General features: G+C 69.9%; 39 protein-coding genes and 1 tRNA gene. 16 read left to right on the top strand and 24 right to left on the bottom strand.

Going from position 1 to position 42,896, the window contains the following annotated elements; all coding sequences use genetic code 11:
- Positions 1–129: 129 nt before the first annotated feature.
- From ndhC to HY049_16835, 3 genes are all read right to left on the bottom strand, one after another.
- Positions 130–483 carry an NADH-quinone oxidoreductase subunit A gene (gene ndhC, locus HY049_16845; protein ID MBI3450565.1) on the bottom strand — a complete coding sequence of 118 codons (354 nt, stop codon included), beginning with the start codon at positions 481–483 and terminating at the stop codon, positions 130–132.
- A gap of 94 nt (positions 484–577) precedes the next feature.
- Positions 578–1,255, bottom strand: a complete 678-nt coding sequence (locus HY049_16840; protein MBI3450564.1) for a lytic transglycosylase domain-containing protein — start codon at positions 1,253–1,255, stop codon at positions 578–580.
- A gap of 251 nt (positions 1,256–1,506) precedes the next feature.
- On the bottom strand, positions 1,507–1,980 hold the full coding sequence (locus tag HY049_16835; GenBank protein ID MBI3450563.1) for a DUF192 domain-containing protein: 474 nt from the start codon (positions 1,978–1,980) through the stop codon (positions 1,507–1,509).
- Positions 1,981–2,122: 142 nt separating this feature from the next.
- On the opposite strand from HY049_16835, the gene HY049_16830 reads away from it, so the two are divergent.
- The 5 genes from HY049_16830 to HY049_16810 all read left to right on the top strand — a co-directional run bounded on the left by HY049_16830 (position 2,123) and on the right by HY049_16810 (position 5,195).
- Positions 2,123–3,316 (top strand): phosphoglycerate kinase, encoded by a 1,194-nt coding sequence (locus HY049_16830; protein ID MBI3450562.1) that lies wholly within the window; start codon positions 2,123–2,125, stop codon positions 3,314–3,316.
- Between the two features lie 15 nt (positions 3,317–3,331).
- Positions 3,332–4,090, top strand: a complete 759-nt coding sequence (locus HY049_16825) for a triose-phosphate isomerase (protein ID MBI3450561.1) — start codon at positions 3,332–3,334, stop codon at positions 4,088–4,090.
- 75 nt (positions 4,091–4,165) lie between these two features.
- Positions 4,166–4,618, top strand: coding sequence for a preprotein translocase subunit SecG (secG, locus tag HY049_16820; protein ID MBI3450560.1), 453 nt, complete (start codon positions 4,166–4,168; stop codon positions 4,616–4,618).
- Positions 4,619–4,659: 41 nt separating this feature from the next.
- Positions 4,660–4,744, top strand: a tRNA-Leu gene (locus HY049_16815).
- 217 nt (positions 4,745–4,961) lie between these two features.
- A complete protein-coding gene (locus HY049_16810) occupies positions 4,962–5,195 on the top strand; it encodes an oxidative damage protection protein (GenBank protein MBI3450559.1) in 234 nt (77 codons plus the stop codon).
- Positions 5,196–5,209: 14 nt separating this feature from the next.
- Here HY049_16810 and HY049_16805 read toward each other — a convergent pair whose 3' ends face one another.
- Positions 5,210–6,442 carry a threonine ammonia-lyase gene (locus tag HY049_16805; GenBank protein MBI3450558.1) on the bottom strand — a complete coding sequence of 411 codons (1,233 nt, stop codon included), beginning with the start codon at positions 6,440–6,442 and terminating at the stop codon, positions 5,210–5,212.
- 13 nt (positions 6,443–6,455) lie between these two features.
- Positions 6,456–7,574, bottom strand: coding sequence for an A/G-specific adenine glycosylase (locus HY049_16800; GenBank protein ID MBI3450557.1), 1,119 nt, complete (start codon positions 7,572–7,574; stop codon positions 6,456–6,458).
- A gap of 80 nt (positions 7,575–7,654) precedes the next feature.
- Here HY049_16800 and dusB point away from each other — a divergent pair, with 80 nt between their 5' ends.
- Positions 7,655–8,704 (top strand): tRNA dihydrouridine synthase DusB, encoded by a 1,050-nt coding sequence (gene dusB, locus HY049_16795; protein ID MBI3450556.1) that lies wholly within the window; start codon positions 7,655–7,657, stop codon positions 8,702–8,704.
- 3 nt (positions 8,705–8,707) lie between these two features.
- On the opposite strand, the gene HY049_16790 is transcribed toward dusB, so the two are convergent.
- Together HY049_16790 and HY049_16785 are read right to left on the bottom strand one after the other, a co-directional pair.
- A complete protein-coding gene (locus HY049_16790) occupies positions 8,708–9,355 on the bottom strand; it encodes an outer membrane beta-barrel protein (protein ID MBI3450555.1) in 648 nt (215 codons plus the stop codon).
- Positions 9,352–9,747: a hypothetical protein gene (locus HY049_16785; GenBank protein ID MBI3450554.1), complete on the bottom strand. Its 396-nt coding sequence runs from the start codon at positions 9,745–9,747 to the stop codon at positions 9,352–9,354. The genes HY049_16790 and HY049_16785 overlap by 4 nt, the downstream gene beginning before the upstream one ends.
- Positions 9,748–9,885: 138 nt before the next feature.
- Here HY049_16785 and HY049_16780 point away from each other — a divergent pair, with 138 nt between their 5' ends.
- A complete protein-coding gene (locus HY049_16780; GenBank protein MBI3450553.1) occupies positions 9,886–11,241 on the top strand; it encodes an NAD(P)/FAD-dependent oxidoreductase in 1,356 nt (451 codons plus the stop codon).
- A 19-nt stretch (positions 11,242–11,260) separates the two neighbouring features.
- On the opposite strand, the gene HY049_16775 is transcribed toward HY049_16780, so the two are convergent.
- The 3 genes from HY049_16775 to HY049_16765 all read right to left on the bottom strand — a co-directional run bounded on the left by HY049_16775 (position 11,261) and on the right by HY049_16765 (position 13,928).
- A complete protein-coding gene (locus HY049_16775; GenBank protein MBI3450552.1) occupies positions 11,261–12,448 on the bottom strand; it encodes a nucleotide excision repair endonuclease in 1,188 nt (395 codons plus the stop codon).
- A 143-nt stretch (positions 12,449–12,591) separates the two neighbouring features.
- The gene (locus HY049_16770) at positions 12,592–13,170 is read right to left on the bottom strand and encodes a TlpA family protein disulfide reductase (GenBank protein ID MBI3450551.1); all 579 of its coding nucleotides are present in this window, start codon (positions 13,168–13,170) and stop codon (positions 12,592–12,594) included.
- Positions 13,167–13,928 (bottom strand): peptidylprolyl isomerase, encoded by a 762-nt coding sequence (locus HY049_16765; protein ID MBI3450550.1) that lies wholly within the window; start codon positions 13,926–13,928, stop codon positions 13,167–13,169. Before HY049_16765 ends, HY049_16770 begins: the two co-directional genes overlap by 4 nt.
- Positions 13,929–14,177: 249 nt before the next feature.
- On the opposite strand from HY049_16765, the gene HY049_16760 reads away from it, so the two are divergent.
- Both HY049_16760 and HY049_16755 read left to right on the top strand, forming a co-directional pair.
- A complete protein-coding gene (locus HY049_16760; protein ID MBI3450549.1) occupies positions 14,178–17,018 on the top strand; it encodes a tetratricopeptide repeat protein in 2,841 nt (946 codons plus the stop codon).
- Positions 17,015–18,715, top strand: coding sequence for a CRTAC1 family protein (locus HY049_16755; GenBank protein ID MBI3450548.1), 1,701 nt, complete (start codon positions 17,015–17,017; stop codon positions 18,713–18,715). Before HY049_16760 ends, HY049_16755 begins: the two co-directional genes overlap by 4 nt.
- On the opposite strand, the gene HY049_16750 is transcribed toward HY049_16755, so the two are convergent.
- Genes HY049_16750 through HY049_16740 form a run of 3 tightly spaced genes read right to left on the bottom strand, consistent with a single transcriptional unit; the run spans position 18,712 to position 21,463 of the window.
- A complete protein-coding gene (locus tag HY049_16750; GenBank protein MBI3450547.1) occupies positions 18,712–18,999 on the bottom strand; it encodes a DUF1330 domain-containing protein in 288 nt (95 codons plus the stop codon). The genes HY049_16755 and HY049_16750 overlap by 4 nt on opposite strands.
- A gap of 21 nt (positions 19,000–19,020) precedes the next feature.
- The gene (locus HY049_16745) at positions 19,021–20,013 is read right to left on the bottom strand and encodes a hypothetical protein (GenBank protein ID MBI3450546.1); all 993 of its coding nucleotides are present in this window, start codon (positions 20,011–20,013) and stop codon (positions 19,021–19,023) included.
- 19 nt (positions 20,014–20,032) lie between these two features.
- A complete protein-coding gene (locus tag HY049_16740; GenBank protein ID MBI3450545.1) occupies positions 20,033–21,463 on the bottom strand; it encodes an alpha/beta fold hydrolase in 1,431 nt (476 codons plus the stop codon).
- A 61-nt stretch (positions 21,464–21,524) separates the two neighbouring features.
- Here HY049_16740 and HY049_16735 point away from each other — a divergent pair, with 61 nt between their 5' ends.
- Entirely contained in the window at positions 21,525–24,812 is a 3,288-nt protein-coding gene (locus HY049_16735; GenBank protein MBI3450544.1) for a glycosyl hydrolase, read from the top strand.
- 43 nt (positions 24,813–24,855) lie between these two features.
- On the opposite strand, the gene HY049_16730 is transcribed toward HY049_16735, so the two are convergent.
- The gene (locus HY049_16730) at positions 24,856–25,776 is read right to left on the bottom strand and encodes a 2-dehydropantoate 2-reductase (GenBank protein MBI3450543.1); all 921 of its coding nucleotides are present in this window, start codon (positions 25,774–25,776) and stop codon (positions 24,856–24,858) included.
- Positions 25,776–26,288: a GNAT family N-acetyltransferase gene (locus tag HY049_16725; protein MBI3450542.1), complete on the bottom strand. Its 513-nt coding sequence runs from the start codon at positions 26,286–26,288 to the stop codon at positions 25,776–25,778. Before HY049_16725 ends, HY049_16730 begins: the two co-directional genes overlap by 1 nt.
- A 95-nt stretch (positions 26,289–26,383) precedes the next feature.
- On the opposite strand from HY049_16725, the gene HY049_16720 reads away from it, so the two are divergent.
- Positions 26,384–28,237, top strand: a complete 1,854-nt coding sequence (locus HY049_16720) for a M14 family metallopeptidase (protein ID MBI3450541.1) — start codon at positions 26,384–26,386, stop codon at positions 28,235–28,237.
- Positions 28,238–28,247: 10 nt separating this feature from the next.
- Here the strand turns inward: HY049_16720 and HY049_16715 are convergent, their stop codons facing one another.
- The 5 genes from HY049_16715 to HY049_16695 form a co-directional block, all read right to left on the bottom strand.
- Positions 28,248–29,870, bottom strand: a complete 1,623-nt coding sequence (locus HY049_16715) for a response regulator (protein MBI3450540.1) — start codon at positions 29,868–29,870, stop codon at positions 28,248–28,250.
- Between the two features lie 133 nt (positions 29,871–30,003).
- Positions 30,004–32,229: a Flp pilus assembly complex ATPase component TadA gene (gene tadA / locus HY049_16710; protein MBI3450539.1), complete on the bottom strand. Its 2,226-nt coding sequence runs from the start codon at positions 32,227–32,229 to the stop codon at positions 30,004–30,006.
- Positions 32,230–32,422: 193 nt separating this feature from the next.
- Positions 32,423–32,578 (bottom strand): hypothetical protein, encoded by a 156-nt coding sequence (locus HY049_16705; GenBank protein MBI3450538.1) that lies wholly within the window; start codon positions 32,576–32,578, stop codon positions 32,423–32,425.
- 8 nt (positions 32,579–32,586) lie between these two features.
- Positions 32,587–34,326, bottom strand: a complete 1,740-nt coding sequence (locus HY049_16700; protein MBI3450537.1) for a carbamoyltransferase — start codon at positions 34,324–34,326, stop codon at positions 32,587–32,589.
- A gap of 15 nt (positions 34,327–34,341) precedes the next feature.
- Positions 34,342–34,581 (bottom strand): hypothetical protein, encoded by a 240-nt coding sequence (locus HY049_16695; GenBank protein MBI3450536.1) that lies wholly within the window; start codon positions 34,579–34,581, stop codon positions 34,342–34,344.
- Positions 34,582–34,671: 90 nt separating this feature from the next.
- Here HY049_16695 and HY049_16690 point away from each other — a divergent pair, with 90 nt between their 5' ends.
- Positions 34,672–36,048: a hypothetical protein gene (locus tag HY049_16690; GenBank protein ID MBI3450535.1), complete on the top strand. Its 1,377-nt coding sequence runs from the start codon at positions 34,672–34,674 to the stop codon at positions 36,046–36,048.
- A gap of 3 nt (positions 36,049–36,051) precedes the next feature.
- Positions 36,052–37,038 (top strand): NAD(P)-dependent glycerol-3-phosphate dehydrogenase, encoded by a 987-nt coding sequence (locus HY049_16685; GenBank protein ID MBI3450534.1) that lies wholly within the window; start codon positions 36,052–36,054, stop codon positions 37,036–37,038.
- 12 nt (positions 37,039–37,050) lie between these two features.
- Here the strand turns inward: HY049_16685 and HY049_16680 are convergent, their stop codons facing one another.
- Positions 37,051–37,893: a hypothetical protein gene (locus tag HY049_16680; GenBank protein ID MBI3450533.1), complete on the bottom strand. Its 843-nt coding sequence runs from the start codon at positions 37,891–37,893 to the stop codon at positions 37,051–37,053.
- 88 nt (positions 37,894–37,981) lie between these two features.
- Between HY049_16680 and HY049_16675 the strand changes: the two genes are divergently transcribed.
- Genes HY049_16675 through HY049_16665 form a run of 3 tightly spaced genes read left to right on the top strand, consistent with a single transcriptional unit; the run spans position 37,982 to position 39,391 of the window.
- Positions 37,982–38,224 carry a hypothetical protein gene (locus HY049_16675; GenBank protein ID MBI3450532.1) on the top strand — a complete coding sequence of 81 codons (243 nt, stop codon included), beginning with the start codon at positions 37,982–37,984 and terminating at the stop codon, positions 38,222–38,224.
- Entirely contained in the window at positions 38,211–38,498 is a 288-nt protein-coding gene (locus HY049_16670; GenBank protein ID MBI3450531.1) for a hypothetical protein, read from the top strand. Before HY049_16675 ends, HY049_16670 begins: the two co-directional genes overlap by 14 nt.
- Complete coding sequence (locus HY049_16665) at positions 38,495–39,391, top strand: hypothetical protein (GenBank protein ID MBI3450530.1); 897 nt, start codon at positions 38,495–38,497, stop codon at positions 39,389–39,391. The genes HY049_16670 and HY049_16665 overlap by 4 nt, the downstream gene beginning before the upstream one ends.
- A 57-nt stretch (positions 39,392–39,448) precedes the next feature.
- Here the strand turns inward: HY049_16665 and speB are convergent, their stop codons facing one another.
- The 3 genes from speB to HY049_16650 form a co-directional block, all read right to left on the bottom strand.
- Positions 39,449–40,489 carry an agmatinase gene (speB, locus tag HY049_16660; protein MBI3450529.1) on the bottom strand — a complete coding sequence of 347 codons (1,041 nt, stop codon included), beginning with the start codon at positions 40,487–40,489 and terminating at the stop codon, positions 39,449–39,451.
- A 55-nt stretch (positions 40,490–40,544) separates the two neighbouring features.
- Positions 40,545–42,485 carry a biosynthetic arginine decarboxylase gene (gene speA, locus HY049_16655; protein ID MBI3450528.1) on the bottom strand — a complete coding sequence of 647 codons (1,941 nt, stop codon included), beginning with the start codon at positions 42,483–42,485 and terminating at the stop codon, positions 40,545–40,547.
- Between the two features lie 120 nt (positions 42,486–42,605).
- A complete protein-coding gene (locus HY049_16650; GenBank protein ID MBI3450527.1) occupies positions 42,606–42,866 on the bottom strand; it encodes a hypothetical protein in 261 nt (86 codons plus the stop codon).
- Between the last annotated feature and the right edge of the window lie 30 nt (positions 42,867–42,896).

Below are 42,896 nucleotides of genomic sequence, written 5' to 3'. Positions count from 1 at the left end.
GGGCTGCGCCGGGCCGGCCGGGGCCGCGGGGCGCGGGGGCGCGGGCCGGGCCGGCGCCGGTGGGGCCGGGCGCGGAGGGGCCGGCTTCGGCTTCTCGGGGTCCTGATCGTCAGCTGACACGCGTCGTCCTCACACCCATTCGAGAGCGCCCTTGCGCCAGGCGTAAAGGTATCCGAGGAGCAGGAGCCCGATGAAAACGAGCATCTCCACGAAGCCGAAGAACCCCAGGACGCTGAACCGGACGGCCCACGGGAAGAAGAAGACGACCTCGACGTCGAAAATCACGAACAGGACCGAGATGACGTAATAGCGGACGGAGTACCGCTGCCTCGGCTCCCCCGACGTCTCCACGCCACACTCGTAGGCCGCCATCTTCACCGGGTCGTACATCCGGGGCCTGACGAAAGAGGCGATGACCAGCGTGACGAGCGGAAAGGCCGCCGCCACACAGAGAAATAGGAGGATCGGGATGTAGCCAGCCATGAGGTCTTTCTTTTGGGTGGGTTGCCGGAGATTCCTAGCCGCCGGTCGCGGCGGCGCCGAACCCTAACATGAGGTATTCCGGAGTGTCAACGAATCAGAGCGTGAGGAACTGCGAGGCTCTGAAGGGCGTGGGCGGGCCGAAGGATCGGCTCGGCGTGGCGGTGTCGGAGACGGTGAGAAGCTCCTTCACACGGCGAACGTACTCGGCCGTCTCGCCCGCGGGGATCGGGTCGCTCCCCGGGACGGCATAGGGGCCGCGGTTGTACGCCGCGAGGGCGTGGTCGAGGTCGTCGAACGACGTGAGCAGCCTGCGAAGGTAGAGCGTTCCCAGGGTGACGTTGGTCCTGGGGTCTCTCAGGCTCGCCGGCCCGCTCCAGGGTATCTCGAGCTCCGCAGCCAGCTCCTGGGCTGTGTCGGGCATCAGCTGCATGAGCCCGACCGCACCCTGGTTCGATACGGCGTCGAGCTGGAACTCGCTCTCGGCTCCGATGACGGCGAGGACCAGCTCCGGGGAAACGCCGGTCGTCCTGCTGGCATCATTGACGGCCCGGGCTATCACCTCGAAGTCCCTTGGAAGGTGCCGGACGTCGTGGCGGGCGAGCATTGCGATCATCTCTTCCGGCGACATCACGAGCGAGGGGGCCAGCATCGCCTGTTGAAGGCGCTCGAGGACCGGCGCCTCTGGACACCATGCCGGCGAGATCGACAGCGCGAGGAGCACCGCGGTGGCAGCTCGCTTCGGGAAAACGCCGGGATGCTTTATGGATTTCACGGACCCCCCTCCGGTCAAGTCACTATTATGGACGGCTATTTGGGGGGGGTGTCAAGAACCACCGCGAGCCGTAGTGTCGCCGACCGCGCGGCATCAATTTCCTTAGTCGCTATTTCGCTTGGAGTTAGGGTACCGCCTGACCACGAACCGCAAGATGCATGGGCCAGGCGGGGTGGCCCCTATATCGTGGGGTATGTGTCGTCACGGACACACAACTTGGGCCTGAAACAGATCAAATGAAACTGAACGGTCTACGCTCCCCCGGTGGGCGGAGGAAGGTAGGTAATGTGGTCACCCTTCTTCAGCTCGAGTCTGGCCGCCCCGCCGGGGGCGACCTCCAGCACGAAGTGGCTCTTCTGCATGGAGGAGTAGGTCGGACACGGGTCCTCCTTGCAGGGAGGGACGTCGGCCGCGATGTGCACGATGCGCCAGTTCTCGTCGAGCCAGATGATGTCGAGGTGCGTGCGGCAGTTCTTCATCCAGAACGGATGGATGTCCAGCGAAGGAAGAAGAAAGACCATCCCTTCTCCCTCCGGGACCCGGTCCCGGTACATGTACCCGCGCTCCTGGAGGTAGGCGGTGTCGGCGACCTCGACGCTCAGCGTCCTTCCCGAGGGGACCGAAACCGTCCCCCACTTCGGCGCCGGGGGGGCCGGGGGCTCCGCCGCGGGGGTCAAAACGACGGGCGCCACGGCCAGCATCACAATCGTCAGAACTCGTCTCAAGTCGTCGCTCCAGGCGGGGCTGGGGCTTCAACTCTACCGGCGGCCGTCCCCGGGCGCAAGACGGCGGCCGTCTTTGACTCGGTTCGGGCGACGCCCGTATAATCGCCCGCTCGCTCCCACCACCCACGAGGCCCAGATCTCCATGAAAAAGCTCGGCGTCTCCGCCCTCGACGTCTCGGGGAAAACGGTTCTGGTGCGCGTCGATTTCAACGTTCCGATGGCCGATGGCAGGGTCGTCGACGACCGGCGCGTTCGAGCGACGATTCCGACCCTCAGGCTGATTCTCGATCGCGGCGGCAAGCTCGTCCTCGCCTCTCACCTCGGGCGGCCCAAGGGGAAGCGAGATGCCAGGTACTCGCTCGCGCCGTGCCGGGAGCCTCTCTCCGGACTCATCGGGCGGGAGGTGACGATGTCGCCGGACTGCGTCGGAGCCGCCACGACGCGCCTGGCCGCGGATCTCACCCCGGGGGGCGTGCTGCTCCTCGAGAACCTGCGCTTCCACGCCGAGGAGGAGGCGAACGACGCCGGCTTCGCGGCCTCTCTCGCCTCCCTCGCGGACGTGTACGTCAACGACGCGTTCGGCTCCGCGCACCGGGCCCACGCCTCGGTCGAAGCGGTCTGCCGGAAGTTCGCCTCGCCGGCGGCCGGCCTGCTCATGGAGCGCGAGATCGACTACCTCTCCCGGCTGCTCGAGGCGCCGGAGAGACCGTACGTGGCCCTGCTGGGAGGCGCGAAGGTCTCGGACAAGATCGAGCTCCTGGACTCTCTCCTGGCGCGCGTGGATTCAATCCTGATTGGCGGGGCCATGGCGTACACCTTTCTGAAGGCCCGGGGCGTCGAGACCGGGGCCTCGCTCGTCGAGGCCGACAGGCTCGACCTGGCGCGCTCGATCGAGGACAACGCGCGCACCCGGAACGTCCGGATTCTCCTTCCCGTCGACCACGTCGAAGCGCCTACCGTGAACGACGCCCCCGGCAGGCTGACCTCCGGCGAGGCGCTCACCCCCGACCACGCCGGGTTCGACATCGGGCCCCGCACCTCGACGGCCTTCGCCGCCGCCCTCGCCGGCGCCCGGACGATCCTCTGGAACGGCCCCGTGGGGATGTTCGAGGTCAAGGGGTTCGCGACCGGCACGCGCCGCGTCGCCCAGGCCATCGCCTCGGCGACGGGGAACGGAGCCCTCTCGGTGGTCGGCGGGGGCGATTCGGCCGCGGCGGTCAAGGCGTTCGGCCTCGAGTCCGGGATGTCGCACATCTCCACCGGCGGCGGAGCCTCCCTCGAGTTCCTCTCCGGACGCCGCCTTCCCGGCGTCGTCGCGCTCGCCGACGCCCGCTGACCCAGGGACATCGCCATGAGTGAGCGCCCCCTCATCGTCGGCAACTGGAAGATGCACCTGACCCCCGCCGAGACGACGGCGTACATCGAGCGGTTTCTCCCCCTCGCCGGCTCGGCGATGGCCGCGCGCGACGTCGCGCTGGCCCCGCCGTCGACCTCCCTGCACGCGGCGGCCGCGGCCCTCGCCGGCTCTGGGGTGCATCTCGCGGCGCAGAACTCGCACTGGGAGGACGAGGGGCCGTACACGGGGGAGGTGTCGCCGAGGATGCTCGAGGAGATCGGCTGCCGGTACGTCATCATCGGTCACTCCGAGCGACGCGGCCTCTTCGGCGAAACCGATCGGCGCGTCAACCAGAAGGTGCGGGCAGTCCTGCGATGCGGGATGACGCCGATCGTCTGCGTCGGCGAGCAGAGCTCGGACAAGGCCGCCGGCCGGACGCGCGAGGTCGTCGACGCCCAGCTGACCCTCTCCCTCGCGAACATCCGTCTCGAGGGGGACGAGCGCCTCGTCGTGGCGTACGAGCCGGTCTGGGCGATCGGGACGGGCCGCAACGCCTCCCCGGGGGACGCGGTGGAAGTCCACAACTTCATCCGCAACGAGCTGACCGCGACGTACGGGCGCGACCGCGCCGAGAGGACGCGCATTCTCTACGGGGGGAGCGTCTCCGCGTCGAACGCGGGAGAGTTTCTCTCGGCGCCCGGGGTCGGCGGCGTGCTCGTGGGGGGAGCCTCGCTCGACCCCGAGACGTTTTCGGCGATCTGCAGGTCGGCGTGAGCGCACGGAACCGGCTTGGCCGGCGCGCGACTCTGTGCTAGATTCCCCGGCTCACGAGGAAAGGAAGACATCGTCATGATCACGTTCCTGCTCATCATCCACACGATCGTCTGTCTCATCCTGATCATGGTCGTTCTGCTCCAGACCGGAAAGGGAGCGGACGTCGCGGCCGCGTTCGGCGGATCGTCGCAGACCGTGTTCGGCGCGCGCGGCGCCTCGACGGCGCTCTCCAAGATGACCACCGCCGCGGCCATCATCTTCATGCTCACATCGCTGCTGCTCTCGGTCTTCTCGACCAGCCAGTCGAGCTCGGTGCTCGACCAGGCGCCCGCGGCCCAGAGCGCCCCGGCGACCCAGAGCGCTCCCCCGGCGCCGCCCGTCGGCGGCACGAAGCCGCCGGCACCCCACGGGCAGACGGCGCCTCCTGCGGGACAGAGCGTTCCGTCGACTCCGGCCCAGACTCCGCCGACCTCCGGCGGCGCGAAGCCGGCGCAGCCGGCCGCGCCCCCCGCGGGAAGCGGCAACTGACGATTTCGGAATCAACTTCCTGGGGGCTCAACCCCCCGGGCGCCGAAGTGGTGGAATTGGCAGACACACCATCTTGAGGGGGTGGCGCCGCGAGGCGTGTGGGTTCGAATCCCACCTTCGGCACCAGATTCGAAGCCGGGCGGCAGGCGAAAGCTCTGCCGCCCTTCTTGTTTCGCCGGAGCCGCTTCGGCCCGGGACCGGGCGGCCCATGAGATGATCCGATCGAGGCGCGCGCGGATCGGCACCCTGTCGGCCGACATCCCGCACCTCGAGATGCGCGCGTTCCTGCGCGAGGGCTGGTGGTGACGCCGCGGGGCGGCGGCGGGACGAAGGAGAGAACAGCATGGCGAAGGTGGCGTGCGTGAGGTGCCAGAGCGAGAACCCGGGGCTGGAGAAGGCTCCGTGGAACGACGATCTCGGGCGGCAGATCCACAGCTCGATCTGCCAGCGCTGCTGGTCGGAGTGGCAGGCGATGCAGATCAAGGTGATCAACGAGTACCGGCTGAGCCTCGGCGACCCCAACGGCCAGAAGGTCCTGACGGAGCAGATGAAGCTCTTCCTGAACCTCGGGAAGTAGCGCCCGGGCCCGCCTCAGGCGCCGGCCGGGCGGTTCGCCTCGCCGCGCCCGACCTGGTAGCCCGCGGCCCTCAGGTCGTCGACGATCTCCGACCCGTGCGCCGCGTCCCTCGTCTCCACCAGGAACTCGATCTCGACTTGTCCCAGCGGAATCGTCCATCCCGCGCGCCGGTGGACCACGTCGAGCACGTTGACGCCGCGCGACGCGAGGTGGGAGAGGATCCGGTGGAGCCGCCCCGGGCGATCGGGGACCTGGACCCGCAGCACGAGATAGCGGTTGGCCCGTGACAGCCCCTGCTCGAGCACCCGGGCGATCAGGTTCGGATCGATGTTCCCGCCGCTCAGCACGAGGACCGTCCCGCCGGGCGCCGCGGGGATGCGCCCGGCCATCAGCGCCGCGAGAGGGACGGCGCCGGCCGCCTCCACCACGAGCTTCGCCTCCTCCATCAGGCTCACGACCGCTCCGCTGATCTCCTCCTCGCTCACCGTCACGATGTCGTCCACGTAGCGGCGCAGGAGCGGGAGCGTCACCGCGGACGCCGTCCGGAACCGGATCGCGTCGGCGATCGTCTCCGCCCCCTCGTTGCGGACGAGCGTTCCCGTCCGGAACGACGCCGCGGAGGGGGCCGCTCCGGCCGCCTGCACCCCGAAGATCCGGACGCGCGGGTTGGTCTCCTTCATCGCGAGCGCGATCCCCGCGATGAGGCCGCCCCCACCGACGGGCACCACGATCGCCCCGGCCCCCGGTGCCTGATCGAGGATCTCCAGCCCCGCCGTCCCCTGCCCCGCGATCACGTCCGGATCCTCGAAGGCGTGGACGAACGTCAGGCCGCGCTCCCGCTCGATCTCCCGCGCGCGATCGAACGCCGCCTCGTACGAGTCCCCGTGGAGGACGACCTCGGCTCCGTGCGATCGCGTGCGCTCGATCTTGATGAGCGGCGTCTCGACGGGCATCACGATCGTCGCGCGGATGCCATTGAGCCTCGCCGCGAGGCCGACTCCCTGGGCGTGGTTCCCGGCGGAGGCGCAGACGACCCCCGCCGCCGCCGAGGGAGCCGGGAGCTTCGAGATGCGGTTCCACGCGCCGCGGATCTTGAAGGAGCCGGTTCGCTGGAGGTTCTCGGCCTTGAGGAGAACCTCCCGACCGCACGCCTCCGAGAGACCGGGGGCGGGCAGAAGGGGTGTCGGCGGGAAGTGCACGGACAGGAGGCGTCGCGCCTCCTCGACGGCGGACAGCGTGACGTTCACGGGGCCTCCTCGCTCACAGGGGTGCGGTCGATCTCAGGATCTTCTTCGCCATCCCCGTCAGGGGCAACGCCCTGGCGCGCGCGGGGGAGAACCAGCGGGGGGGACCCGAATCCCGCTCGCCCGAGAGATCCGCGCCGCTCCCCTGCCGCGCGGCGGCGCGCGCCGGCCGGCGCCCCGGCGCCGGTGCCGCCTTCACCACTCCCTGGAAGACCTCGAGGGTGATCCGGTGGCGGGTGATCGTGTGCCGGAGCGTCGCGACGTGCCGGAGATCTCCCTGGAGCCGGCCGGCGGCGCCGGCCTCCCGGGAGAGCCGCGCGACGGCGGCTGCGCGGGACGCGACGCGCCACGCGGGGAACTCCCACATCCCTGCCATGAGCCGCCCACCCCGCCGGCGGAGCAGCACGTGCGGCCCATCCGTGAGGACCGCGGCCGCGAGCGTGACCGCGATCGAGCGAGGGCGCGGCGCGACGGGGGGGATCGACCCCGTGAGGCCGAGCGCCCGGGCCCGGCAGGCGTTCCGGATCGGACAGCGCGGGCATCCGGGCTCGCGGGGAGTGCAGATGGTCGCGCCCAGATCCATGAGCGCCTGGTTGAACGCCGAGGGGTCGCCGGAGGCGAGGAGCTCGAGTCCGCGGGCCGTGAGCACTCGCCCCGCGCCCGCACCGCGAACGTCCCCTTCGAGAGCCACGACGCGCGCGAGAACGCGCCTCAGATTCCCGTCGAGCGCGATCGCGGGTCGCCGATGGGCGATGGCGCGGATCGCCGAGGCGGTGTAGGGGCCGATCCCCGGCAGGCTCCTGAGCGTGGCCTCGTCCTCCGGAACGCGCCCCCCGTGATCCCGGACGAGGGCCCGCGCCGCCTCGTGGAGAAGCCTCGCGCGCCGGTAGTAGCCGAGGCCGGACCAGAGCTCGAGGATCTCGTCGATCCCGGCGGCCGCGAGAGTGGCCACGTCAGGGAAGGCCCGGACGAAGCGCTCGAAGTAGGGCGCCGCCGTCTCGACCATCGTCTGCTGGAGCATGATCTCGGAGACGAGGACGCGGTACGGGCTCACGCGGCGCCGCCACGGCAGATCGCGCGCGTTCGCGGCGTACCAGGCCGCGAGTTCCCGCGCCAGAGGCGCCCCCGTCGCCACGATCCTTCCCTCCCCCCGGGAGCCCCGAGGCCCCGGCGCATTGTAGAGACCGCGAGGCCGATTTAGAATGCCGCACTCACATGCTGCGCATCGGCCCGCTCGCCATCCACCCTCCGCTGGTCCTCGCCCCGATGGCAGGGATCACCGACACACATTTCCGCTCGATCATCCGGAAGGTCGGCGGCGTGGGGCTCGTGTCGATGGAGTTCATCTCCAGCGAGTCGCTCACGCGGGGCGTCGAGCGCACGCTCAACATGATCGCCTTCGAGCAGGAGGAGCGCCCGCTCGCCATCCAGATCTACGGGAGCCACGCGGACCGCATGGCGCTCGCCGCCGACATCGTCGAGGAGGTCGGCGCCGACGTCTGCGACATCAACATGGGCTGCCCGGCGAACAAGATCCTCAAGGGATGCTCCGGGGCGGCGCTCATGGGCGATCTGAAGCTTGCGGCGTCGATCATCGCGTCGGTGAAGCGGCGCCTCTCGGTCCCGCTCACGGTGAAGTTCCGCGCGGGGCTCGACGACCGGAGGCTCAACTACCTGGAGCTCGGCCGCATCTGCGAGGGAGAAGGCGTCGCCGCGGTGACGCTCCACCCCCGCACCGCGAAGCAGTTCTACTCGGGGAGGGCCGACTGGGCCCGGATCCGCACGCTCAAGGAGGCGCTCTCGATCCCGGTGATCGGGAACGGCGACGTCACCTCTCCCGTCGAGGCGGCGGCGATGATGCGGGAGACGGGGTGCGACGGCGTGATGATCGGCCGCGGCGCGCTGCAGAACCCGTGGATCTTCCGTCAGACCGAGGCGCTCCTCGACGGCGCGAGGCCCGAGGCGATCGCCTCCCTCGCGCCGACCGTCAGCGATCGCAGGGCCCTCATCCTCCATCACTTCCAGAGGCTCCGGGATCGCGAGGAGGAGAAGCACGCCCTCCACCGGATCCGCACCTTCACCGGCTGGTACACGCACGGGCTGCCGAACGGACGCTCGCTGCGCCAGACCATCAGCTCGCTCCGGGAGATCTCCTCCTTCATCGACGCGGTCGAGGAGTTCTTCGCGAGGGAGACGCCGGTGCCGGAGGAGAGGGCGCCGGTGGGGCCGTTCGCCATCGCCCCCGCGCCGGCGCGAACGGCCTGACGCTCAGAACCTGAAGCCCAGGTGCCCCGAGAACTGGTAGCGGTTCCACGACTCCTGAAAGTTCGAGAACTCGTAGTAGATGTACTTCGCCTCGGCCGCCCAGCAGAGCGGGCCGCGCGAGTGCCCCTCGAACCCGAAGGCGGCGTCGAAGGCGGAGCCGCTCTCCCGCGTCGTGACGACCGCGCAGATGTTCGGCGCGATGCAGTTGTTGAGATCGAAGAAGGTCAAGCCTCGGTGGCTGAAGCTGCCGACCCCCACGGCCACGTAGGGGGTGACGGGCGAGGGGACGAAATCGAAGAGGAAGTTCGCGAACAGGAATCCGGTGGACGTGTCCTGCTTGTCCGGAAGGAACCCGAACTCGCGAAGCGTCGTGCTCTCGCGCTCCCCCATCGCGTCGATCTGGATCCCGATGTTGTCGTTGAAGTGGAATTGGAAGCGGACGTCGAAGGTCGTCCCGTCCCCGGCGTCGAGCGTCTGGTTGGGGTCGAGCCGGGCGCTGTCGCTCGTCATCGATCCGAGGCCGAAGAGCAGCTCGCCGTGCCCCGCCCTTCCTGAGTGGGGCGTGGAGTAGGGCGCCGCCAGCGCGCCGCCCGCCAGAGCGGCCAGCGCGATCGACACCGTCAAGAAACCAGCCGACCTGGCTCCTGTCATCCTGTCCTCCTGTCGCCCGGGGCCGCGCCCCGGGTGAGAATGCGGGGCAGATCCTTCGAGAATGCGGACTTGGCCAGGATCAGCTCGCAGCCCGCCGCGCGCGCCTTCGATTGCGCCCCGTCGTCGACGTGAGAGACGTAGCCGACGGTGCGGATGCCGGGGTGTTTCACGGCCGCCTCGATCGCGGAGGCCGCCTCCATCGTCCGGATGCCGAGGTCGATCACCACGAGCGTGACATCCCCCGCGCCGAGCTCGCGCGCGAGGTCGTCACCGGTCGAGGCGAAGGCGAGGGGCACCCCGGCCTGCGCCGCGGTCTCGCGGATCTTGCTCTTGAAGAAGAGATCCGACACGACCGCCACGACCCGCCCCGCGCTTCCCGAATCCGTCGACATGGGTCAGCTCCCGACACCGCGCGCGAGTCTACACGCCTCCGGGGCCCGCCGCACGGACCTGCCGGCTGAAACGCGCGCACCCCGGCGAGCATCGAACCGGAGAGATCGAGAGATCGTGTCCCAGGGGGAGGTGGCGGGATGGCCGAAGAACGGAAGACGCGCGTCGTCGTGCTCGGCGGCGGGTTCGCGGGCGTCTACGCGGCGATGGAGCTCGAGAGAGCGCTGGGCCGGGACGCCTCGGTGGAGATCACGCTCGTCAACAGGGAGAACTTCTTCCTCTTCACGCCGATGCTCCACGAGGTCGCGGCCTCGGATCTCGATCTCACCCACATCGTCAATCCCATCCGAAAGCTCCTGACGCGGGCCTCGTTCTTCCACGGCCGCGTCCTCTCGATCGATCTCGAAGGGCGCGAGGTGCAGGTGAGCCACGGCCCGGAGGCCACGGAGCAGCACCCGCACACCCTCCCCTTCGATCACCTGGTCCTCGCTCTCGGGGGCGTCACGAACTTCTACGGGCTCCCGGGTCTCGAAGAGCGCGCCCTCACGATGAAATCGCTGGGGGACGCGATCGCGCTCCGCAACCGGCTGATCGAAAACCTCGAGGAGGCCGATTTCGAGTGCTGCCCCGACGTGAGGCGGCGCATGATGACCTTCGTCGTGGCCGGCGGCGGCTTCGCCGGCGTCGAGACGGTGGCCGCGATCAACGACTTCGTCCGCGACGCGCTGAAGTTCTACCCGAATCTCCGGGAGACGGACGTGCGGATGGTCCTGGTCCACGCCGGGGATGGAATCCTGCCGGAGCTCTCGCGCAAGCTCGGCGCCTACGCTCTCGAGAAGCTCTCGGCCCGGGGCGTCGAGATGCGCCTCGGCACGCGCGTCCAGGCCTTCGAGAGCGACGGCGTGCGCCTCGGCGATGGCACGCTCATCGCGACGCGCACGCTCGTCTGGACCGCGGGGACCTCCCCCAACCCTCTTCTCGCCCCTCTGCCGCTTGCGAAGGAGCGCGGGCGCGTGGTCGCGAACGAGTTCCTGGAGGTGCCCGGGCATCCGGGGGTGTGGGCCCTCGGCGACTGCGCGGTCGTTCCCGACCGGACGACGGGCGGCTCGTGCCCGCCCACGGCGCAGCACGCCTCGCGCCAGGGAAAGATCCTCGCCCGCAACATCGCCGCGGCGATCCGCGGGGGGCGCAAGAGGCCGTTCGTCTTCAGAACCATCGGCCAGCTCGCCGCGATCGGGCGGCGCAGCGGCGTCGCGAGCATTCTCGGGGTGAACTTCTCGGGCTTTCTCGCCTGGTGGATGTGGCGGACGATCTACCTCTCGAAGCTTCCGCGCCTCGAGCGCAAGATCCGCGTGGCGATCGACTGGACGCTCGATCTCGTCTTCACGAAGGACCTCGTCCAGTGCCCGACGGCGCGCGGTCACTCGATATCCGGGGATCCGTCCCTCTCGACGCACCCTCAGGCCCGCGAGCCCATGGCCGTGATCGGCGCGTGACGGCGCCGGCGCCCGCGCGTCATCGATGCAGCGCCGGCCCTCCCTCTCCGCGGCGAACCGACTCCGCCGCGGCGCGCACTCTCGCCAGCGCTCCCGCCGCGCCGGTCGCGGAATCGAGATCCACGCGCGTCACCGAGTCGCCGTGACGCGCGAGCCAGGATCGAAGCACCTCGCCCTCGCGTGATCCCGGGTCGCTTCGCCGCGCCGCGCGGCGCCCCGGACGGAAGAGGCGCGACAGGATCGCCTTCGCCCTCAAGACGCCTCCCCCCCTCGGCCCGAGCCGGACGGCCGCCTCGAACGCGCCGCCGTCGACGAACAGGGCGATGACCACTCCCCGCGTCTCCGACTCGAAGATGAGGGCGACGCGGCGCGAGGGGGCGTAGGTCCTTCCCCGTTCGTGCACCTCGCGCTGGACATTGTCCCGCGGGCGCTCGCGCCGGATCGCGCGGGCCTCCTCGAGGAGCGCCTGAAGCTCCGAGCCGCTGACTTCGAGCTCCACGCGCGCGAGCCGCGCGAGAGCGGGCGTCCCCTTCCGCGGGGTCCGCCCCGCGGATGCCGCGGCGGCGTGGGCGCGGAGCCGGCGCCTCAGGTTCGCCGCCTTGCCGACGTAGAGCAGTCCGCCCTCGTTGTCGAAGAACCTGTAGACCCCCGGCCTCTCGGGCACCGAATCGAGAAATGCCGGGGTGAGGACGCGCGCGCCCGCGAGCGCCTCGGATCCGGGGACGGCCACCGCCGGGCGGCTCTCCTCCGCGATCCGCAGGCACGCGGCGACGTTGCGCGCCGCGTCGTGCGCGCTCTCCCCCTCGCGGTACGGCGCCCCGAGAGCGCGGCAAATCCCCTCGAGATCGCTCCCTCGAGGAATCCTTGCGCGCCCCCGCACCGCCGGCGCGAGGGATCGCACCGCGCGGGGCCCGGGAAGGTTTCGTCGCGCCAGGCCGGCCAGAATCCACGGGGCCTCGCGGCGCGGATCGAAAAGGACGAGCTCGTTGCCGGCGAGCACGGACGAAACGGCGTCCCAGTCGGCCTCGGTCGTCGCATCGAGAGGGCCGGCATCCAGGTCCACGAGAGCGAACGACGCTTCCTCGCCCGCTCGCGGCGGGCCCGCGGCGCCGGCGATCGGCCGCGGCGTGGGAGCGGAGGCGGCGCCGTCGTGCCCGAGCCACCATCCGGTCCCCTCGATGTGGACGAGGCCGGCCGGGACGAGCACCGGGGCGAGGAGGCGCGCAGCGAGGGGTTCGCTCGCGGGGAGGAGCTTGAGGAAACGCTCGGCCAGGAGGAGGCTGGACGCGGGGGCGCCGCGCCGCTCGAGAAAAGCCCGGACGCGATCGGGGAGGTCGTCTCTCGCGGGGCTCAGGGGACCGGGCTCTTCGCCTCCTTGCGAAGGCGCTGGTCGAGCATCTCGGCGATCTCTTTTTCCTGGCCGGTGAAGTAGCCGGGATATCTCGCGATGACCGACCCGTCTCGATCGAGGATGAGCGTGGTGGGGACCGTGAAGTGATCGCCGTCGTAGTGCATCACCTTCTGGATCGCGTCGTACGCCTCCTCGTTCAGCATCCCGAGACGGTAGGTGATCCCCATCTCGCGGGCGAAGTCCTGGACGCGGCGCACGGCGGTCGCGTAGTCGGTGCCCGGCTCGGCGCTGATGCCAACGACCTCCACCCCCCTCGCCCGGTACTTGTTGTAGATGGCGACGAGGTGCGGGATGATCTGGCGGCACGGACCGCACCACGTTCCCCAGACGTCGACCACGAGGATTCTTCCGCGGAACTCCCCCTGGGTGATCTTGCCGCCGTCGATGGCCGGGACGTCGAACGCGAACCCTTCGGCCGCCGCCTTCGCGGGCGCTCTCTGCGGGGCGCCCTCCGCCGCCGCGAGAGTGAGGCTCGCGGCGGTCACGGCGAGACAGGCCCGGAGGCGCGCCCGATTCACAGTCCCGCGCCCCCTTCACAGAACGACGGGAGCTTCTTGCAATAGGACTTGTCGACCACCTCGACCTTGGCCGAGCTCGCGGCCTCCTCGACCTTCTGCCGGAAATCGGGGCCCGCGCTCGGGAACTTGATGAGGATGTGCCGGATGTCGACGCGCTTCGGCTTCCCCTCCATCGGCGGGTAGATCTTCTCGACCTTGAGGATGTGATACCCGAAGACGGTGAGGATGGGGCCCTTCACCTCCCCCTGCTTCATCGAGAGGGCGTAGCGGTTGAAGGGAGGGACCAGCTTGAAGAACTCCTGCCCCTGCATCATCCCGCCGTTCGGCGCGGTCGCCTGATCCTGCGACGCCGTCTTGGCCACCTCGGAGAAGTCGGTGCCGGACTGGATCTTCGCGAGGGCGTCGTCCGCCGCGGCCTTCATCGCGGCGAGCGAGTCCTTGTTCGCCTGGGAGATGGCCCGGATCTTCAGAATCTCTTCCTTGAAGAGGTACTCGGGAAGCGGCGCGCCGTGAAGCCTGTCGCGCACAGCCTGGTTGGTGAGATCGAAGAAACGCTCGCTCCCCTTGACCATCTCGTCGAAGTCGGCCTTCGAGACCTCCTCGCCGTTGATCGTCAGGACCGCCGGGGAGGCGGCCTCCTCGGAATCGCCCTTCTTCTCCTTGGCGTACGCGGGGGCCTCCGCGGCCGCCAGCGCGCCGAGCGCAAGACACATCATCACGACCGACCAGCGCCACAGATGCGATCCGACTCTCGTCATTCGCGTCCTCCATCGTTCGTGCGGGCGCGCGGACGCCACTCTCGGGCGAACCGCTCTTCCGGGCCTCGCGAGGGGTGGGGCGCCGCGCCGGGGATCCGGAGTCTACTCCAGCGATCCGCCAAGATCGACCGGCCGCTGGCTCATAAGCATGAAGCGGCGAGGGTCATAGAACATATTCCGGCCCCCGCACTTGTCGCGCCGGGAGGCCGCTCGTAAGATGCCCGCGTGAGCGAGACCAGGCCGAACCGGATCCTCCTGCTCCTGCTCGGCGCCGAGATCGCCAACGCGTCCTACCTCGCGTCGACAGACGCCGCCACGATCTTCTACCACGCCAACGTATTCCTTCACGTCGCGGCCGGCATCCCGCTCGCCGTCTGGATGCTCTGGCGCGCGTGGCAGGTGCTGGTCGCAGGCTTCGGGACCGGACTCGCGGGCGCCCTGACGCGGGTCTTTCAAGGCTGCGCCGCCCTCGTTGCGCTGACGGGCGTCTACCTGACCTGGTACGGCACGGCCACGCCGTACCGATGGGCGCTCGTCCTCCACATCGCCGCCTTCATCGCCGGCGCGGCAGCGCTCTTCGCGCGCGAGTCCATGAGAATGTCGGGAAGGCTGTCGCCCGTCGCGGCGCGCTCTCTCGTGTTCGTCGCCCTCGCGATTGCCCTCCCGATCGGCATGCGCGGGTACGACCGGGCCTTCCCGCCGAAATCCTCCCGCATCGAGAACCCGGTCCTCCCGCCCGCGACGCCGGGGCTCGAGGGGGCGGGGGACGGGACACCGTTCTTCCCGTCGTCCGTCCGCACCGTCGGCGACCGGCTCATCCCCTCCGACTTCTTCCTCGAGTCGAAGTCGTGCGGCAACAAGGGGTGCCACCCGGACATCGTCGCGCAGTGGGAGGGATCGGCGCACCACTTCTCGTCGTTCAACAACCAGTGGTACCGCAAGTCGATCGAGTACATGCAGGACGTCGTCGGCACGAAACCCTCCAAGTGGTGCGGCGGCTGCCACGACATGGCCATCCTCTTCACCGGTCGGATGGACACGCCGATCCGCGAGCAGATCCACACCCCCGAGGCGCAGGCGGGGATCGGCTGCATGGCCTGCCACAGCGTCGTCCACGTCGACAGCACGATGGGCCAGGGGGGGTACACGATCGAGTACCCCGAGATGCACCGCCTCGTCGCGAGCGAGAACCCGATCCTGAGGTTCGCCCACGATCAGGCGGTGAAGCTAGACCCCGCGCCGCACAAGGCGACCCTCCTCAAGGCGTTCCACCGGCAGCAGACTCCCGAGTTCTGCTCGTCGTGCCACAAGGTCCACCTCGACGCCCCCGTCAATCACTACCGCTGGTTCCGCGGCTTCAACGACTACGACGCCTGGCAGCAGAGCGGCGTGTCGATGCAGGGGGCCAGAGCCTTTTACTACCCCCCGGAAGCAAAGAAGTGCGGCTCGTGCCACATGCCCCTCGTCACGAGCGGCGACGCCGGCAACGTCGACGGCAAAATCCACTCGCACCGCTTCCCCGGCGCGAACACCGCGCTCCCCTTCGTGAACAAGGACATCAACCAGTTCGAGGCGGTGAAGAACTTCCTCACCTCCGGGGCAATCACCGTCGACGTCTTCGGGCTGCGGGAGGAGCAGGACGGCCGCGCCGCGCCCGCGGACGGGGCGGCGCCCGCGGCCGCGCCCGCCGAGGAAGCGCCCGTGGCGCAGACGATGCTCCCCGGCGAGGAGGGGGTCTCGGGTGAAGGAGGAGGGCCGGCTCGCCGCCTCGGCCCCGTCGTCGCCCCTCTCGACACGCGCTCGCCCGCTCTCAGGCCCGGCGAGACGGTGAGGGTCGAGGTCGTCGTGCGGACGCGCAACATCGGCCACTTCTTCCCGGGCGGAACGGTCGACGCCTTCGACACGTGGACGGAGCTGGTCGCGCAGGACGAGACGGGTCGGGTCATCGGCCACAGCGGGTGGATCGAGGACGCAGGGCGCGGCCCCGTGGAGAAGGAGGCGCACTTCTACCGATCGGTCCTCCTCGACGCGCACGGGAACAGGATCAACAAGAGGAACGCCTGGTCGGCGCGCGCCGTGCTCTACGCGCGCCTCATCCCCCCGGGGGCGGCCGACACGGTCCATTTCCGGCTGACGATTCCGTCGGACGTGGGAGAGCGCGTGACCCTCACGGCCCGGCTGAACTACCGGAAGTTCTCGTGGTGGAACACCCAGTGGTCGTTCGCCGGCGTCCGGGATCCGGGCCAGCCGAAGTTCGACCTCTCCGCCGACTACGACGACGGGAACTGGGTCTTCAACGGCGACACGTCGGATGTCTCGGGGACCGTCAGGGAGATCCCGAACCTCCCGACGATCGTGGTCAGCGCGGCGCAGGTGACGCTCCCCGTCGAGCGAGCGGGACGCGCCCCCCTCACTCCGGCCGTCCGCCCCGAGGGGGCGCCTCCGGAGCGGGAGCGCTTCAACGACTACGGCATCGGTCTCCTGCTCCAGCGCGACTACAAGGGGGCCGAGGAGGCCTTCCGGCGCGTCGTCGCCCTCGACCCGAATTACGTCGACGGTTACGTGAACATCGCGCGCGCGCTCGTCGAGGAGGGGGACCACCGCCACGCCGCCCCTGAGCTCGAACAGGCACTCGCCCTCGCCCCCGACCTTCCGAAGGCGCACTACTTCTACGCGCTCACGCTGAAGGCCGCCGGGAAATACGAAGACGCCCTCGATCACCTCGACCGCGCCGCGGCCGCCTTCCCGCGCGATCGCGTCGTGCTGGATCAGATCGGCCGGATCGACTTCCTCCTCCGGAGATACGACGCCGCGATCGCCGCCTTGAAGCGGACGCTCGCCGTGGATCCCGAGGACCTCCAGGCCCACTACAATCTCATGCTCGCCTACCGCGGGAAGGGGGACGACGTGGCCGCCAGGGCTCACGAGGTGCTCTACGAGCGCTTCAAGCTGGACGAATCGTCGCAGGCGCTGACGGGGCCGTACCGCGCGGCCCACCCCGAGGACAACAACGAGAGGCTCCTGGTCCACGAGCACGAGATGCGCGTCGCGCCGGCAGGCGAGGCGTACAAGGTGGGGGCGTTGAAGTGAGAGACTTCCGGGTGAGCGTGGTCCTCGGCCTGGCGCTTCTGTCGGGCTGCGGCGGCAAGGCCGAAGCACCGTCCCCCCCGCCCGCCGCGAAGCCCGCGGTCTCGTCCCTCCCGACCTTCACCGACGTGACGGCCGAGGCCGGGATCCGGTTCACGCACAACAACGGCGCGTTCGGGAAGAAGTATCTCCCCGAGACGATGGGCTCGGGGTGCGCCTTCCTCGACGCCGACGGCGATGGAAAGCTCGACATCTACCTCGTCAACGGAGCGGACTGGCCGTCGCATCATCAGAAGGCGACGTACCCGGCGCTCTACCGGAACCTCGGCGGTGGGAAGTTCGAGGAGATCACGGCCGCTGCGGGGCTGAAGCAGGAGCTCTTCGGCATGGGAGTCGCCGTGGGCGACTACGACAACGACGGCCACGACGACCTCTTCGTCACGGCGCTCGGCCCCGCACGGCTGTACCACAACCGCGGCGACGGAAAGTTCGAGGAGGTCGCTGCGGCGGCCGGCGTGGCCCGCGCGGGGTTCGGCTCGAGCGCGGCCTTCCTCGACTACGATCGGGACGGCGATCTCGATCTCCTGGCCGGCTACTACGTCGAGTGGTCGCAGGCGAACGACCTGACCTGCACGATCGACGGGACGTCGAAGTCGTACTGCACCCCCGAGTCGTACAAGGGAGAGGGCCCGAGGCTCTATCGCAACGACGGCAACGGCCATTTCACCGACGTCTCGAAGGCGTCGGGAATCGAGAACCTCACGGGCAAGAGCCTGGGGCTGGCCGTCCTCGACTTCGACGGCGACGGATGGCCCGACGTCGCCATCGCGAACGACACGCAGCCCAACTACCTCTACCGTAACAACCACGACGGGACGTTCAAGGAGGTCGGGCGCGAGTCGGGGATCGCCTTCTCCGAGACGGGCGTGGCCCGCGGCGCCATGGGGATCGACGCCGCCGACTACGACGGGAGCGGCCGCGAGAGCCTCGTCGTCGGCAACTTCAGCAACGAGATGCTCGCCCTCTACCACAACGAGGGGTCGGGGCTCTTCATCGACGACGCCCCGCGCGCGGGGATCGGCCAGCCGAGCCTTCTCACGCTCGCCTTCGGCGCCTTCTTCTTCGACTACGACCTCGACGGCCACCCCGACATCTTCATCGCGAACGGCCACGTCGAGGACGACATCAACCGGCTGCAGAAGGAGGTCACGTACGCCCAGAAGCCCCACCTCTTCCGGAACACGGGCACGGGGACCTTCGAGCCGGTGGGCGAGAGGTCCGGCGAGGCGCTCGCGGTTCCGATGGTCGCGCGGGGCGCGGCGTACGGCGACTACGACGGGGACGGGGATCTCGACATTCTCGTGACGGCGAACGGCGGCCCGGCGCGCCTTCTACGCAACGACGGCGGCAACGCCTCGTCGTGGCTGCGCGTGAGGCTCCGCGGGACGAAGAGCAATCGGGACGGGATCGGCGCGACGGTGCGTGTCACGGCGGGTGGCCGGACGCAGAGCGGGTACGTGAGGAGCGGGTCGAGCTACGAGTCCGCGAGCGAGCTGGCGGTCACGTTCGGGTTCGGGCCGGGGGTTCCGCGGGTCGACACCATCGACATCGTGTGGCCGTCGGGGGCGTCGCAGCAGATCAAGGACGTTGCGACCGGCCGGGCGATCGTCATCGACGAGACGGCGGGAATCGTTCCCTAGATCCCCTCGACCAGAACCATCTCCGTCGACGCGCACCGCTGCCTCAGCGCCTTCAGCGGGGCGTATTCCTGGGAATTCCACCATTCGCGGGCGCGCGCGGTGCTCGGAAACTCCAGGATGACGAGCCGGCGGGGCTTCCAATCGCCCTCGAGCGCCTCCGCCGTGCCGCCGCGCGCGAGGTAGCGGCCGCCGTACTCCGTCACGGTTGCGGCTGCCGGCCCCTTGTACTCCTCGTAGCTCGCAGCGTCCTCGACGCCGATGTTCACGATCACGTACGCCGCCATGCAATCCCTCCCCTCAGCCGCTCACTCGTAGATGCCCGTCCGCTGGATCTGCCGCTTCGCCTCGTTCCATCGCCACGCGATCGCCTGCCCGACGAGGCAGACGCCGCCGAGCCAGCGATCGATCCCGTGGGCTTTGATCCAGTCCTTCTTCCCCTCGAGGAGCGAGAAGCCAGTGTCGGTCAGTCGCACGCGCCCCTTCCAGAATACGTCTCCGTCCTCCTCCGGTTTCGGGGCGCGGATCGGCGCGCCGTCGAGGCGGGCGATCGCCGGGTCGGGTCCTTCGCCGAGGACCTCGACGTGGCGCGCGAAGACGCTGTCGCCCAGAAAAGTATGGGGCTCCCTCTCGTGATGCGAGGCGACGTGCGTGTCGCGGAGGACGGCCCGGCCATCGCTGACGGCCTGAAGAATTTGGCGCTCGGTGCGGGAGAGGCCGTCGCGCGTCGAGGGGAACTCCTCGAGATGGCGGACGAGCGCGGCTGCGAGGTGCGGCAGCTCGGGCTCGATCGCCGCCACAGCCGTCTCGATTGCGACCGGCTCGGGGGCGCGGAAAGCGATCCAGGCGCGTCGCGCGAGGTCGCGCCCACGATCGGTGACCGCAACCCGCTGCTCGAACGCTTCCCGGAGCGTCTCTGCGGACATCCGGCCGAGCGGATCGGCGGTGTCGAGGCGCGTGACTCGGAGCGATCCGAGCGCCCGCCCCGCGAGAAAATCGAGGACCTGCGCGAGCTGGAGCTGGGCGACGAGGCCACGCTCGAGCCAGAGAACGATCTCGTCGTGCTCGCGGAACGCGGCGAGCGCCGCGTCGCGCCTCTGGAGCGCCCCGCGCACGGCGACCTCGTCCCCCCAGCCCCGCTCCGCGATGAAGCGCGCGCGGAGCTCCCTGAGGGCGGCGGGGGCGACGTCGGCCGGCACGGGACCCTCATGGAGGATGTCGAGCCACGGGACCATGTAGCCGCGCACGCCCGCGTGCCTCAGCCTCTCGATCGTCGACTCGCCGCTCGCGACGTGGAGCATCTGTCTCCTTCCAGCGGAGCTAAGGGACGAGGCTGAACGGCGGCGGCGCCATGCTCTCGACGCACGCCTTGTCGAGAGCTTCGACCGCCCCCGCGTCGAGGAACCGGAGGATGATCCCGTCAAGGCACTCGGTGTGGGAGAGCCCCCCGGGCCCGTGCCCCGCGCCGTGCAGCATGACGTTCCGGGCGTGCGGGAGGCGCGCGGCGATCTCCTCGGCCCAGTGCGGCGCGGTGACGGGATCGAGGCGCCCCGAGAATATCAGCACCGGGGCCTTCGTGAAGAAGGGATCGAAGTAGCCGGCGGGGAGCTGCGCCTCCGGCCACATCGAGCAGGCGCGCGTCTGCTGGAAGACTCGGTAATCGCCGACGAAGGTCCCCGAGTTCAACGCCCGCGCCTCGGCCGGATCGATCCGGCGAGTGTCCTCCGGGCACGTGACGGAGAGGTACATCCCGTCCGCGATCCCCGACGGGCCCCCCTCGTCGCCTAGGGCGAGCGCGAGGAAGGGCTCGTAGTCCCCGGCGAGGGCCCGGTGGACGACGAGGGGGATGCGCCGCGCGGTCGAGGCGCTGTAGAGCAGGAAGCGGAGCTTCTCGGCGACGATCTCGCGGCGGAGCGTGAGATGGAGCTTCCCGCCTTTTCCCGGAACGACGTGCTCGACTTTCGCCGGCTCGCGCTCGAGCGCCGCCATCAGGTCGTCGAGCTCCGCCCGCGCCTTCGGGAAGGCGCCGGAGCACGCGGCGTCCGCGGCGCAGTCCTGGAGCAGGAGATCCATCGCCCGCTGCGCGTCGGCGGCGTGGTGGAGCGGGATGTTCATCCCCGGGGGCGCGACCCCCACGAGGATGGCGCTCCGCACGTGATCCGGATGCCGCGACATGTACGTCATCGCCGCGCGCGTGCCGTACGAGAGGCCGAAGAGGTCGATGCGATCGTACCCGAGCCACGCGCGCACGTCGTCGAGGTCGTCCATCGCGATCGGCGTCGTGTAAAGGCCCAGGTTCGCACGGGACGTGAGCGAAGCGTGGCAGGCGGCGACGGCCGTGGGGGGGTACATCTCGTCGAGGATCCCGCGCGGGTTCGGATCGTCCGTCGCGAGATCGCAGGTCAATGGGTTGGACTTCCCCGTCCCCCGCTGATCCACGAGGACGACGTCCCTCTCGCGACGGTAGGCCGCCCCCTCGCCGGCGTAGAAGCCGGCCCCTTCCGTGGACGCGAGCCCCGGGCCTCCCGAGAGATCGAAGAGGGGGTCGGGGCGCACGGTCGGGCCCCGGGCCGGGATCACGACGACGTTCAGCGGGATCGTCCGGCCCCGCCGCGCCTCCCGGTCCTCAAAGACCTCGAGTGTCCCGCAGCGAAGGGGCTCGTCCACGCCGGGAATCCGGCACTCGTGAAGCCCGGCCGGAGCGCACCCGAGGAGGCCGAGGAGGGCGAGGGCGGCCGGCTTGGTGCGCATGGGGCCGACAGGATACTATGGGCGTCCCATTTCCCCATTCTCACAGCCTGGAGATCGACCGATGAAGCGAACTGCCGCCGCCCTGCTCTGCCTGCTCATCGCCTCCTCCGCCGCGCTCGTCGCCAAGGAGGACGACAAGTCCGACGCGAACAAGATGAAAGCCGACACCTTCACCGGCCTCGCCCTCCGCGGCATCGGACCGGCGCAGACGTCGGGACGGGTCGCCGATCTCGCCGTGCACCCGCGCGACGTCTCCACCTGGTACGTCGCCGTCGCCTCCGGGGGCGTCTGGAAGACGACGAACGCCGGAACGACCTGGACGCCGATCTTCGACTCGCAGGCGTCGTTCTCGATCGGGTGCGTCACGCTCGATCCGAAGAACCCCCTCGTCGTCTGGGTGGGAAGCGGCGAGAACAACAGCCAGCGGAGCGTCGCGTACGGCGACGGCGTCTACAAGTCGATCGACGGCGGCAAGAACTGGGAGAACGTCGGCCTCAAGACGTCCGAGCACATCGGCCGGATCCTCGTCGATCCGCGCGACGGCAACGTCGTGTACGTCGCCGCGCAGGGGCCCCTTTGGACCTCCGGCGGGGAGCGCGGCCTCTACAAGACGACCGACGGCGGGAAGACCTGGAAGCAGTCGCTGAAGATCAGCGACGACACCGGCGTCAACGAGGTGGTCGCGGACCCGCGGAACCCCGACATCCTCTTCGCCTCGGCCTACCAGCGCCGCCGCCACGTCTTCACGCTCATCGACGGCGGCCCGGAGTCCGCGATCTACAAGTCCACGGATGCCGGCGCGACGTGGAAGAAGCTCGAGAACGGCCTCCCCAAGGAGGAGATGGGGCGCATCGGGCTCGCCGTCTCCCCGGCGAACCCCGACGTCGTCTACGCGGTCATCGAGTCGGTCAACAAGGCCGGCGGCTTCTACCGCTCCGTCGATCAGGGCGGCAACTGGGAGAAGATGAGCGACTACGCCCCGAACGGCGGGCAGTACTACAACGAGATCTTCGCGGACCCGAAGGTCGTCGGGCGCGTCTACGCCATCGACACCTGGCTGAACATCACCGAGGACGGCGGGAAGACCTTCGCGCGCCTCGGCGAGAAGTACAAGCACGTCGACAACCACGTCGTCTGGATCGACCCGGACCGCACGGATCACCTCCTCGTCGGCTGCGACGGCGGGCTCTACGAGACGTTCGATCGCGGCGCGCGCTGGCGCTACTTCGAGAACCTCCCCGTGACGCAGTTCTACCGCGTGGCGGTGGACGACGCGAAGCCCTTCTACAACGTCTACGGCGGCACTCAGGACAACCAGACCCTCGGCGGCCCCTCGCGGACCCGGACGACGCACGGCATCACGAACCCCGACTGGTTCGTCACGGTCGGAGGCGACGGCTTCCAACCTCAAGTTGATCCCGAGAACCCCGACATCGTCTACTCCGAATCGCAGTACGGCGGCCTCATCCGCCACGACCGGAAGAACGGCGAGATCCTCGACATCCAGCCCCAACCCGGCCCGGACGGGGTTCCCCTGAGGTGGAACTGGGACTCCCCTCTCATCATCAGCCCGCACTCCCACACGCGCCTCTACTTCGCCTCGCAGAAGATCTTCCGGAGCGACGATCGCGGCGACACCTGGACGGCGGTGAGCCCGGATCTCTCGCGCCAGATCGACCGCAACAAGCTGAAGATCATGGGGCGCGTCTTCAGCGTCGACTCGGTCGCCAAGAACACGTCGACCTCCTTCTACGGGAACATCGTCTCGCTCCACGAGTCGCCCCTCAAGGAGGGGCTCCTCTACGCCGGCACCGACGACGGGCTCGTCCAGGTGACGGAGAACGGCGGGAAGGAGTGGCGGAAGATCGAGAAGTTCCCCGGGGTCCCCGAGAACACGTACGTCTCGGCGCTCCGGGCGTCCGGAGCCAGGGACGGCACCGTGTACGCGGCGTTCGACAACCACCAGATGGGGGACTTCAAGCCGTATCTCCTCAAGTCCACCGACCGCGGCGCGAGCTGGACCTCGATCGCAGGGGATCTCCCCGAGCGCGGCACCGTCTACTCGATCGCCGAGGATCACGTGAACCCCGATCTCCTCTTCGCGGGGACCGAGTTCGGGCTCTACTTCACGATCGACGGCGGGGCGAAGTGGATCCAGCTCAAGGGGGGCCTGCCGACGATCGCCGTGCGGGACATCGTGATCCAGAAGCGCGAGAACGATCTGGTGATCGCCACCTTCGGCCGCGGCTTCTACATCCTCGACGACTACGCGCCGCTCCGGAAGATCACGCGCGAGGCGCTCGATCAGGAGTCGATGCTCTTTCCGGTGAAGCCGGCCGCGATGTTCATCCCCTCCTCGCCGTTCGGGCTCCGCGAGAAGAGCTTCCTCGGCGAGACCTTCTTCTCGGCCCCCAACCCTCCCTTCGGCGCCGTCGTCACGTACTACCTCAAGGACGAGATCAAGACGCTGAAGAAGCAGCGCCAGGCGGCGGAAAAGGACGCGATCAAGAAGGGGGACGCCATCTCCTACCCGTCGTGGGAGGCCCTCAGGGCCGAGGAGCGGGAGGAGGAGCCGGCCATCATTATTACCGTCACCGACGACCAGGGGGGCGTCGTGAGTCGCCTGACCGGGCCGGTCACGGCCGGCTTCCACCGCGTCGCGTGGGACCTCCGCTATCCCGCCTCGAACCCGACGAACCTCAAGCCGCCGACGACCGACGATCCCTTCCGCGAGACCGTCCAGGGGCCGCTCGCCTCGCCCGGGACGTACCGCGTCGCGATCGCGAAGCGAGTCGGCGGGAAGGTCACGCCGCTCGGCGACGCGCAGGTCTTCGAGGCGGCGCCGATCGCGGCCGGCACGCTGTCGGTGAAGGACCGCGCCGCGATGCTCGCCTTCGAGCGCAAGACGGCCCGCCTCCAGCGCGCCGTCCTCGGAGCCGTCGACGTCGCCGAGGAGGCGCACGGGCGGCTCGATCATCTCAAGAAGGCGCTCGCCGACACTCCGGGGGCGAACCCTGCGCTTGCCGACGACCTCAGGGCTCTCGAGACCCGGCTCAAGGATCTCGAGATCAAGCTCAACGGAGATTCGACGATCGCGTCGCACCAGGAGCCGTCTCCCCCGTCCATCGTCGATCGGATTCAAGGGGTGGTCCAGGGGCACTGGACGTCCACGGCGGGACCGACCGACACGCACCGCCGCGGCTACGACATCGCGGCCTCGCAGTTCGGCGAAGTGCTCGACACGCTCCGCACTCTGGTGACGGTGGACTTGAAGGGTCTCGAGGACGCGGCCGAGGCCGCCGGGGCCCCGTGGACGCCGGGGCGGTTCCCGACCTGGAAGCCGGAGTAACGGCGGGAATCGCGATCTGACAGGCTGCGGCCCGGGGCCCTCGTCAGGCCCCGCGGCCGCCGGCCTGGAGCTTGAGGGCCGCGGCGATGAACGCGTGGACGGGCGTCGCGACCCCCAGCTCCCGCCCGAGCCGGACGACGGCGCCGCTGAGCCACGGGAGCTCGAGAGGCCTTCCGCGCTCGAGGTCCTCGAGCATCGACGCCTTGGACGCCGCGGGGAGGTCCTGGACCATCTGGAGGATCTCGGCGCGGAGGCCGTCGCGAAGCGGAATGCCGCGGGCGCGCGCCACCGCGAGCGTCTCCCCCAGGGCGTCGACGAGCATCCGCAACGTCTCGGGATCGCCCCTGATGGCGCCGATCGTCGAGCGGGTGACGGCGCACACGCCGCTGAAGACGGCGAGCCTCACGAACTTCTCCCAGATCTCGACGTCGATCCGATCGCTCACGCGCGCGCCGAACCCCGCCGCCGTGCACGCCTCGAGGAGGGCGGCGGCGCGGGGAGTGCTCGAGCGATCGAGCTCGCCGAAGATGACGCTCCCCATCGCCGTGTGCCGGATGACGCCGGGCTCGTCGAGGACCGCCGCGACGTACGCGACGCCCCCCATGACGTGCTCGCGCCCCACGGCGCGCGAGAGGAGCTCCACGCTCTCGACGCCGTTCTGGAGCGTCACGACCGGAGTGGCGGGGCCGAGGAGCGGCCCCAGCGATCGCGCCGCCGGCTCGCCGTCGTAGAGCTTCACGGCGAAGAGGACCGCGTCCACGGGGCCGATCTCGCGGGGATCGGCGGTCGCACGGACCTTCTCGACGCGCACGTCCCCGAGCGGGCTCCGCACCTCGAGACCGCGCGACCGCATCGCCTCGAGATGGGCGCCCCGCGCGAGAAAGGCGACGTCGGACCCCGAGGCCGCGAGCTTCGCCCCGAAGTATCCCCCGACCCCGCCGGCGCCGACGACGGCGATGCGCATCAGGCGTCCCATCCCGGCCACGGTCCGGGCGTGACGTCGGGCATGTCGTGCTCGGCCGTCTCCTCTTTGAAGAGACGAAAGCCGCGCCTCAGATAGTTGTCGAGGGCCCGGGGATGATCGAGGGAGCAGGTGTGGACCCACACGCGCCGCGGCCCCAGCTCCCACGCGCGCCGCGCGGCGAGCGTCAGGAACGCCCCGCCGTATCCTTTCCCGGCGAACTGCGGCAGGAGGCCGAAGTAGACGATCTCGGCCTCGTCGCCCGGCTGGCTCTGAAGCTCCGCGTACCCGGCCGGGACACCGGCCACCGAGGCCACCCAGGTCTCGACGCCGGCGCGCGAGAGCCACTCCACCCAGCGCGCGCGGCTCCAGGCGAGGCGATCGATCCAGAACCACGCCCCGCCGATGGCCGTGTAGAAGAAGCGGTTGAGCTCGGGGATCGGATCGCCGACCCGATCGACCCTCAGATCCGCGGGGGCGCTCGACGCCGGGCGGAGGTCCGACGCGCGCGTCATCTCGAGGTGGTGGGTCGTCACGGCGCGTCTCACGGCGGGCAGTCTATCCGATGAGCGCTTGTCCGGCAGGGCCCCCTCGGGTACGCTGCGCCCCCATGAGGACTCCGCCGCTCCCGCTCCCTCTGCTCGCGGTCGCGCTCTCCATGGCGCCGGCCGCCCTCGCCGCGCCGCCCGATCAGAGCCGCCCGGCCGCCGATCTCACGACCCCGGCCGAGGCGTGCGCCTACCGATGCACCCCCGGATATCGCGAGACGATCGAGTTCCTCACGAAGCTCGCTCGAAGCTCGCGGCTGGTCCACCTGTCGATGTACGGCGAGACGGCCGAGGGGTATCCGATGCCGATGGTCGTCGCGGCGCGCGAGATGCGCTTCACCCCCGAGGCGGCGCGCGCCTCGGGGCTGCCGGTGGTCCTCGTCTTCAGCGGCATCCACGCCGGCGAGATCGACGGGAAGGATGCGAGCCTGGCCCTCCTGCGCGACATCGTCTCCGGAAAGCGCGCCGGACTCCTCGACAACCTCATCCTCGTCGTCGTGCCGATCTACAACGTGGACGGCCACGAGCGCGTGAGCCCGTCCAACCGTCTGGCGCAGGACGGGCCCGCGGAGGGGATGGGGTTCCGCACGAACGGCCGGGGCCTCGATCTCAACCGCGACTTCGTGAAGATGGAATCGCCCGAGACGGCCGCGCTCGTCGGCCGGCTCTTTCGCGACTTCAGGCCGCACGTCGTCGTGGACTGCCACGTCACCGACGGGATGGACTTCCAGTACGAGATGACGTACTTCGCGGGGGAGAGCCCGAACGCGCCGGCCCCGCTGAGACGGTACGTCGCGGGGATGAAGGAGGCGATCGGGAAGGGGCTCGCCGCGACCGGTCACGCCGCGGCCCCCTTCGGCGATCTCGAGAACCCGGCCGACCCCAACCAGGGGGTGAGGATGTGGGCCCCCTCCCCGCGCTACTCGACGTCGTACTTCGAGACGCGCAACCGGGTGAGCCTCCTCGCCGAAGCGCACGCCTACAAGCCCTTCGCCGTCCGCGTCGCCGCGACGTACGAGATGCTGCGGTCGATCCTCGAGCACGTCGCCGCCGATCCGAAGGGGCTCACCGGCGCCGTCGCGGCCTCCGAGGCGGAGTCCGCGCGGCGTGCCACGGCGGAACGCGGCGCGACGTTCGGCCTCGCGTTCAAGGCCACGGACGATCGCGTGATGGTCGATTACCTCGGCTGGAGCTTCGACGTCGTCCCGAGCGAGGTGACCGGGAGATTGCGCGTCGTCTGGTCGCGGCGGCCGGAGACCTTTCGCGTCCCGCTCTACGCCTCGCTCGTCGCGACGAAGGAGGTGCGCGTCCCCCGCGGCTACCTCCTGTCGCGGGCCTACGCGCCGCTCGCGGCGAAGGCGGTTCTCCACGGCCTCCGCGTCTCCCGCACCCTCGCCGACGCGGACCTCGACGTGGAGGTCTTCCGGGCGACGGAGCTCGCGTGGGCCGCCGGGTCGTACCAGGGGCACCACGCCGCGGAGGCGAAGGGAGCGTGGGCGGTCGAGCGCCGTCACGTCCCCTCCGGGACGTTCTGGATCCCCCTCGACCAGCCGGACGCCCCGATCGCGATGTGGCTCTTCGAGCCCGAATCGCCGGAGGGGTTCCTCGCCTGGAACGCCTTCGACAACATCCTGGAGCGGAAGATGGTCGTCGAGGATCCCGTCGTGGAGAGGATGGCGGCCGAGATGCTGAAGGACCAGCGCGTCCGCGCCGACTACGAGCGCGCCTTCCCGGGAGGGGCGGGCGCGGCGCCGCGGGATCCGAACGAGGCCGACGCGGCGGCCGAGCGGCGGCTCATGTGGTTCTACGCGCGATCCCCGTTCTTCGATCGCGAGGTCGGCGTGTACCCGATCGCCCGCGTCACCTCAGATCCGGGGCTGCGGACGGCGGAGTGGACGCCCCCGGCCGCGCCCTGAGCGGCGGCGCCTATCGGGACGGGGAGGAGACCGCGGCGATCCTCGCGACGAGGAGCTCCCGCACCGTCCCCGCGAGGTCCTTCACGTTGAACGGCTTCGGAACGCTGGCGCTCGCGCCGAGTCGGAGCAGATCCTCGACCTCCCCCTCCGCGCTGTACCCGCTCGAGATGACGATCGGTGTCTCCGGCCGCAGGGCGTGCATCTCGGCGAACGCGTCGCTTCCGGACCGCCGCGGCATGACGAGGTCGAGGATGACGAGGTCGATCTCGGCGCGCTTCGCCCGGAAGATCTCGATGGCCTCGGCGCCGTCGGCCGCGGCGAGGACCCTGTACCCGAAGGCTTCGAGCGCGCTCTTCACGAGGTTTCGGATCATCTCCTCGTCGTCGGCGATCAGGATCGTCTCGCCGGCCCCGCGGGCGTTCGCCGCGGTCTCGGGGCGCCGCGCGGCCGGCTTCTCGACCGCCCGGGGGAAGAACGCCGTGAACGTCGTCCCCCGCCCCGGCTCGCTCTCGCACTCGATCCATCCGCCGTGCAGCTCCATGATGCCGTGCACGATCGCCAGGCCGAGCCCGGTTCCCTTGCCGATCTCCTTCGTGGTGTAGAAGGGGTCGAAGATGCGGCCGACGACCTCCGGGGGCATGCCGGCGCCCGTGTCGGTCACCGCGAGGGCCACGTACTCGGCCGGACGGCCCCCCGCCCGGGGCCCGGCGGTCCCCGCCAGCCTCGTGCAGTTGGCGAGCCCGAGGGTCAGGCGCCCTCCGGAGCCCATGGCGTCGCGGGCGTTCACGCAGAGGTTGGTGATCACCTGCTGGATCTGCCCGGGGTCCGCGCGCGCGATCCAGAGATCGGAGGCGACGATCTTCCGGACCTCGATGGCCGCCGCGAGAGAAGGCGTGAGGAAGCGGACGACCTCTTCCAGCGCGAGGCGCAGATCCACGGGCTCGAAAGCGGCGGCGCTCCGGCGGCTGAAGTTGAGCAGCCCCTTCGTGAGATCGCCGGCCCGGCTGACCGCCTCCGCGGCGGTCGCGAGCGCCTGCCCCTCTGGGCCTGCCGGCGCGAGACCCTGGCGCGCGATGTCGATGAAGCCGCCGATCGCGGTCAGGAGGTTGTTGAAGTCGTGCGCGATCCCCCCCGCCAGCGTGCCGAGCGCCTCCATCTTCTGGGAGTGCCTGAGGTCCGACTCGAGCCGGCGCTGTCGCGTGACGTCGCGGAAGTACCACGCGCGCGCCACGGCGTGCCCGTCGCTCATCAGGACGGGCAGCGTCGATCTCGCGATGATCCGCCCGTCCACGAACTCGATCGTCTCGTCCTGCCGCATCTCCAGCGGATCGGCGTAGAGGCTGCGGACGGTCGCGAGGAAGCCCGCGGGGTCCTTCAGGCGGCGCGTGACGAACGAGAGGAGGGCGTCGTCGTCGTACGTGGACGCGAGGTCCAGCGGGATGCCCCAGAGGTTGAGGAACTTCGAGTTGTAGCTGAGGACCTTTCCGGTGAGATCGACGATGAGGATGGCGTCCGGCGTGGCTTCCTGCTGGGCGCGGAGCATCGCGTTCGCGCGCTCGAGGGTCTCGCGGATCGCCGCGTGCTCCGCCGCGGGCCCCGAGGATCCGGCTGTCGCCTCCATCATCGTCGTCACGCGAGATGTCTCCCGGGCGCGGGTCGTCGGCCGTTCGGAACGCCGCCCGTCATGCGCCCCCCACGAGCGAGCATCGTGGCGCATGGGAGGGCAATCTAGGCAAATCCGGCGCCCCGGCAACCCCCGGGGGCGCTCAGCGTGGAACGGCCTCCCGCGCCGTCGACCTTGAGAGGAGCGCCTTGACGCGGGCGGCCAGGCGGCGCGGCTCGACCGGCTTGAGGATGTAGTCGTCCGCGCCGACCTCGAGCCCCCGGGCCTCGCTCTCGACGCTGTCCTCCGACGTCAGCATGAGGATGAGCGTCCCGGCCGTGTCGGGGTGGGAGCGGAGTTCCCGGACCATCTCGATGCCATCCATGCCCGGCATGTTGACGTCGCTGATGATGACGTCCGGCCGGTGTTCCTTCACCGCCTCGAGGCCCTCCCGGCCATCCGCCGCGAGGAAGACCTCGAACCCCTCGTTCTCCATGAAGTACTTGATGACGGTCGCGACGGTCGGGCTGTCGTCCACGACGACGACGCGCCGGGCCCCCGGCGGCCCCGGCGGGGCAGGCATGGGCGCTTCCTCGGGGACATCGGCCCGGGAGGGCCGGGCGGCCGGCTCCGGCCCCGTCGCCTGGCGCGTCTCGGGGGTCTCATCGGGCGGACAGACGCGGACCACCTCGTCGAGGGTCGTCAGCCCGCGCGACGCCTTGTCGATGGCATCCTCCATCAGGGTGCGCATCCCTCCGCGACGCGCCTCCGCGCGGATCTCGTGCTCCGGGGCGCGTCGCGAGATGAGGTTCCGCACCTCGTCGGTCACGACGGCCACCTCGTGCACGGCCATGCGACCCTTGTATCCCGACTGCTCGCAGGCGTCGCATCCGAGGCCGACCTTGAAGGCCGCGCCCTGGGGAAGGCGCCCGACGCCCCCGATCTTCTCGACGACGTCGGCGGGGGGCGCCTGCTCGACGGAGCAGCTCGGGCAGGGGATCCGCGTGAGGCGCTGCGAGAGCACGGCCGTCAGGGACGACGCCACCAGGAAGGCCTCGATGCCGAGATCGAGGAGCCGCGTGATCGTCGAGATGGCGTCGTTCGTGTGGAGCGTGCTGAGGAGGAGGTGGCCCGTCTGGGCCGCCTCCATGGCGATGCCGGCGGTCTCCTGGTCCCGGATCTCGCCGACGAGGACGATGTTCGGATCCTGCCGCAGGATCGAGCGCAGCCCCGACGCGAAGGTCATCCCCGCCTTCGGGTTGATCTGAACCTGGTTGATCCCCTCAAGCTGGAACTCGATGGGATCTTCGACGGTGATGATGTTCTTCGTGGGGGCCTTCAGGTACCCGAGCGCCGAGTAGAGCGTCGACGTCTTCCCGCTTCCCGTCGGGCCGGTGACGAGGATGATCCCCTGTGGCCGTGAGAGGAGAGCGAGGAACATGCGGAGGTTTTCCGCGCTGAACCCCAGGCGATTGATGTCGAGCCTGGCGTTCGAGCCGTCGAGGAGCCGTATGACCACCTTCTCGCCGAACTGGGTGGGGAGGGTCGACACGCGCAGATCGATCCGCTTCCCCTCGAATCTCAGGCGGCTCCGGCCGTCCTGGGGCTTGCGGCGCTCCGCGATGTCCATCCCCGAGATGATCTTCAGGCGCGACACGGTGGAGTCCTGGAGCCCCCGGGGGATCTTCAGGACGTCCTTCAGCATCCCGTCGACGCGCTGCCGCACCAGCAGCCGCTCGTCCTGGGGCTCGACGTGGATGTCGCTCGCGCCCGCCTTCGCCGCGTCGCAGAGAATCATGTTCACGAGCCGCACGATCGGGGTCAGGTTGACGTCGCGCGCGAGCTTGCTGATGTCGATCGCCTCGACGTCGGCCTCGGAGGATTCGACCTCCCCTTCGGGATTGACCGAGGAGAGGAGGTCGTACGTGGACTGGATGTCGGGCTTCTTCTCGGCGGGCGGCGCCGGGTATGTCCTCTCGAGGAGGGCCGCGAGGCTCGACTCGGCGCCCACCGCGGCGGTGACGCGCATCCCGGTGCAGAACTCGACGTCCTGGAGGGTCGGGTAGTCCAGCGGATTCGTCATCGCGATGCGGAGCCTCTTGCCTTCGACGTTCAGCGGAGCGACCAGATGGGATCGGCAGAATTCCGCCGGCAGGAGGGAGGCCACCTCCGCCGGGACCTCGAGGACGTCCAGGTCGACGACGTCGAGCCCGAGCTGCTGCGCCAGGACGCTCGCGATCGTGCCGCCGTCGACGAGGCCCAGCGTCTCCAGGGCCCGGTTCAGCGAGACCCGGCTCTTCGCGACGACCTCGAGAGCCCGCGCGAGCCCCTGGGCGTCCAGGCACCCCGCGCGGACCAGGACCTCTCCAAGCTGTGCGTGCGTCGGCACGTCCGCTCACCTCACCGGGCGGTGCGATCGGGTTCCCCCGCCCAATCACTCATCGGCAGATCGATGCGGATCTTGAGCGCCGAATGGGGGCGCGGGCCGGGGAGGTTTCAGGGGGGTGCGGGGGAGGCGGGCCGCGGCGCGGCCGGTGAGGCGCGGCGGATCCGGGGCTTTGGCCCGGACCCGCCGGGGTGGGCTAGAACAGCGCGTAGATGAAGGGCGCGAGCGCGCTCTTCTCGGTGAAGATGATGAGGGCGCTGAGGAGCCCGAGGATGATGAGGATCGGGGCGAGCCACCACTTCTTCCTCACCCTCATGAACGCCCAGAGCTCGCCGAGGAGGGAGTGCTTCATGTCGGCTCCTAATCGAGCGGGAACTCCCGCTGCCAGTCGATGTCGTCGTTGAGGCCCGGCTGATCCTTCTTGTCGAGGAGGAACCGGTCGAGCACGAGGTAGTCCATCCGGGTGCGCATGAAGCACAGGTACGCGTCGTGCGGCGTGCAGACGATGGGCTCGCCTCTCACGTTGAACGAGGTGTTGATGATGACCGGGCACCCGGTCTGCCGATCGAACTCCTGGATGAGGTCGTAGTACATCTCGTTCTCGTCGCGCCGTATCGTCTGGATGCGGGCCGAGCCGTCGACGTGCGTCACCGACGGAATCGATCGCTTCTCCGGGCGGACCTGCGCGACGAGGAGCATGTACGGGGAGTCGCACTCGAGCTCGAACCACTCCCCCGACTTCTCCGCGAGGACGGTCGGCGCGAAGGGGCGGAACGACTCGCGGAACTTGATCTTGAGGTTCACGACGTCCTTGTTCGCCGGATTCCGCGCGTCGGCGATGATGCTGCGGTTGCCCAGGGAGCGCGGCCCGAACTCCATCCGCCCCTGGAACCAGCCGATGACGTTCTGCTCCGCGATCAGCCGCGCGGTGTTCTTCAGAAGATCCTCCCGGGAGAGCTCGCGGAACGGGATGCCGTGCTTCTCAAGGTACGAGCGGATCTCCTCCGTCGAGTAGGCCGGCCCCCAATAGGCGTGCTTCCAGACGAACGTCCGGGCGTTGCCGAGGACCGCCGAGTGGATGTAGGCGGCGACTCCCACCGCGCCGCCGGCGTCGCCCGCGGCGGGCTGGATGAAGATGTTCTTGAACGGCGTCTCGCGGATCACGCGGCCATTGGCGACGCAGTTGAGCGCGACCCCGCCGGCCATGCACAGGTTGGTGAGGCCCGTGTCCCGGTTCAGCCTCCGGCACATGCGGAGCACGATCTCCTCGGTCACCTTCTGGACCGACGCCGCGATGTCCTTGTGAACCTGCTCGAGCTTCCCCTCCCCCTCGCGGACCGGGATGCCGAAGAGCTGCGAGAACTTCCCGTTCGTCATCGTCAGGCCGTAGTCGTAGGCGAAGTAGTCCATGTTCATCTTGAAGGAGCCGTCCTCGCCGACGTGGATGATCTCCTTCATGATCTGGTCGAAGTAGCGCGGCTCTCCGTAAGGCGCGAGACCCATGACCTTGTACTCGGCCGAGTTGACCTTGAACCCGAGGAAGTAGGTGAACGCGGAGTAAAGCAGTCCCAGCGAGTGCGGGAAGCGGATCTCGTTCCAGAGCTGGATGTCGCGATCGCGGCCGACCCCCTGGGTCGCCGTGGACCACTCGCCCACGCCGTCGAGCGTCAGGATCGCGGCCTCCTTGAACGGCGACACGAGAAAAGAGGACGCCGCGTGCGACATGTGGTGGTCGCCGAAGAGGACCTCTCCGTCGTACCCCATGTGCTTGCGGATCAGCGCCGGGATGCGGAGCTTCTGCGTGAGCCAGAGCGGAACGGCCTTGTTGAACGAGCGGAACGACTTCGGGAACGTCGCGATGTACGTGAGGAGGATGCGCTCGAACTTGACCAGCGGCTTGTCGTAAAAGCCGACGTAGTCGAGGTCCTTCGACTGGATCTTCCCCTCGGCCAGGCAGTAGCGGATGGCGTTGTCGGGAAACCCGTGATCGTGCTTCTTGCGGGTGAATCGCTCCTCCCCCGCGGCGGCGATGACCTGGCCGTCGCGCAGGAGGCACGCCGCGGAGTCGTGGTAGTAGGCCGAGATGCCGAGGATGTTCATCGTGGGGACCTCACCTCAGAAGGTGTGCCGGAGATTGTCGAGCGACGCGGCGTGGGATTCTTTCTTCCGCCAGAACGTCGGCTCCGTCGCGAGTTTCCGGTCCATCGGGTCCTTCCCCATCGCGGAGAGGATCAGCTTCGACGGTCCGAAGACCAGCGTGTACACGATGAACATGTGGACCGGCGTCATGATGACGCCGATGATGTGCCCTAAGCCGGACCAGTACCCGAGAATCTTCGAGAAAAACGATTTCATTCCTCCCCCATCCGTGTGTCGAGGCGCCCCGCGCCTCCCCGTGAGCCCCGGGATTTGCAAAACGACGCCTCCGCGGGCAGAATGCGCGTCATGCAAGTTGCCGAGGGAACGGAGATTATAGGGCACAGGGGGGCGGGAGGCCACGCTCCCGACAACACGGAATCCGCCATCCTCGCCGGGATCCGGCTGGGGGCCACCGCCGTGGAGGTCGACGTCCAGTTCACGGCGGACGGCCTGGCGGTCGTCTTCCACGATCGGACGCTCGAGCGCATGGCCGGAGTGAGAGGCCGGATCCGCGAGCAGACCGCCCGTGAGCTCGCGGGATACGACATCGGGTTCCGATTCGGGGAGGACCACCGGGGGCTGCGCATTCTCACGCTCGACGAGTGCGCCCGCATCGTCCCGCGCGAGATGTACCTCCACGTCGAGATCAAGGACTACGACCCGGTCACCCCGGCCCATCTCAAGGACGTCGTCGGCTCGCTGCGGCGCCGGAACGCGCTGGATCGGACCGTCTTCAGCTCCTTCAACGACAAGATCCTCGTGTCGCTCCGGGGGATCGATCCCTCGCTCCTCCTCGGGCTCCTCGTCGCAGGTCGCGCCATGGGAAGCGTGTCGCGCGCGGCCGAGCTCGGGTGCTTCAGCCTGAACCCCGAGGCGGCGCAGGTGGACGCCGCGCTGATCGAGGCCTGCCACGCGAAGGATCTCAAGGTCTATCCGTACACCGCGAACGACCCGGGGCTCATGAAGCAGCTCATCGCCCTCGGCGTGGACGGCATCTACACCGATTTCCCGGGACGGCTCGCCGAGCTCGTGGGCCACGCGCCGCGCCCGAGACACGTTGCCCCGCGCCCGCAGGGGCGCGCGGCGTCCGGACCGGAATCTCCGCGGGAGCCCCGGCGGGGCCGGCGGGGGGCCTCACCCCCTGATCGCGCCGCGGCGCACCCGCGCGCGGAGGCGACGGGCGCCCCGCAGCGCGACGCCGTGGAGCCCGACGACGTGATCGAGATCGCTCCCGCGCCCGAGGGGGCCGCGGCGGAGGGGCTCCTCACGGATCTCCCGGGCCCGGACGGCGCTCCGAGGCGCAAGCGACGGCGTGGGCGGCGCGGAGGAAGGCGCCACAAGCGCAAGGCGAACGGCGCCGCGGCCGGCGAGGCGGAGTCCCCCGACGCCGGCGACGCGGCGGCCCCGCCCGACTCCGCGGACTCGCCGGGCTCGGATGCGGCGCTCGACGCAGGCGACGCGGTGGGCCACGCCCGGGGCGACGCGGATGATTCGGCGTTCGCCGAGCCCTTCGAGGAAGGATCCACGACTCCGCTCGAGGCCGCGGGAGCCCCCGCGATCTCCACGGCCGACCAGGCATCGCCTGCCGGCGACCAGAAGCCCCGGCGCCGGAGAGGCCGCCGCGGAGGCCGCCGCCATCGGCGCGGCGGAAGCGCTCCCAAGGCCGGGGACGGAAGCGCCTAGCGGATGAGCCGCATCGCCGTCCTCGGAGCCGGTGCGCTCGGCACGGCGATGGCCATCGCCCTGCAGAAACGCGACCGGACGCTCAGCCTGTGGACCATCGAGGCGGACGTCGCCGAGTCGCTCCGCCGGACTCACGAGAACGCGAAGTATCTCCCGGGATTCAAGATCTCCCCATCGGTCCACGTGACGCTCGACTGCGGCGAGGCGATCGAGGACGCCGACGTGGTCCTCATCACCGTCCCGTCGCACGCGGTCCGCGACGTCGCCCGCGCGATCGCCGCGCTGATTCCGGAGCGCGCCGTCCTCGTCTGCGCCGACAAGGGGCTCGAGGAGGGATCGTGGAAGCGGATGTCGCAGGTCCTGCGGGAGGAGATTCCCGCCGACGTTCCGGTGCCGATCGTCGCGCTCTCCGGCCCGTGCCTCGCCCCCGAGATGGCTCGCGGCGGCGTCTCGGCGGTGGACGTCGCCTGCGAGGACCCCGCCGCCGCCCGCCGGGCGCGCTCGCTCCTCGCGACGCCGAGGTTTCGCATGCGGCCGATGACCGACGTCGCCGGCGTCGAGGCGGGCGGGACGTTCAAGAACGCCTACGCGGTCGGCGCCGGGATCGGCGACGGCCTCGGCTGGGGGATGAACGAGCGCGCGGCCTACCTCACGAAGGCCCTCGCGGAGATCGCGCGGCTCGCCTCCTCTCTCGGCGCGCGCCGCTCGACCCTCTACGGCCTCTCCGGCCTGGGAGACCTCGCCGTGACGTCGATGAGCCCTCACTCGCGCAATCGGCGCCTCGGAGAGGAGCTGTCGCGGGGACGCGAGCTGAAGGAGATCCTCTCGGCGACCGTGAACGTGACCGAGGGGGTCGCCGCGACGCGCGCGGCGAGCGCCATCGCGGCCCGGCACCGCCTGCGCCTTCCGATCGCCGCGTCGCTCCACGCGATCCTTCACGACGGCGCCGCGCCGAAGAGCCTCGAGCGCGCCCTCAAGTCGAGCCGCTAGGCCGGCCCGCGCTCAGCGATCGGCGAGGTCGGGGCGCCCCGCATCGATCCACGCCGTGTACCAGAGCGAGGCGATCGTCCCGGCCGCGGAGGTCATCTGCCTCTCCGCGATGAGCCCGGCGCGCCGATCGAGCCCCTCCCAGTAGTCCCGGCCGTCCTTCCTCATGTCGCGCACCGCGTCGAGATCGGCCTCCAGGATGCGCGCCGCGAGCGGGTAGCCTTCCCTCATCCGATCCAGCACGAACGCGAGCGGGTGCTCGACCGGCTCGACCGTCGCGGCCCCCCTGCGGACCGCGTCCCGGTAGCGAGGCAGAGCGCGCTCGATCATGCCCGCCTCGAACGCCCGATGAATCCCCTCACCGCAGGCGCCGTCCCCGTCGTGGTGGATCGTCAGGTGGAGCGGCTGGTACGCGTCGCCGACGTAATGGGAGAGGTATCCGGCGTCCCTCACGACGCGAGGGGCGTCCCCCCGGCGCATCGCCGCGGTCAGATCCCCGAGCACGCCCGCGATGCGCCATGGGAGCGTCCCGTTCCGGGCGACCGCGTCCCGCCCGTAGCGGGCCTCCGCGTCCTCGAGCCGGCGCGGGATCCCCGCGAACGGAAACGGCTCGTACGCGTCGAGGTCGATGAAGTGGCTCCGGGCCTCCTCTCCCGTGCGATCGTGGGCCCGCAGCGACGTGTCGGGCGCGAGGCTCGCGTCCTGTAGGCCCCGGCTCGCGCGGCGGAAGAAGTCGGCCGGAGGACCCGGGACGCGCTCCGCGGCGGACTCGGTGATCACGCGGTGCGCCGCGAGCCCCCAGGGGAACGCGGGACACGTGGCGAGGATCAGGCAGAGGAGGAGCGCTCCGGTTCGCATCGCGGCAATGTACCCAATGCGCCCGCGCGATGCGACGAGGTTGACACGATTTCAGCCGGGTGCGAACAATGACGGGGAGATCCCACCGATGAGAGAAGATCGCGGCGCGCGCGCCGCCCCGCCCGCCCTCGCCTTCGTCTGGGCGGGCGCCACGACGGCCGGCTCCCCTTCGCGCCCGGCGTGGGCGTACATCCTGGCGTCGGCGCTCGCCCTCGTCGCCCTCTACCTCTTGATCCGGCTCTTCGTGTGGGACGCCGTCAATCGCGAGACGCCGAATCAGGAGGAGCCCCTCTTCCGCGAGCCGAAGGAGCCGATCGATGGACAGCGCTGAGTCGTCGCAGGAGATCGAGCTCTTCCACGAGATCGAGCGCCTCTTCGAGGAGATGGTCGTGCATCAGCGCCGCCGCCTCGAGGCGCTCGCGCGATCCCTCGATCCGGCCCTCAGCTCCGACGACCTGCTGAGCCCCGACGACTTCCCGATCCTCGCGCGCGATCCCAGGTTTCAGTTCGAGGATGGCCTCCTCGCCGGCCTCCTCAGCGCGCGGACGGCGATCCGCGCCCGCGTGATCGCTCCCCGCGTCCACGGACCGGAGGAGGCCCGTTGAGGGGTCCGAAGCTCCTGAATCCCCTGGTTCCGCTCGCCCTCGCCGCGCTGACACTCGCGGGGCCGTGGGCCGCGGAGGGGCCCGCGGAGGGATCGGGAGCGGCCCCGGCGGCGGTCACGTGGGGCCAGCTGCGCCCCCACCTCGCCGCCGCGTTCTTCGCGGTCCGCGAGTCCCCGCATCGATGGGGGATCACCGCGCTCCCCGGCGATCTTCCCGCCGATCCGGCGGAGCGGAAGCTCCGCGAGATCGCCGTCGAGATCCTCGGCGCGTCGCACGACGACATCGCGTGGATCGCGGGGGAGGCCCTCGACCACCGCCTGGTCGTCTCCCGGCCGATGGCGCCCGGCGAGACGCTCAAGCCGCTCCCGCAATACGTCGACGCGCTGTTCGACGACGTCGAGGTGACGAGCGCGGTGAGGCGCTTCGCGGAGGCCGTGCTCCGCTCCCGGGGGATGACCTGCGCCGATTGCCTCGAGGGGCTCCCTCCGGCCCGCGACGTGTCGTGGCCGAAGGTCCGCGAGTACATCGAGGACTTCATCCACGTGTCGGAGGTGACCCCCGAGGGGAGGGTGAACCTGCACGTGGCGACGATGGAGAACCGGATCCCCGACTTCAACCAGTGCCACCACGATCTCGCCGCCGCGGTGTACGCGGCCCTGCACGGGGCGTTCAGGTCCTCTCCCGCGATGATGCAGGCGGTGCAGGTGGATCTGAACGCGGAGCTCCTCGATCACGGCGAGGCGCCCCGGCCCGAGCTGCTCCGGATCCTCAACGAGGGCCTTCCGGAGCGCGTCGTGAAGGACCCCGCGTGCCTCGGCCCGATCCTGGCCCGCCTCCCCGAAGCGCTCGAGAGACACTCGCTCCACTGCGTGGACTGCCCCGTGGCGCGCTGACGGCCCGAGGCCCGGCCGGCGATCCCCGTCGGCCCGCCGCGCGGCGCGCTGCGGCGCTCACACCGCCGGCTCTCCGAGGGAGTACGCGAGGAGCTTGTAGACGAGGCGGGCGGAGAGGAAGTCGGGGGCGTGGAGCCCGGGGACGGGGGCCAGCTCCATCACGTCGAAGCCGACGATGCGCGCGCGCGCCGAGAGGCCCTTCAGGAACCGGAGCGTCGGGTACCACTCCCCCCCTCCGGGCTCGGGCGTTCCGGTGGCGGGCATGATCGAGGGATCGAAGTAGTCGAGGTCAATCGTCACGTACACGGGCGTGCGCTCGGGAATCGTCGCGAGGATCCGATCGCTCCACCCGCCCTCCGCCATCTGATAGGCGAAGAGCGTCTCGACGTCGCCGCGCTCGATGACGGCTCGCTCCTCCGGCGACTGGCTCCGGATGCCGAGCTGGATCAGCCGGGCGTGCTCCCTCATCCTCGCGCCGGCGCACGCGTGGTTGTGCCGCGTGCCGTGATACGACTCGCGCAGATCGGAATGGGCGTCGAACTGGACGACGGTGAGACCCTCGAAGGCCTCCGCGTACGGCTTCACCGCCCCCGGGCTGATCGAGTGCTCGCCTCCGAGCGTCACGACGAACTTCCCGTCGCGGAGGTATCGCCGCACCCGGCGCTCGACCTCGAGGACCATCGGCTCGGGGGCCTTCCCCCTCACGATGACGGGGGGCGCCGAGTGGATGCCGAGGCGGTAGGGCTCCCGGCGCGTTTCCTCGTCGAAGAGCTCGACCTGCTGGCTCGCGACCCTTATCGCCTCGGGCCCGTTCTCGGTCCCCGGCCCGTACGTCACCGTGCCGCCGAACGGGACCGGGAGGATCACGACGCGCGAGGTGGCGTAGGCGCTCTCCGCGGGGGTCAGACCGAAGTAGGCGTCGGTCGCCGAGTCGTGGTCCCCGGCCGAAAGAGGGGCGGGCGGAGGCGCGGCGCGCTTGGGCGCGCGGGCCGCACCCGCGGTGCCGGCCCGGGCCCTGGGCGCGCGTCCCGACGAGCGTCGGCGCGAGGGGGTGGAGCCGGCCTTCGAGGCGGCGCGGGTCAGGGGTCGGCGGGCCAAGAGGGCTCTCCTGGTGGTCTCGGGGCGTCCTGAGGAGCGGAGCCTCCGCGGGGGCTCAGGTCAGATACGTATAGGCGTCGAACTGGCCGCGATACTCGGAGAGAAGCTGCCGCGCCTCGGCGGGAGTGAGCCCGCCTCGCTTCATCTGCTCCTCGAGGGTGGACTGGAGCTTCGCGGCGAGATCCTTCGGATCGTACCCGAACGCCGCGAGCGTCTCGCGGACCGAGTTGCCGCGCCGGGTCCGCTTCAGATGCACGCGCCCTTCGTCGTCCACGACGACGTGCGCCTCGTTCGCCGATCCGAACAGGTTGTGGAGATCGCCCATCGTGTCCTGGTACGCGCCGACCAGGAGGAGCGCGAGGTAGTACGGCTCGGTCCCGTTCAACCGGTGGATCTCGAGGGCCTCCTTGATGTCCTTGAGGTCCACGAACTTGTCGATCTCTCCGTCGGAGTCGCACGTGATGTCGACGAGCGTCACGCGGTGATCGGGCTTCTCGCGCAGTCGCTGGATCGGGACGACGGGGAAGAGCTGATCGAGCGCCCAGTGATCCGGGATGGACTGGAAGACCGAGAAGTTGCAGACGACCTTCTCGACGAGCTGCTTCTCGAGCTCGACGAACTCGTCCGCCATGAACTTCTGCGACTTCGAGTAGCGGACTCCCCGGGCCGCGATCTCCCAGAACGCGGCCTCTCCCTTCGCGCGCTCCTCGAGGCTGAGGAGGCCGAGATTGAAGAGCGAGACCATCTCGTCCCGGTGCTCGACGGCGTCGTGGTAGAACTCGCGGTAGTTCTTCGCGCTGATCGTCCTGAGGATGTCGAGGAGCTCGCTGACGACCTGGGGATCGCGCGGCCCCGGCTTGACCTTCACCCCGGTGCCGCCGCCGATCTCGGCGCGCACGTCGACGATCAGGAGCGAGTGATAGGCGACCATCGCCCGCCCGGACTCGGAAACGATGTGGGGCTCGGGCACGCTCTCGTTCTCGCAGACGTCCTTGATCGTGTAGACGACGTCGTTCGCGTACTCCTGCATCGAGTAGTTCACGCTCGCGTCGGACGAGGTCCTGCTGCCGTCGTAGTCGATGCCGAGGCCGCCGCCCACGTTCAGGTACTCGACGTCGACGCCCATCTTGCGCGCCTTGGCGTAGATGCGCGCGGCCTCCTTGAAGGCGTTCTTGAGCTTGCGGATCTCGGTGATCTGGCTGCCGATGTGGAAGTGGAACATCTTGAGCGAGTCGAGCATCCGGTTCTTCTTGAGGAACGCGATCCCCTCGAGGAGCTGGCCGGTGCTGAGGCCGAACTTGCTCGTGTGCCCTCCCGACTTCTCCCACTTTCCCGAGCCGCGGGCGTGCAGCCGCACACGGATGCCGATGTAGGGGCGGGCTCCCTTGTCGAGCGCCAGGTTGGCCAGCGCCTCGAGCTCGTAGGGCTTCTCCACGACGACGAACACGCTCTTGCCGAGCCGCCTCGCGAGGGAGGCCATCGCGAGGTAGGTGTTGTCCTTGAAGCCGTTGCAGATGAGGAGCGATTCCGGCGGCGTCTCGAGCGCGAGGGCGGCGAGCAGCTCCGGCTTGCTCCCCGCCTCCAGCCCGAGGCCGTACTTCCATCCCGCCTCCAGGAGCTCGCTGACGACGGCGCGCTGCTGGTTGACCTTGATCGGGAAAACGGGCCGGTACTGCGCCGAGTAACCGTACTCGGCGATCGCCTTCCGGAAGGCGCTGCAGAGGTTTCTCACCTGCGACTCGAGAAGCTGCGGGAAGCGGAGGAGAAGCGGCGGCGTGAGGCCGCGCTTCATCAGGCTCTCGACGACCTCGGGGACGTCGACCTTCCGGGAGTCGTCGCCGTCGGGCGCGACTTCGAGATGGCCTTCCTCACTGATGCGGAAGTAGCCCGCCCCCCACGAGTCCATTCCGTAGAGGGACATCGCGTCCTCGATCGAAAACTTCTCCGCGGAGATCCGGAGCGAGGCGGCGGCACGGGCGGTCGCGGACGGCTGCATGGCGGGATCCCTCGACGAAACGACGACTCGATCCCGGCGAAGGCTCGCGCAGCCCGCGCCGTGCGGAGGTGGCTCCGGCGCGCCATTATAGAGATCGCTTCCCTGCAGGAGAAGAGAAATCTATCGGGCGGGGGCGGGGCCGACGTGCTTTTCGATCTCGGCGCCGAGGATCTTCTCGAAGTCGCCCGACAGGCCGAAGTACGACTTGAGGACCTCGCCCCTGGGGCCGATCAGGTAGGTGGTGGGGATGATCTCGATGTCGCCGAACTGCCCCGCCAGATCCTCGGAGCTCATGAGGATGGGATAGGCCAGGGCGAGCTTCCGCCCCTCGAGGAACTCCTTCACCTCGGCGGGCTCGCCGGACTGGAGAGCGAGGCCCACGGCGCGAAATCCGCGATCACGGTACTTCTG

The sequence above is a fragment of the Acidobacteriota bacterium genome, from assembly GCA_016195325.1.
Taxonomy (GTDB): domain Bacteria; phylum Acidobacteriota; class Polarisedimenticolia; order JACPZX01; family JACPZX01; genus JACPZX01.
Note: the sequence above shows the minus strand (reverse complement) of the source record. Positions and strands in the feature narration are given on the sequence as shown.

Bases quoted from the DNA above. Each gene is read 5' to 3' on its own strand.
- HY049_16825 (MBI3450561.1), top strand. From the start codon at position 3,332: ATGAGTGAGCGCCCCCTCATCGTCGGCAACTGGAAGATGCACCTGACC.
- HY049_16750 (MBI3450547.1), bottom strand. From the start codon at position 18,999: ATGGCGGCGTACGTGATCGTGAACATCGGCGTCGAGGACGCTGCGAGC.
- HY049_16790 (MBI3450555.1), bottom strand. From the start codon at position 9,355: ATGACAGGAGCCAGGTCGGCTGGTTTCTTGACGGTGTCGATCGCGCTG.
- HY049_16735 (MBI3450544.1), top strand. From the start codon at position 21,525: ATGAAGCGAACTGCCGCCGCCCTGCTCTGCCTGCTCATCGCCTCCTCC.
- HY049_16690 (MBI3450535.1), top strand. From the start codon at position 34,672: ATGCAAGTTGCCGAGGGAACGGAGATTATAGGGCACAGGGGGGCGGGA.
- HY049_16700 (MBI3450537.1), bottom strand. From the start codon at position 34,326: ATGAACATCCTCGGCATCTCGGCCTACTACCACGACTCCGCGGCGTGC.
- speA (MBI3450528.1), bottom strand. From the start codon at position 42,485: ATGCAGCCGTCCGCGACCGCCCGTGCCGCCGCCTCGCTCCGGATCTCC.
- HY049_16725 (MBI3450542.1), bottom strand. From the start codon at position 26,288: ATGACGCGCGCGTCGGACCTCCGCCCGGCGTCGAGCGCCCCCGCGGAT.
- HY049_16695 (MBI3450536.1), bottom strand. From the start codon at position 34,581: ATGAAATCGTTTTTCTCGAAGATTCTCGGGTACTGGTCCGGCTTAGGG.
- HY049_16830 (MBI3450562.1), top strand. From the start codon at position 2,123: ATGAAAAAGCTCGGCGTCTCCGCCCTCGACGTCTCGGGGAAAACGGTT.
- HY049_16780 (MBI3450553.1), top strand. From the start codon at position 9,886: ATGGCCGAAGAACGGAAGACGCGCGTCGTCGTGCTCGGCGGCGGGTTC.
- ndhC (MBI3450565.1), bottom strand. From the start codon at position 483: ATGGCTGGCTACATCCCGATCCTCCTATTTCTCTGTGTGGCGGCGGCC.
- HY049_16810 (MBI3450559.1), top strand. From the start codon at position 4,962: ATGGCGAAGGTGGCGTGCGTGAGGTGCCAGAGCGAGAACCCGGGGCTG.
- HY049_16765 (MBI3450550.1), bottom strand. From the start codon at position 13,928: ATGACGAGAGTCGGATCGCATCTGTGGCGCTGGTCGGTCGTGATGATG.
- HY049_16730 (MBI3450543.1), bottom strand. From the start codon at position 25,776: ATGCGCATCGCCGTCGTCGGCGCCGGCGGGGTCGGGGGATACTTCGGG.
- HY049_16720 (MBI3450541.1), top strand. From the start codon at position 26,384: ATGAGGACTCCGCCGCTCCCGCTCCCTCTGCTCGCGGTCGCGCTCTCC.
- secG (MBI3450560.1), top strand. From the start codon at position 4,166: ATGATCACGTTCCTGCTCATCATCCACACGATCGTCTGTCTCATCCTG.
- dusB (MBI3450556.1), top strand. From the start codon at position 7,655: ATGCTGCGCATCGGCCCGCTCGCCATCCACCCTCCGCTGGTCCTCGCC.
- HY049_16745 (MBI3450546.1), bottom strand. From the start codon at position 20,013: ATGCTCCACGTCGCGAGCGGCGAGTCGACGATCGAGAGGCTGAGGCAC.
- HY049_16705 (MBI3450538.1), bottom strand. From the start codon at position 32,578: ATGAAGCACTCCCTCCTCGGCGAGCTCTGGGCGTTCATGAGGGTGAGG.
- HY049_16740 (MBI3450545.1), bottom strand. From the start codon at position 21,463: ATGCGCACCAAGCCGGCCGCCCTCGCCCTCCTCGGCCTCCTCGGGTGC.
- HY049_16785 (MBI3450554.1), bottom strand. From the start codon at position 9,747: ATGTCGACGGATTCGGGAAGCGCGGGGCGGGTCGTGGCGGTCGTGTCG.
- HY049_16670 (MBI3450531.1), top strand. From the start codon at position 38,211: ATGGACAGCGCTGAGTCGTCGCAGGAGATCGAGCTCTTCCACGAGATC.
- HY049_16685 (MBI3450534.1), top strand. From the start codon at position 36,052: ATGAGCCGCATCGCCGTCCTCGGAGCCGGTGCGCTCGGCACGGCGATG.
- HY049_16680 (MBI3450533.1), bottom strand. From the start codon at position 37,893: ATGCGAACCGGAGCGCTCCTCCTCTGCCTGATCCTCGCCACGTGTCCC.
- HY049_16675 (MBI3450532.1), top strand. From the start codon at position 37,982: ATGAGAGAAGATCGCGGCGCGCGCGCCGCCCCGCCCGCCCTCGCCTTC.